Source organism: Cupriavidus sp. GW822-FHT02D05 (genome assembly GCF_058802485.1).
In genome coordinates this window covers 1-57,671 of sequence record NZ_JBXAOE010000002.1, presented here as the reverse complement: position 1 = coordinate 57,671, position 57,671 = coordinate 1, and the positions used below count along the sequence as shown (strand labels likewise).

At 66.4% G+C, this 57,671-nt stretch carries 43 protein-coding genes, 2 tRNA genes and 1 pseudogene (1 of these 46 running past the window's edge); 26 read left to right on the top strand and 20 right to left on the bottom strand.

Features of this window, described 5'->3' with window-relative positions:
* The 6 genes from clpP to AC1RQK_RS02650 all read left to right on the top strand — a co-directional run.
* Positions 1-259, top strand: partial view of an ATP-dependent Clp endopeptidase proteolytic subunit ClpP gene (clpP, locus tag AC1RQK_RS02675; RefSeq protein WP_043345919.1) — the final stretch only. 392 nt of this gene lie to the left of the window's left edge; the window shows 259 of its 651 coding nt (coding positions 393-651); its start codon lies off the left edge, out of view; its stop codon occupies positions 257-259.
* Between the two features lie 246 nt (positions 260-505).
* Positions 506-1,780, top strand: coding sequence for an ATP-dependent Clp protease ATP-binding subunit ClpX (clpX, locus tag AC1RQK_RS02670; RefSeq protein ID WP_043345921.1), 1,275 nt, complete (start codon positions 506-508; stop codon positions 1,778-1,780).
* Positions 1,781-2,029: 249 nt separating this feature from the next.
* Entirely contained in the window at positions 2,030-4,441 is a 2,412-nt protein-coding gene (lon, locus tag AC1RQK_RS02665; RefSeq protein ID WP_043351692.1) for an endopeptidase La, read from the top strand.
* Between the two features lie 281 nt (positions 4,442-4,722).
* Positions 4,723-4,798 (top strand) — tRNA-Val (locus AC1RQK_RS02660).
* A gap of 56 nt (positions 4,799-4,854) precedes the next feature.
* A tRNA-Asp gene (locus AC1RQK_RS02655) sits at positions 4,855-4,931 on the top strand.
* A gap of 247 nt (positions 4,932-5,178) precedes the next feature.
* Positions 5,179-7,128: a SurA N-terminal domain-containing protein gene (locus AC1RQK_RS02650; RefSeq protein WP_492807548.1), complete on the top strand. Its 1,950-nt coding sequence runs from the start codon at positions 5,179-5,181 to the stop codon at positions 7,126-7,128.
* 72 nt (positions 7,129-7,200) lie between these two features.
* On the opposite strand, the gene AC1RQK_RS02645 is transcribed toward AC1RQK_RS02650, so the two are convergent.
* Positions 7,201-7,884, bottom strand: a complete 684-nt coding sequence (locus tag AC1RQK_RS02645; protein WP_492370656.1) for an arylesterase — start codon at positions 7,882-7,884, stop codon at positions 7,201-7,203.
* On the opposite strand from AC1RQK_RS02645, the gene AC1RQK_RS02640 reads away from it, so the two are divergent.
* Positions 7,883-8,581 (top strand): ABC transporter ATP-binding protein, encoded by a 699-nt coding sequence (locus AC1RQK_RS02640; protein WP_492370655.1) that lies wholly within the window; start codon positions 7,883-7,885, stop codon positions 8,579-8,581. The two genes, AC1RQK_RS02645 and AC1RQK_RS02640, sit on opposite strands and share 2 nt — an antisense overlap.
* Positions 8,582-8,593: 12 nt before the next feature.
* On the opposite strand, the gene pgi is transcribed toward AC1RQK_RS02640, so the two are convergent.
* The 8 genes from pgi to AC1RQK_RS02600 form a co-directional block, all read right to left on the bottom strand.
* Complete coding sequence (pgi, locus tag AC1RQK_RS02635) at positions 8,594-10,228, bottom strand: glucose-6-phosphate isomerase (RefSeq protein WP_492807545.1); 1,635 nt, start codon at positions 10,226-10,228, stop codon at positions 8,594-8,596.
* A 238-nt stretch (positions 10,229-10,466) separates the two neighbouring features.
* Positions 10,467-11,429, bottom strand: coding sequence for a DMT family transporter (locus AC1RQK_RS02630; RefSeq protein ID WP_492807543.1), 963 nt, complete (start codon positions 11,427-11,429; stop codon positions 10,467-10,469).
* Positions 11,426-13,051, bottom strand: a complete 1,626-nt coding sequence (locus tag AC1RQK_RS02625) for an NAD(P)H-hydrate dehydratase (protein WP_492807541.1) — start codon at positions 13,049-13,051, stop codon at positions 11,426-11,428. The genes AC1RQK_RS02630 and AC1RQK_RS02625 overlap by 4 nt, the downstream gene beginning before the upstream one ends.
* Before the next feature lie 2 nt (positions 13,052-13,053).
* Positions 13,054-14,343, bottom strand: a complete 1,290-nt coding sequence (locus AC1RQK_RS02620) for a D-amino acid dehydrogenase (protein WP_492807540.1) — start codon at positions 14,341-14,343, stop codon at positions 13,054-13,056.
* A gap of 22 nt (positions 14,344-14,365) precedes the next feature.
* Entirely contained in the window at positions 14,366-15,676 is a 1,311-nt protein-coding gene (locus tag AC1RQK_RS02615; protein ID WP_253927291.1) for a TRAP transporter large permease, read from the bottom strand.
* On the bottom strand, positions 15,676-16,227 hold the full coding sequence (locus AC1RQK_RS02610; RefSeq protein WP_309405805.1) for a TRAP transporter small permease subunit: 552 nt from the start codon (positions 16,225-16,227) through the stop codon (positions 15,676-15,678). The genes AC1RQK_RS02615 and AC1RQK_RS02610 overlap by 1 nt, the downstream gene beginning before the upstream one ends.
* 169 nt (positions 16,228-16,396) lie before the next feature.
* A complete protein-coding gene (locus tag AC1RQK_RS02605; protein ID WP_174424553.1) occupies positions 16,397-17,359 on the bottom strand; it encodes a TRAP transporter substrate-binding protein in 963 nt (320 codons plus the stop codon).
* A 146-nt stretch (positions 17,360-17,505) separates the two neighbouring features.
* Positions 17,506-18,849 (bottom strand): amidase, encoded by a 1,344-nt coding sequence (locus tag AC1RQK_RS02600; protein WP_492807537.1) that lies wholly within the window; start codon positions 18,847-18,849, stop codon positions 17,506-17,508.
* A gap of 306 nt (positions 18,850-19,155) precedes the next feature.
* Here AC1RQK_RS02600 and AC1RQK_RS02595 point away from each other — a divergent pair, with 306 nt between their 5' ends.
* The 11 genes from AC1RQK_RS02595 to AC1RQK_RS02545 all read left to right on the top strand — a co-directional run bounded on the left by AC1RQK_RS02595 (position 19,156) and on the right by AC1RQK_RS02545 (position 38,861).
* A complete protein-coding gene (locus tag AC1RQK_RS02595) occupies positions 19,156-19,776 on the top strand; it encodes a winged helix DNA-binding protein (RefSeq protein ID WP_492370649.1) in 621 nt (206 codons plus the stop codon).
* Positions 19,777-19,880: 104 nt separating this feature from the next.
* Entirely contained in the window at positions 19,881-23,531 is a 3,651-nt protein-coding gene (locus tag AC1RQK_RS02590) for a hydantoinase B/oxoprolinase family protein (RefSeq protein WP_492807534.1), read from the top strand.
* 342 nt (positions 23,532-23,873) lie between these two features.
* A complete protein-coding gene (locus AC1RQK_RS02585) occupies positions 23,874-26,375 on the top strand; it encodes a hypothetical protein (protein WP_492807533.1) in 2,502 nt (833 codons plus the stop codon).
* A gap of 21 nt (positions 26,376-26,396) precedes the next feature.
* Entirely contained in the window at positions 26,397-28,277 is a 1,881-nt protein-coding gene (locus AC1RQK_RS02580; protein ID WP_492807531.1) for a GMC family oxidoreductase, read from the top strand.
* 26 nt (positions 28,278-28,303) lie between these two features.
* Complete coding sequence (locus tag AC1RQK_RS02575) at positions 28,304-28,735, top strand: hypothetical protein (protein WP_492807529.1); 432 nt, start codon at positions 28,304-28,306, stop codon at positions 28,733-28,735.
* Positions 28,735-31,011, top strand: a complete 2,277-nt coding sequence (locus AC1RQK_RS02570; RefSeq protein WP_492370644.1) for a xanthine dehydrogenase family protein molybdopterin-binding subunit — start codon at positions 28,735-28,737, stop codon at positions 31,009-31,011. The genes AC1RQK_RS02575 and AC1RQK_RS02570 overlap by 1 nt, the downstream gene beginning before the upstream one ends.
* Positions 31,012-31,027: 16 nt before the next feature.
* The gene (locus AC1RQK_RS02565; RefSeq protein ID WP_492370643.1) at positions 31,028-31,486 is read left to right on the top strand and encodes a (2Fe-2S)-binding protein; all 459 of its coding nucleotides are present in this window, start codon (positions 31,028-31,030) and stop codon (positions 31,484-31,486) included.
* A 265-nt stretch (positions 31,487-31,751) separates the two neighbouring features.
* The gene (locus AC1RQK_RS02560; RefSeq protein ID WP_492807526.1) at positions 31,752-33,704 is read left to right on the top strand and encodes an alkyl/aryl-sulfatase; all 1,953 of its coding nucleotides are present in this window, start codon (positions 31,752-31,754) and stop codon (positions 33,702-33,704) included.
* A gap of 337 nt (positions 33,705-34,041) precedes the next feature.
* Positions 34,042-38,088, top strand: coding sequence for a phosphoribosylformylglycinamidine synthase (gene purL, locus AC1RQK_RS02555; RefSeq protein ID WP_492807524.1), 4,047 nt, complete (start codon positions 34,042-34,044; stop codon positions 38,086-38,088).
* 240 nt (positions 38,089-38,328) lie between these two features.
* Positions 38,329-38,598: a CopG family ribbon-helix-helix protein gene (locus AC1RQK_RS02550; RefSeq protein ID WP_492370640.1), complete on the top strand. Its 270-nt coding sequence runs from the start codon at positions 38,329-38,331 to the stop codon at positions 38,596-38,598.
* 5 nt (positions 38,599-38,603) lie between these two features.
* Positions 38,604-38,861, top strand: a complete 258-nt coding sequence (locus AC1RQK_RS02545) for a type II toxin-antitoxin system RelE/ParE family toxin (protein WP_492807521.1) — start codon at positions 38,604-38,606, stop codon at positions 38,859-38,861.
* 11 nt (positions 38,862-38,872) lie between these two features.
* On the opposite strand, the gene AC1RQK_RS02540 is transcribed toward AC1RQK_RS02545, so the two are convergent.
* From AC1RQK_RS02540 to AC1RQK_RS02525, 4 genes are all read right to left on the bottom strand, one after another.
* Positions 38,873-39,175 carry a hypothetical protein gene (locus AC1RQK_RS02540; RefSeq protein WP_492807519.1) on the bottom strand — a complete coding sequence of 101 codons (303 nt, stop codon included), beginning with the start codon at positions 39,173-39,175 and terminating at the stop codon, positions 38,873-38,875.
* A 243-nt stretch (positions 39,176-39,418) separates the two neighbouring features.
* Positions 39,419-40,171, bottom strand: coding sequence for a molybdopterin-dependent oxidoreductase (locus AC1RQK_RS02535; protein ID WP_492807851.1), 753 nt, complete (start codon positions 40,169-40,171; stop codon positions 39,419-39,421).
* A 23-nt stretch (positions 40,172-40,194) separates the two neighbouring features.
* A complete protein-coding gene (locus AC1RQK_RS02530; protein WP_492370637.1) occupies positions 40,195-40,842 on the bottom strand; it encodes a cytochrome b/b6 domain-containing protein in 648 nt (215 codons plus the stop codon).
* Positions 40,843-40,903: 61 nt separating this feature from the next.
* On the bottom strand, positions 40,904-41,545 hold the full coding sequence (locus tag AC1RQK_RS02525) for a hypothetical protein (RefSeq protein ID WP_492370636.1): 642 nt from the start codon (positions 41,543-41,545) through the stop codon (positions 40,904-40,906).
* A 147-nt stretch (positions 41,546-41,692) separates the two neighbouring features.
* On the opposite strand from AC1RQK_RS02525, the gene AC1RQK_RS02520 reads away from it, so the two are divergent.
* The gene (locus tag AC1RQK_RS02520) at positions 41,693-42,364 is read left to right on the top strand and encodes a heavy metal response regulator transcription factor (protein WP_150985778.1); all 672 of its coding nucleotides are present in this window, start codon (positions 41,693-41,695) and stop codon (positions 42,362-42,364) included.
* Entirely contained in the window at positions 42,361-43,785 is a 1,425-nt protein-coding gene (locus AC1RQK_RS02515) for a heavy metal sensor histidine kinase (protein ID WP_492807516.1), read from the top strand. The genes AC1RQK_RS02520 and AC1RQK_RS02515 overlap by 4 nt, the downstream gene beginning before the upstream one ends.
* Positions 43,786-43,872: 87 nt before the next feature.
* Here AC1RQK_RS02515 and AC1RQK_RS02510 read toward each other — a convergent pair whose 3' ends face one another.
* The gene (locus AC1RQK_RS02510; RefSeq protein WP_492370635.1) at positions 43,873-45,084 is read right to left on the bottom strand and encodes a globin domain-containing protein; all 1,212 of its coding nucleotides are present in this window, start codon (positions 45,082-45,084) and stop codon (positions 43,873-43,875) included.
* A gap of 302 nt (positions 45,085-45,386) precedes the next feature.
* Here AC1RQK_RS02510 and AC1RQK_RS02505 point away from each other — a divergent pair, with 302 nt between their 5' ends.
* Entirely contained in the window at positions 45,387-45,911 is a 525-nt protein-coding gene (locus AC1RQK_RS02505; RefSeq protein ID WP_492370634.1) for an RrF2 family transcriptional regulator, read from the top strand.
* 61 nt (positions 45,912-45,972) lie between these two features.
* On the opposite strand, the gene AC1RQK_RS02500 is transcribed toward AC1RQK_RS02505, so the two are convergent.
* The 3 genes from AC1RQK_RS02500 to AC1RQK_RS02490 form a co-directional block, all read right to left on the bottom strand.
* Complete coding sequence (locus tag AC1RQK_RS02500) at positions 45,973-46,410, bottom strand: carboxymuconolactone decarboxylase family protein (RefSeq protein WP_492370633.1); 438 nt, start codon at positions 46,408-46,410, stop codon at positions 45,973-45,975.
* Between the two features lie 96 nt (positions 46,411-46,506).
* A complete protein-coding gene (gene pdxR / locus AC1RQK_RS02495; RefSeq protein WP_492370632.1) occupies positions 46,507-47,958 on the bottom strand; it encodes a MocR-like pyridoxine biosynthesis transcription factor PdxR in 1,452 nt (483 codons plus the stop codon).
* Between the two features lie 112 nt (positions 47,959-48,070).
* A complete protein-coding gene (locus AC1RQK_RS02490) occupies positions 48,071-49,297 on the bottom strand; it encodes an NnrS family protein (protein WP_492370631.1) in 1,227 nt (408 codons plus the stop codon).
* Between the two features lie 606 nt (positions 49,298-49,903).
* Here AC1RQK_RS02490 and AC1RQK_RS02485 point away from each other — a divergent pair.
* The 5 genes from AC1RQK_RS02485 to AC1RQK_RS02465 are packed head-to-tail and all read left to right on the top strand — an operon-like array spanning position 49,904 to position 54,015.
* Entirely contained in the window at positions 49,904-51,505 is a 1,602-nt protein-coding gene (locus AC1RQK_RS02485; protein WP_492807512.1) for a cbb3-type cytochrome c oxidase subunit I, read from the top strand.
* A 3-nt stretch (positions 51,506-51,508) separates the two neighbouring features.
* Complete coding sequence (locus AC1RQK_RS02480; protein ID WP_492370630.1) at positions 51,509-52,111, top strand: cbb3-type cytochrome c oxidase subunit II; 603 nt, start codon at positions 51,509-51,511, stop codon at positions 52,109-52,111.
* Between the two features lie 20 nt (positions 52,112-52,131).
* A complete protein-coding gene (locus AC1RQK_RS02475; RefSeq protein ID WP_492370629.1) occupies positions 52,132-52,740 on the top strand; it encodes a c-type cytochrome in 609 nt (202 codons plus the stop codon).
* A 1-nt stretch (position 52,741) separates the two neighbouring features.
* Positions 52,742-53,380 (top strand): SCO family protein, encoded by a 639-nt coding sequence (locus AC1RQK_RS02470; protein WP_492807511.1) that lies wholly within the window; start codon positions 52,742-52,744, stop codon positions 53,378-53,380.
* Positions 53,377-54,015, top strand: coding sequence for a hypothetical protein (locus tag AC1RQK_RS02465; RefSeq protein ID WP_492807510.1), 639 nt, complete (start codon positions 53,377-53,379; stop codon positions 54,013-54,015). The genes AC1RQK_RS02470 and AC1RQK_RS02465 overlap by 4 nt, the downstream gene beginning before the upstream one ends.
* 47 nt (positions 54,016-54,062) lie before the next feature.
* Here the strand turns inward: AC1RQK_RS02465 and AC1RQK_RS02460 are convergent, their stop codons facing one another.
* The 3 genes and pseudogenes from AC1RQK_RS02460 to AC1RQK_RS02450 all read right to left on the bottom strand — a co-directional run.
* Entirely contained in the window at positions 54,063-55,628 is a 1,566-nt protein-coding gene (locus AC1RQK_RS02460) for a DHA2 family efflux MFS transporter permease subunit (RefSeq protein WP_492807509.1), read from the bottom strand.
* Between the two features lie 110 nt (positions 55,629-55,738).
* Positions 55,739-57,010 carry an HlyD family secretion protein gene (locus tag AC1RQK_RS02455; protein ID WP_492370625.1) on the bottom strand — a complete coding sequence of 424 codons (1,272 nt, stop codon included), beginning with the start codon at positions 57,008-57,010 and terminating at the stop codon, positions 55,739-55,741.
* Positions 57,011-57,085: 75 nt separating this feature from the next.
* Positions 57,086-57,607: pseudogene (locus tag AC1RQK_RS02450) on the bottom strand (TolC family protein); the annotation flags it as partial.
* Between the last annotated feature and the right edge of the window lie 64 nt (positions 57,608-57,671).

Here is a 57,671-nt window from a genome sequence, read left to right as displayed (position 1 = left end):
GGGCAAGCGTTCGGCGCTGCCCAACTCGCGCATCATGATCCACCAGCCGCTGGGCGGCGCGCGCGGCCAGGCCTCGGACATCGAGATCCAGGCCCGCGAGATCCTGTACCTGCGCGAGCGGCTCAACACGATCCTGTCGGAAGTCACCGGCCAGCCGGTCGACAAGATTGCCCGTGACACCGATCGCGACAATTTCATGAGCGGCGAGCAGGCAGTGGACTACGGCCTGATCGACAAGGTGCTCGCCCGCCGTGCCTGACAGACCGGCCCGGCTGCCGCAAGGCGGGCCGGGCCGGGGTCGGGTGGCGATCCTCAGGGTATCGCCGCCCGGCCGCAACGAAGAAGGCTATACAGAAACGAGGCCTTGTGCCTCGTTTTTTGCTTTTGCCCCACAGCTTGGGGGTCTACCCGCCGCGCCATTTTTTTTGGCGTATGATGCGTTTGAAGCGTATCCCCGCAGCGCTCCGGCACTGCGGCACGCACACTGCTAATGTGACTGATTCCTATGGCGGATAAAAAAGGTTCATCCAGCGAGAAGCTCCTTTACTGCTCGTTCTGCGGCAAGAGCCAGCACGAGGTAAAGAAGCTCATCGCGGGCCCGTCGGTGTTCATTTGCGACGAATGCATCGACCTGTGCAACGAGATCATCCGCGACGAGGCTGCTGCATCCGACAAGGACGCGGGGGCCACGGCCAAATCCGATCTCCCCACCCCGCACGAGATCCGCGAAAGCCTGGATCAATACGTGATCGGGCAGGAGCAGGCCAAGAAGATCCTGGCCGTAGCGGTGTACAACCACTACAAGCGCCTGAAGCACCTCGGCAAGAAGGACGACGTCGAGTTGTCCAAGAGCAACATCCTGCTGATCGGTCCCACCGGTTCGGGCAAGACGCTGCTGGCGCAAACGCTGGCGCGCCTGCTCAATGTGCCGTTCGTGATCGCTGATGCCACCACGTTGACCGAAGCCGGCTATGTCGGCGAGGACGTGGAAAACATCATCCAGAAGTTGCTGCAGAACTGCAACTACGAGGTGGAAAAGGCACAGCGCGGCATTGTCTACATTGATGAGATCGACAAGATCTCGCGCAAATCCGACAACCCGTCCATCACCCGCGATGTCTCCGGTGAAGGCGTGCAGCAGGCCCTGCTGAAGCTGGTCGAAGGCACCATGGCTTCGGTGCCCCCGCAAGGCGGCCGCAAGCACCCGAACCAGGACTTCCTGCAGGTGGATACCACCAACATCCTGTTCATCTGCGGCGGTGCGTTCGACGGCCTCGAAAAGGTCATCATGCAGCGTTCGGACAAGACCGGTATCGGTTTTGCCGCGCAGGTGCAAAGCAAGGAAGAGCGCGAGGCCAGCGAAGTGCTGCCGCAGGTCGAGCCGGAAGACCTGATCAAGTTCGGGTTGATCCCGGAACTGATCGGCCGCCTCCCGGTGGTGGCTACGCTGGCCAAGCTGGACGAAGCCGCGCTGATGCAGATCCTGGTCGAGCCGAAGAACGCGCTGATCAAGCAGTACCAGAAGCTGCTGGCGATGGAAGGCGTTGAGCTGGAAATCCGCCCGGCCGCGCTCTCCGCGATTGCGCGCAAGGCAATCCGCCGCAAGACCGGTGCACGTGGCCTGCGTTCGATTCTCGAACAATCGCTGATGGATGTGATGTACGACCTGCCTAACTACAAGGGCGTGCAAAAGGTGGTGATCGATGAGAACACCATCACCGGGGACGCTCCGCCGTTGCTGATGTACGAGGAACAGCCTAAGGTGGCTGGTTCGAACTGACGCGAACGCCGGCGCTTATGACGATGCCAGGCCGGCAGCGAGTCCTGAGAGGCCGTTCGCGAAAAGCGAGCGGCTTTTTTTCTTCATTTTCGTAAAACGAAGGGGAGGAAACGGGGGTATGCTGTTTGGACGGGTCTTGCAAGTGCGGGGAGCAGCATTTTGCAACTAGCATCGAATCGCGTGCAAAGGATGTCTTGCAATCGATTCATGAGACCCAATTTACGCCTAAATGACTGACTGGGGAAAATGATGTCCGGAACACAACTCCTCCCGGCTGAGCCGATCCGCTTGCCACTGTTGCCGCTGCGCGACGTGGTGGTGTTTCCGCACATGGTGATCCCACTGTTCGTGGGACGTCCGAAGTCCATCAAGGCGCTGGAAACTGCGATGGAGGCGGGCAAAAGCATCATGCTTGTGGCCCAGAAAACGGCGGCCAAGGATGAGCCGACCGCTGACGACCTCTATGAGGTGGGCTGCATCGCCAACATCCTGCAAATGCTCAAGCTGCCCGACGGCACCGTCAAGGTGCTGGTGGAAGGCACGCAGCGCGCGAATATCCGCGAAGTGAGCGAAGACGAATCGCACTTCATGTGCGAAGCCGTGCCCGTGCCGCCGGGTCCGGTCGAGACCGCCGAGACGGAGGCGCTGCGCCGCGCCATCGTGTCGCAGTTCGACCAGTACGTAAAGCTGAACAAGAAGATCCCGCCCGAGATCCTGACGTCGCTGTCGGGTATCGACGAGCCGGGTCGCCTGGCCGACACCATCGCCGCGCATCTGCCGATCAAGCTCGAGCAGAAGCAGAAGATCCTGGAGATGGTGAATGTCACCGAGCGCCTGGAGAGCCTGCTGTCGCAGCTCGAAGGCGAGATCGACATCCTGCAGGTGGAAAAGCGCATCCGTGGCCGCGTCAAGCGCCAGATGGAGAAGAGCCAGCGCGAGTACTACCTCAACGAGCAGGTCAAGGCCATCCAGAAGGAACTGGGCGAGGGCGAAGAAGGCGCTGACCTGGAAGAACTCGACAAGCGCATCAAGGCTGCGCGCATGCCGAAGGAAGCCAAGAAAAAGGCCGACGCCGAATTCAAGAAGCTCAAGCTGATGTCGCCGATGTCGGCGGAAGCCACGGTCGTGCGCAACTACATCGACACGCTGGTCAACCTGCCGTGGCGCAAGAAGAGCAAGGTCAACAACGACCTCGCCAATGCAGAGCGCGTGCTGGATGAAGACCACTACGGTCTCGAGAAGGTCAAGGAACGCATCCTTGAGTATCTTGCAGTGCAACAGCGCGTGGACAAGGTAAAGGCACCGATCCTGTGCCTGGTTGGGCCCCCTGGCGTGGGCAAGACCTCGCTCGGGCAGTCTGTTGCGCGTGCCACGAACCGCAAGTTCGTGCGCATGGCGCTGGGCGGCGTGCGTGACGAGGCCGAGATCCGTGGCCACCGTCGCACGTACATCGGTTCGATGCCCGGCAAGATCCTGCAAAGCCTGGCCAAGGTCGGCGTGCGCAATCCGCTCTTCCTGCTCGATGAAATCGACAAGATGGGCATGGATTTCCGCGGCGACCCGTCGTCTGCATTGCTCGAAGTGCTGGACCCGGAACAGAACCACACGTTCCAGGACCATTACATCGAGGTCGATTTCGACCTGTCCGATGTGATGTTCGTGGCGACCTCCAATTCGCTCAACATTCCGCCTCCGTTGCTGGACCGGATGGAAGTGATCCGCCTGTCGGGTTACACCGAGGAAGAAAAGGTCAACATCGCCCAGCGCTACCTGCTGCCCAAGCAGATCAAGAACAATGGTCTGAAGCCCGGCGAGATGGAAGTGAACGAAGACGCCCTGCGCGACATCATTCGCTACTACACGCGGGAAGCGGGTGTGCGTTCGCTCGAGCGTGAAGTGTCGAAGATCGCCCGCAAGGTGGTGAAGTTGCTGCTGCTCAAGAAGGAAACGGGCACGGTCAAGGTCGCGTCCGAGAACCTGGACAAGTTCCTTGGCGTGCGCAAGTACGACTTCGGCCTGGCCGGCAAGGAAAACCAGGTAGGCCAGGTGACCGGTCTGGCGTGGACGGAAGTGGGCGGCGATCTGCTGACCATCGAAGCCGCGATCATGCCGGGCAAGGGCAACATCACCCGCACCGGTTCGCTGGGCGACGTGATGAAGGAGTCGGTCGAGGCGGCACGTTCGGTGGTGCGCTCGCGGGCACGTCGTCTGGGCATTACGGACGAGATGTTCGAGAAGCGCGACATCCACATCCACGTGCCTGAAGGCGCCACCCCCAAGGATGGCCCTTCGGCAGGCGGTGCGATGACCACGGCGCTGGTGTCGGTGCTCACGGGCATTCCGGTGCGTGCTGACGTGGCCATGACCGGTGAGATCACGCTGCGCGGCGAAGTCCTGCCGATCGGTGGCCTCAAGGAGAAACTGCTCGCGGCGCATCGCGGCGGTATCAAGCTGGTGCTGATCCCCGAAGAGAACGTGAAGGATCTCGCGGAGATTCCGGACAACGTCAAGAACGCCATCGAGATCGTCCCGGTGCGCTGGATCGACAAGGTCCTGGAACTCGCGCTCGAGCGCAAGCCCGAGCCTCTGCCTGAAGAAGTGGCCAAGCCTGCCGATGTGGCGGACAAGGGCGCTGCCAAGGTCGAGATGATTCATCACTGATGATGTCTCGCTGATGCTGCCGTAGCTTGCTGGCAGCGCATGAAAAACGCCGCGGGTGTCCCCGCGGCGTTTTTCTATTCTGGCTCCTGTTCCGCCTTCGATCCGTGCCACCTTGCACAACGTGCAGGTGCATTTTCCGGCCTGTAAAAATGCCCGCGAAGAATACTTGGCAAAACGCTAAAGGCTGTATTACACTTGCGCCCTCGCAACGCAAACAGCAGTAATTACTCTGATATGTGCGCGGCGATGCTTGCAGCATGCAGTGCGGCTGCGGTAAGAGCGGGTGCTTAGCTCAGTTGGTAGAGCGGCGCCCTTACAAGGCGTAGGTCGGGGGTTCGAGCCCCTCAGCACCCACCATCGCTCCTGCCGCAAGACAAGCCCGACACACAGAGGCATACTGCAACACCGATTCAGGAGTGGTAGTTCAGTTGGTTAGAATACCGGCCTGTCACGCCGGGGGTCGCGGGTTCGAGTCCCGTCCACTCCGCCAAACAAGCAGTCAGCAAAACGGGCCCTTAGTGGCCCGTTTTGCTTTTTGCGCATCACATCGCTTCACACATTCCGCGCTCCGTTCTTGATCAAGCCGGCTCCGGCTTGCAGTGTCCCGGAGCACACGCCACGGCATGGGCAGATACGGCTCGCCAATTGCAGCCACAGGGCTGCAAATCGCGTGAAGCCTGCCGCTCCTGATAGAATCCCGGAGTTTGCCGTTCGTACAACCCTTTTCCTGAGTCAGCATGCTTGATTTCGTACGCAACAACCGGCGCTTGATGCTTTTGCTGCTGCTGGTGCTTGTCTTCCCGTCGTTTGTGTTCTTCGGCGTGGAGAGCTACTCGCGTTTCATGGACAGCTCGCACGACCTCGCCAAGGTCGACGGCCGCGCTATCACCGCGCAAGAAGTGGATAACGTGGTACGTGACCAGAGCGAGCGCATGCGCCAGATGCTTGGCACGAACTACGACCCGCGCCAGTTCGAAGGCGCGCAGGCACGCCAGCAGGTGCTCGACCAGCTGATCCTGCAGCGCGTGGTAGCGGATGAGGTGGCCAAGAAGCACCTGACCGTTTCCAACGAACGCCTGCTCGAGACGATCAGCAGCATTCCCGCCATCGCTCAGTTGCCGAAGAAGAAAGACGGCACGATCGACGACAAGGCCTATGTCGGCCTGCTGGCCCAGCAGGGCATGACGCCGGAGCAGTTCGACGCCCGCATGCGTTTTGACCTGGCCACCCAGCAGCTCAGTAGCTCGGTTGGCGCTACCGCCTTCGTGCCGAAGTCCTTGCTGGACCGCCTGATCGCCATTCGCGACCAGCAGCGCGACGTGCAGGCGCTGCAAATCAAGGCGGCCGATTTCACCGCCAAGGTCAATCCGGATGACGCCGCGCTGAAGGCCTACTACGAAAGCCACAAGGCAGCGTTCTCGGTGCCCGAGCAAGCCAAGGTCGAATACCTGGTGCTGTCGGCCGACGCGCTGGCCGCGTCGACGCCGGTCACGCCCGAAGAGCTCAAGTCCTACTACGACAGCAACATCGCGCGCTTTCGCACCGACGAGCAGCGCCGCGCCAGCCACATCCTGATCGGCTCGCCCAAGGAAGCCCCGGCCGCAGAGCGCCAGGCTGCCAAGGAAAAAGCCACCAAGCTGCTCGAGGACCTGCGCAAGCATCCCGAGACGTTTGCCGACGTGGCCCGCAAGCAGTCGCAGGACCCGGGCTCGGCGGAGAAGGGCGGCGACCTCGGCTTCATGGGCCGTGGCGCGCTGGTCAAGCCGTTCGAAGACGCGATGTACGCGCTCAAGGATGGCCAGATCAGCGACGTGGTCGAGACCGACTATGGCTATCACATCATCAAGCTCACCGGCATCAAGCCGGCCGAGACCAAGCCGCTTGACCAGGTCCGTACCGAGCTGGAAGTGGAGCTGCGCAAGCAACTCGCCGCCAAGAAGTACACCGAACTGGCTGACACGTTTGGCAATACGGTCTATGAGCAGTCCGACAGCCTCAAGCCGGCCGCCGACAAGTTCAAGCTGACGATCCAGAGCGCCGACAACGTGACCCGCCAGCCGAACCCGGCCCTGGGCGCGCAAAACCCGCTCAATAACGAGAAGCTGCTCAAGGCGCTGTTCAGCGATGAGTCCGTCAAGAACAAGCGCAACACCGAGGCCGTGCAGGTTGGCCCCACCACGCTGGTGGCGGCGCGCATCGTCGACTACCGCCCGGCCACGGTGCGCAAGTTCGAAGACGTGCAGGCCAAGGTGCGTGAAGGCTATATCGCGCAGCAGGCAGCCGAGCTTGCGGCCAAGGCGGGCGCGGAACGTCTCGAAGCACTGAAGAAGAGCGGCGGCGCCGACGGCTTCGGCGCATCGGTAACGGTCTCGCGTGCCAAGGCCGACGGCCTGGCACCGAAGGCGGTGGAAGCCGTGATGCGTGCCGATACCGCCAAGCTGCCCGCGTATGTCGGCGTGGACCTGGGCGCCGATGGCTACGCGATCTATCGCATCGGCAAGGTCAGCCAGCCGGCGCAGGCGGATGCCGCGCAGCGCCAGGGTGAGGCGCAGCAACTGGGCCAGATGCTGGGCCAGAGCCAGCTGGAAGCCTTCTACGAAGGCCTGAAGGACCGGGCCAAGGTGAAGTTGCTCAAGCCCGCTACCACCACGGAAGCGGGTTCGGCCAGCGGGGCTGGCGCGCAGTAATACTGCCGCTCGCAGCCATAAAGAGAAAGGCGCCTTCGGGCGCCTTTCTCTTTATGGCAAAGCCGCGGACAACTAGCGGGTAGCTGTCTCGGCCGCCGGCGCCTTCAGCAAGGGCTTGAGCTGCGGCCAGACGGTATCGAGCAGCGTGCCCTGCGCCTGCGCCGTGGGATGGAGGCGGTCTGCCTGGAACCACTCTGGCTTGGCGATGACTTGCTCCAGCAGGAAGGGCACGAGCCGGACCTTGTACTCGCTGGCCAGCTTGGGGTAAAGCGAGAAGAACCGTTCGGTGTAGTCCGGCCCGTAGTTGGGCGGGATGCGCATGCCCACCAGCAGCACGCTGGCCTTGGCCTGCTGTGCGCTGGTGACGATGCTGCGCAGGTTGGCCTCGGTGGTCTGCAACGGCAGGCCGCGCAAGGCATCGTTGGCGCCAAGCTCCACGATGACCACGGCCGGATGGTGCCTTGCCAGCAGGTCGGGCAAGCGCGTCTTGCCGCCTACCGTGGTCTCGCCGCTGATGCTGGCATTCACGACGTTATAATCGAAACGTTCCGCCCGCAGACGCGCCTCCATCAGCTTGACCCAGCCTGTATCGCGGGCCAGGCCATACTCAGCGGACAGGCTGTCGCCCAGCACCAGGATGGCGGGCGTTGCCGCACGCGCCATCGACGCCGTGGCCGGCACCATCGCGGGCAGCAGCGTGGTCACGCACACCGCCAGCGCCAGCTTTCGCCAACCGCACCAGAACTTCTTGCTCATGTCTTCATCCATTCTTGCAGTCGAGTCATTAGGAAAGACCGTAGCCGACACGACAGGTTCGCTGACGATTTTGCACGACGTGTCGTTTTCCGTCACGCCCGGCGAAACGCTGGCCATTGTGGGCGCATCCGGCTCGGGCAAATCCACCCTGCTGGGCTTGCTGGCGGGCCTGGACCTGCCCACGACAGGCACCGTCAAGCTCAACGGGCAGGACCTGTTCCAGCTTGACGAAGACCAGCGGGCAGCGCAGCGCGGACGCCATGTGGGCTTTGTGTTCCAGTCGTTCCAGCTGGTCGGGCACCTGAGCGCCCTGGAAAACGTCATGCTGCCGCTGGAGTTGCGCGGAGAGACCGCTGGCGTGAGCGAGCGCGCCGCCGACATGCTGGCCCGCGTGGGGCTGAGCGGGCGCCTTTCCCACTATCCGCGCACGCTCTCCGGCGGCGAGCAGCAGCGCGTGGCGCTGGCGCGGGCGTTTGTGGCCCGTCCCGACATTCTCTTTGCCGACGAGCCTACCGGGAGCCTGGATACGGCCACCGGGGAGGCCGTCATTGCGCTGATGTTCGAGCTGAACCGCGATGCCGGTTCCACCCTGGTGCTGGTCACGCACGATCGCTCCGTGGCGGCCCGCTGCGGGCGCATCCTGACCATCGAAGCCGGCCGGGTTGCCAGCGACGAGTGGATGACCGCGCCGGTTTGATAAAACGCTGCGTCAGGCGTTGCCGAGCGCCGCGCGCGCGCGCGCAATCAGGCTGCCGGTCGATGCGTCGTGCTGCCCGGCGGCGGCACTTTCCGCATGGTTAAGCTCGCCCTCGATCGGCTTGGCCAGGATCTTGCCGAGTTCCACGCCCCACTGGTCGAACGAGTTGATGTTCCAGACCACGCCTTGCACGAAGGTGCGGTGTTCGTAGAGCGCGATCAGCGCGCCGAGGGTATGCGGCGTGATGTCTTCCATCAGCAGCGTGTTGCTCGGCCGGTTGCCCTCGAACACCATGTGGGCGATACGGATCTCGTCGGTGAGGCCCGTGGCGCGCAGTTCCTCGGCCGTGCGCCCGAGCATCAGCGCCTCGGCCTGGGCAAAGCAGTTGGCCAGCAGCTTGGCGTGATGGCCGGGCAGCAGGCGCGGCGGCCGCAGCGGCGCCACGAAATCCACCGGCACGATCTGCGAGCCCTGGTGGATCAACTGGAAATAGGCGTGCTGGCCGTTGGTGCCAGCGGAGCCCCAGACCACCGGCGCGGTATGGGCGCGCACGTGGCGGCCGTCAAGCTGCACCGATTTGCCGTTGCTCTCCATCTCCAGCTGCTGCAGGAAGGCAGGGAACAATTCGAGCGAGGTGGAGTACGGTGCCATGCAGCTGGTCGGCATGCCGAAGAAGTTGCGGTACCAGATGCCGAGCATGCCCAGCACCACGGGCATGTTCTGCGCCAGCGGCGCGCTGCTGAAATGCGCATCCATGGCGCGGCCACCGATCAGCAGGTCTTCGAATGCATCGAAGCCCACCGCCAGCGCAATCGACAGGCCGACCGAGGACCACAGCGAGAAACGCCCGCCGATCCAGTCCCAGAATTCGAACATGTGCGCCGGGTCGATGCCGAAGGCGCGCACTGCCTCCACATTGGTCGACACCGCGGCAAAATGGCTGGCCAGCTGCTCCTGGGCCACGCCTTGGTCGAGGAACCACTGGCGCGCGCTGCAGGCGTTGGCCATGGTCTCGAGCGTGGTGAAGGTCTTGGAGCAGACGATCACCAGGGTTTGCTCGGGGTCGAGACGGTCCAGGCATTCGGCCAGTTCGGTGCCGTCCACGTTGGAGACGAAATGCATGCGCGGGCCGTTGCCGGCCAGGTGCGAGAGCGCGCGGCACACCATGCGCGGACCCAGGTCCGAGCCGCCGATGCCGATGTTGATGACGTCGGTGATGCGCTTGCCGGTGAAGCCGGTCCAGTCGCCGCTGCGCACGCGCTGCGAGAACACGCGCATGCGGTCCAGTACGGCGTGGATGGCGGGCATGACGGGCTTGCCGTCAACCTTGAACGCTGCGCCGGCGCCGGCGCGCAGCGCGATGTGCAGGACCGCGCGGTCCTCGGTGGCGTTGATGTGGTCGCCGGCAAACATGGCATCGCGGCGTTTCGGCACGCCGGCTTCATCCGCCAGTTGCATCAGCAATGCCATGGTCTGCGGCGTGATGCGGTTCTTGGAGTAATCGAGATACAGGCCTGCGGCTTCCAGCGAGAACTGCTCGACGCGTTGTTCCGCGGAGCCGGCGGCAAACCACTCGCGCATCGGCGTTTCGCGAATGGCGTCGTGGTGTTGCAGAAGTGAGTGCCAGGCGTGGAGGTCTGTGGGCATGCGTGCGGAAATCTTTGAAGGACAGCGCGGAAGTACCGTTTCAAGCTTGGTTTTTCGGCTAGATATCATTGCTCCCCGGCAGCCAGCCCGGCTGGCCTTGCGCAACGGTCAGGAGCCTCTCAAGTATAACGCGCCCATCTGGCACGACTCGGCGTTTTGGCGGCAAAAGACGGCATTAGTGCTTCCGAGGGGATCGATCGCCGGGCGCATTCCTTCGCGCGCTGGCGCCGTTCTCCCGTCAGCCGGGGCGCCCGAGCCGGCGCGCAACCGCCCGCAGCGCTGACTCGCCCCCCGCCACGCACACCCCGCCCACGCAGATCACCGCCACGCCGAGCGCGGTGATCCAGTCCGGGAACTGGCCGAACGCCAGGTAGCCGATGGTCGTCGCCGACAGGATCTGCAGGTAGAGGAAGGGACTGAGGAATGACGCATCCGCGTACTGGAACGCGCGAATCACAAAATAGTGGCCAATCGAGCCGGTGATGCCAGTGCTCAGCAGGAGCACGGCTTGCAGCGGCGTGGGCGCCGCTTCGAACCAGAAGAAGGGCACCAGCAGGGTGGTCAGGGCGGCGCCGGTCACGCCGCTCTGGATCAAGGTGGTCATGGGCGCGTCATGCGCGGCAATGCGCCGCGTCAGCATCTGCATCAGCGCGAACACCAGTGCCGACAACAAGCCCAGCGTAATGCCGGCCCCGCTCAGCTCGCCGCCGGGGCGCACCACGATCAGCATGCCAATGAAGCCGATCGCCACGCCGCTCCAGCGGCTGACGCGCGCATGCGCGCTCGGGCGCTCGCCGAGCAGCCAGGGCGACAACGCCACCACGAACAGCGGCGCGCAGAAATTCAGCGCCGTGGCCTCGGCCAGCGGCATCAGCTTGAGCACGCTGAAGAACACCAGCGTGGAGACCAGCATCATGCCCCCGCGCAGCCACTGCAGGCCCGGTTTCACGGGGCGCCATTGCTGGCGGAAACGCACCGGCCCGAGCAGCAGGAAGATGGCGGCCACATGGCCCACGTAGCGTACCCACGCCACGCCCACCACCGGCAGGCCCTGCTGGGTCAGCGTCTTGCTGCTGGCATCCAGCAGGCTGAGGATCCATTGGCCGAGCACCAGCAGGGCCACGCCGGTCAGCAGCTGGCGCCGGGCCGGCGAGCCGCTGGCGGCCTGCAGGCGGGCGCCGCCATCCGTCGCCTTGCTCATGCCTGCTGCGCCCGCAGCAGGGCATTGAACAGGTCGCGCACCGGCAGGTAGAGCTCGCTCGCGGTCAGGCCGGCGGGGCCGGTGCCCTGCGCCACCAGGTGGTCGGCGGCGCGCCCGTGCAGCCAGACCGCGGCCTGCGCGGCCTGCAGCGCTGGCATGCCTTGGGCCAGCAGGGCGCCAATCATGCCGGCGAGCACGTCGCCGGTGCCGGCGGTGGCCAGGCCGGCATTGCCGGTCGGGTTGATCGATAGCGACATGCTGCCAAGCGCATCCGGTGGCGACGCGATCACCGTGCCCGAGCCCTTGAGCACGACCACGGCCTGCCATTGGGCCGCCAGCGAGCGCGCCGCCGCCAGGCGGTCGCGCTGGATCTCGGCCACGCTGATGCCGGACAGGCGCGCGGCTTCGAGCGGGTGCGGCGTCATCACGCGCACCGGCGGGCCGCCGCCAAGCATGGCGGCAAGCGCGGGGTCCGCGGCCAGCAGGTTCAGCGCATCGGCATCCAGCACCAGCGCGGGCGGCTCGGTGGCGGCCACGCTGGCTTGCAGCAACTGCGCCAGCTGCTTGCGCGCCGCCGTGCCCGTGCCCATGCCCGGGCCGATCACCAGCGCGGACATGTAGGTCAGCTCGATCTCCGCGATCGGGTGCAGCATCAGCTCCGGGTGCACAAGGTCGATCAGCGGCGCGGGCTGCGCCAGGAAAGCGATGTGCACGCGCCCGGCGCCAAGGTGCTGCGCGGCACGCGCGCCAAGCAGCGGTGCGCCGGTCATGCCGATGCCGCCGCCGATCACGGCGAGCGAGCCGAACGTGCCCTTGTTGGTGGCATGGCGCCGCGTGGGCAGCGCCGATGCAAACGACGCCGGCACGTTGACCGTGGCGCAGGCAGACTGGGCCGGCGGGTAGCGCAGGCCGAGCGGGGCGATATCGACCTCGCCCGCGCAATCGCGCCCGTCGAGCGTGAGCAGGCCCGGCTTGGCACCGATGAAGGTGAGGGTGCGGCGCGCGCGTACCGCCGGCGTGCCGGCGCCGGTATCGGCGAACAGCCCGCTCGGGATGTCGAGCGAGAACACTGGCAGCCGGGATTCGGCAAGGTGCGCGATCCACTGCGCCGTGAAGCCATCGGCGGCGCGGTTCAGGCCAATGCCGAACAAGCCGTCGACCAGCGCGCAGGTGTCCGGGGGAAACGGCGGCAGGGTGCCATGGCAGGCGGACTCCGGCATGGCGTGCAGTATCACGCCGGCCGCGCGCGCCTCCAGCCAGGCACGCCCGGCGTCGGCGGGCAGGCGATCGGGCTCGGCCGTCAGCCACACCTGCACCTGCCGCCCGGCCTGGTGCAGGCGGGTGGCGGCCACCAGCGCGTCGCCGCCGTTGTTGCCCGGGCCGGCCAGCAGCAGCAGCGGGCCCGCTGGCGCATGGTGCGCCAGCCAGGCCGCCGCGGCAGCGCCGGCCCGGGACATCAGCGCGAAGGCGGGCAGGCTGGCCATGGCGGCCGCTTCAATGTGGCGGATGGTCGCCACGTCGTACAGCGGGATCACGCTGGCGCTTGCCGCGTCCAGGGGCAGCCAGGCATCGTCGGGCAGCGCAGCGGCCAGCGTGGGAGAAGTCGGGGCAGAGCTTTGCATGGTCAGCGTGGGCCTAAGCCGTAGCGGTCGGGGGTCAGGCCATCCAGGTCGATGCCGGGGCGATTGCCTGCGATCAGGTCGGCGGCAATGCGCCCGGAGCCGCATGCCATCGCCCAGCCGGTGGAGCCGTGGCCCAGGTTGAGGTAGAGCCCGGGCACGGCCGTGGCGCCGATCAGCGGCGGGCCATCGGGCAGCATCGGGCGGGCGCCGGCCCACAGCGTGGCCGTGCCATAGTGGCCTGCAACCGGGAACCAGTCGCGCGCCACCTTGAGCAAGGTGTTGATGGCCGCGGGGCGCAAGTCGAGCTTGCGCGAGCCGAGCTCGGCGGTGCCGGCAATGCGCAGGCGATTGCCCATGCGGGTGATGGCGACCTTGTACGACTCGTCCATCAGCGCGCCCAGCGGCGCCTGCAGCTCGTCGCTGACCTGCACGGTGGCGGAATAGCCTTTGACGGGGTAGAGCGGGATGCGCAGGCCCAGCGGGCGCAACAGCGCGGCGCTGGCTATGCCTGCACTGACCAGCACGCGATCGGCGGTGAGCGTTTCGCGCGCGCCGCGGGCATCGCCGGCACCGGTGCTGCGCAGGTCAAGCGAGAGCTTGCCGCCCGGCAACGGCCGCAGCGCGCTGGCGTCGCAGTCCATGACAAAGCGCACGCCCGCGGCCTCGGCCAGCACGCGCAGCCGGCGCACGAACATCGGGCAATTGCCGGATTCGTCCTCGGGAAGATGCAACCCGCCGGCCAGCGGCGTGTCGGTGGTCAGGCCAGGCTCGATGCGCCGGCAGCCGTCGGCGTCGACCAGCCGGTGCGGCACCTTGTGCTCGCGCAGCAGGGCCAGCGCCGGCTCGGCGAGATCCCGGTCGCGCTGGGTACGGAACAGCTGCAGGTAGCCTTGAGATTGCTCGTAGTCGATCTGGAGCTGGCCGCGCAGCGCATGCAGGCATTCGCGGCTGTAGAAGGCCAGGCGCTGCATGCGCAGCTTGTTGAGACGGTAGCGCTCCAGCGTGCATTCGCCCAGCCAGCGCGCGATCCAGCGCCACATGGCCGGATCGGCGCTGGGCCGGAACAGCACGGGCGAGGTGCTGGCGAAGAGGTTGCGCAGCACCTTGCCCGGCATGCCGGGCGCCGCCCAGGGTGTGACATAGCCCGGTGCGATCACGCCAGCGTTGCCGAAGCTCGACTCTTGCGCCGGCGCGGCGCGCCGCTCGACCACGGTTACGTCGAAGCCAGCCTCGCGCAGGTACCACGCGGAGCACACGCCGATGACACCGGCGCCGATGACGATCACATGCATGGCGCTCCGTAGGTTACTTCAGTTACTTCAGCTCTTTTTGCATCACCACATCGGGCAGCCAGGTGACGATCTCCGGCCACACGGTGACGATGCCGATGGCCACCACCATCATCATGAAGAACGGCAGCGAGACCCGCGCTATGTAGTTACTGTCCTTGCCTGTCATGCTCTGCAGCACGAACAGGTTGAACCCCACGGGTGGCGTCACCTCGGCGATCTCCACCAGCAGCACGATGAATATCCCGAACCATACCAGATCGAAGCCCGCGGCCTGCACCATCGGCAGCACCGTGGCGGTGGTCAGCGCGATCATGGAAATGCCATCGAGCGCGGTGCCCAGCAGGATGTAGATCACGGTCAGCACGGCGATCAGCGCCCAGGGCGACAGGTGCATCGAGGCCACCCATTCCGCCAGCGCGCGCGGGATGCCCGTAAAGCTCATGGTCACCGACAGGAACGAGGTTGCGCCCAGCACGAACATGATCATGGCGGTCAGCCGGGTGGCCGACATCAGGCTTTCCCAGAACGCCTTGCGCGTGAGCGAGCCGCCCACCCACGCCAGCGCCAGCGACGCCACCACGCCGTAGGCGGCCGCTTCCGTGGCGGTGGAGTAGCCGGTGATCATGATCCACGTGATAAAGGCGATCAGCACGATGCACGGCATCAACTGGCGGATCGAGGCGAGCCGCGAGCGCCAGTTGAAGACTTCCGCCTTCGGCGTCTTGTCCGGGTTCGACAGCGCCCACACCACGATGTAGCCGGAGAACAGCAGCATCAGCAGCAGGCCGGGCAGGAAACCGGCCAGGAACACGCGGATGATCGACACATCGGCCGAGACCGCATAGACCACCATGGTGATCGAAGGGGGGATCAGGATGCCGAGCGTGCCAGCGCACGACAGCGAGCCCAGCGTCACGCGCTCATCGTAGCCGCGCCGGGTCAGCTCGGGCAACGCCGACTTGGCGATGGTGGCGCAGGTGGCGGCAGACGAGCCCGACACCGAGCCGAAGATGCCGCAGCCCAGGATGTTGACGTGCATCAGGCGCCCGGGGAGCCAGTTCAACCACGGCGAGAGCCCGTTGAACATCTGCTCGGACAGCTTGGTGCGAAACAGTATCTCGCCCATCCACACAAAGAGCGGCAGCGAGGCCAGCGTATACGACGCGCTGGACGACCACCACGCATTGGCCAGGTTGACCAGCGCATCGCGATCGGCAAACACCACCAGCCCCACCCAGGAGGTGACGGCAATGGCCACGGGAATCCACGCGCCGATGACCAGGAAGCCGATCATCACCACCAGCAGGATCAGGGAAATCAGGACGGTGCTCATCAGACGGTCTCCCCGAAGTCGCCGGCGGCCAGCTTGGCTTCCTGCGCCAGCTGGTAGCGCGGCTTTTGCTTGCGCGCCACGCGCAACAGTTCGTCCAGCACCGCCAGCATGAAGCCGGCGCAGCCCAGCACCGCAAAGCTCTGCGGAATCCACAGCGGCACCACGATCTGGCCCTGCGACACATCGCCGATCTCCCAGCTCGCCCAGGCGAAGCTGAACAAGGCCCAGGTCGCGTAGGCGGCGAACACCGCGCAGATGGTCAGCGAGATCAGCTCCAGCCACCAGCGCACGCGCGGCTTGACGGCCTCCAGCAGCATTTCCACGCGCACGATGCCGCCGTGCTGGAAGGTCTGGCCAAGTACGAGAAAGGCGGAGGCGGCGCACAGCCACGCAACGATGTCGTCGCCGCCCTTGAAGATAAACGTGGTCTCGCGCGAGAACGACATCAGGATCATGATGAGGCAGACCCCGAGGATGCACAGCGCGCCGAGCACGGCGAACAGGTCAAGCAGCCGGTCCAGCCAGCGCTTGTTGACGGAAGTGGCTTCCATGGCGAGTGGGGAGGGTTGATGCGGTGAAAAAGAGGGCGCGGGAGGCTTGCGGCAGCAGGGCCACGCCGGCGTGCAACGCCGCCGTGGCCGGATACGGATCGCTTGATTCTCGCTAGGGCACTGACTACGGCGCCAACTACAGCGCCAACTATGGCAATGACGGCAACGCCTACTTCTTGTATGCGTCCAGGATGGCCTTGCCGTCGTCGCCGGCGCCCTTGGCCCAATCTTCCACCATCACCTGGCCAAGCTTCTGCATGTCTTGCTTCAACTGGGGCGAGGGCGGCTGCACCGTCATGCCGTTCTTGCCGAGCACGGCCAGGTATTCACGCGTCTTTTGCTCCGAGATCTGCCAGCCGCGCTTCTCGGCTTCGGCCACCGTCTTGAGCAGGGCATCCTGGGTTGGCTTGTCCAGCGCCGCGAAGGACTTCTTGCTGACCACCAGCATGTTCTTGGGCAGCCAGGCATCGACGGTGTAGAAGTACTTCACGCTCTCCCAGACCTTGGTGTCCACGCCCGTGGCGCCCGAGGACATGAACGAATTGACGGTGCCGGTGGCGAGCGCCTGCGCCAGGTCGGCTGCCTGGATGGTCACCGGCTGTGCGCCCACCAGTTCGGCGATCTTGGAGGTGGCGGGGTTATACGCGCGCCACTTGAGGCCTTTCATGTCGGCCGCGGTGTTGATCGGCTTGTTGGCGTAGATGCCTTGCGGCGGCCAGGCCACCGCGTACAGCAGCTTCATGCCTTGCTTGTCCAGCACCTTGTCAGTGACCGCGCGCGAGGCCTGCCACAGCTTGTAGGAGTCCTGGTAGCTGGTCGCCAGGAAGGGCACCGCGTCCACGCCGAACACCGGGTTCTCGTTGGCCAGCAGCGACATCAGGATCTCGCCCATCTGCACCTGGCCGGTCTGCACGCCGCGCTTGATCTCGTTGGCCTTGAGCAGTGAGCCGTTGGGATGGATCACGATCTTGAGCTTGCCGCCGGTGGCCTTCTCCACGTCGGTGGCCATCTGCTGCAGGTTTTCGGTGTGGAGGTTGCTCACCGGGTAGCCGGTTGGCAGGTCCCATTTGGTATCCGCCCGCGCGGCCGACGTCATCACGGCGGCGGTGGCAAGCACCCCGCCCAGCAACATGCACTTCAGTGTGGCCTTCCCTTGCATCGATCTCTCCTGGTTTGTCGTTGCGGCTACGTTTGTCTTGGATTTTGTTCTGAAGTCGTCTTGCCCGCGCCACCTGGCTCAGGGGTGGCGCGGGTTACCTCTGTCCTTGCCGCGGCGCCTCAGGCCGCCGGCTTGATGATGGATTCCAATGCAATTGCCGTGCCCAGCAGTTGCGCGTCGCGCAACGCACCGTGCGAGAGCATCAGGCCCACGGGCAGCTCGTCCGGCTGGTGGCAGGGCAGCGAGATGGAGCAGCCATCGAGGAAGTTGAACGCCGACGTATTGCGCAGCAGCAGGGCGTTGGTGCGGAAGAACAAATCGTCGTCCGCCACCAGGGGGGCGATCGGCGGCGCCACCATCGGCACGGTGGGGCAGGCCACGGCGTCGAAGCCTTCGATGCGAGCCGCTACCCGCGCGATCCAGTCAAGGCGGGCGCGCATCAGGTCCACGTAGTCGGCCGCGCTCATGGCCGCGCCGCGGTCGATGCGCGAGGCGACGCGCGGATCGTATTGCTCGCGCCGCGTGGCCAGCACGTGGCGGTGGATGGCATGCGCCTCGGCGGCGGTGAAGCCGCCGCCGGCGTTGATGCTGGCCAGCTCGGCCAGCTCCGGCAGGTCGATGTGCTCGATCTGCACGCCGGCCGCGGACAGCCGGCCGAGGGCGCGGTCGAACGCGCGCGCCACCGTGTCATCGAGTCCGTCGAGCAGGACCTGGCGCGGGATGGCCAGTCGGATACCCGCCGCGGCCTTGATGACGGGGAGCACCGCCTGGTCGGCGATCACGCTGTCCACCAGCACGCAATCCTGCACCGTGCGCGCCATGGCGCAGGCGGTGTCCAGCGTATAGGAGAGCGGGAAGGCGCCATCCAGCGGCACGCGCCGGGCGGTCGGCTTGAAGCCGGTCAGCCCGCACAGGGCAGCCGGGATGCGGATGGAGCCGCCGGTGTCGCTGCCCAGCCCCGCCGCGGCCAGGCCCAGCGCCACGGACACCGCGGCGCCCGACGACGAGCCGCCGGGAATGCGCGCGACCTGCTTGTCCGCGGGGTTCACCGGCGTGCCGAAATGCGGGTTGATGCCCACGCCCGAGAAGGCGAACTCGGTCATGTTGGTGCGCCCGACCAGCGCCGCGCCGCTCTCGCGCAGCCGGCGCACCACCGTGGCGTCGGCCGTGGCCGCCAGCGCGTCGCTGCGCACCGGCGAGCCTGCGCGCGAGGTTTCGCCGGCGATGTTGAACAGGTCCTTGACCGAGACCGGCAGGCCGGCCAGCGGATGCAGCGGCTTGCCCGCCCGGCAGGCCGCGTCGGCGGCCTTGGCGACCTGCACGGCGGTGTCGAAGGTGGTGTGCAGGAACACGGCGTGCGCGTCCGGCTGCTGCGCGTGCTGCGCAGCCTGGGCGATCACGTCGGCGCGGGAGATCGCGCCATCGCGAAGTTTTGTCTGTAATGTTTGGATATCCGTGGGCATGGGGCTCGCGATCAGTCGCGCTCAGGAGGGGTCCGATCGAGTCTATCGAGTGCGTCCGCGCTGCGCAACCAGCCCATGGCGGGGCACGCCTGCGTCCCCGCGATAGTGCGCAACCCGCGTTCCCCGCCCTTTTTTCGTGCAGAATCCACGGTGACATCCCCGATGTTTTGCTTGGATTTATTTTGTGTTTATCCTCATAATTTGTTAATAAACTGTCAAGCCAAATATGGTGGCCGGGACATCGGGGATACACCTAGTCATCCTTGTCGTTCCGTGCGTACACCGACCCCTGAAAGGAGTGAAGACATGGCGCGTAAGCCAGCAACTCAGCCAGCAACCGAGCCAGCAACCGAGCCAGTAGCCGATCAAGCCGAGGGTGGCCAAGCGCCCGCCAGATCTGCGGCCAGCGCGCTGGCGCATCCGTCGGGCCCCAATATCGTTTCGTCTTCGCACCTGGTGTCGGAGCGCAGCCCGGAGCTGTCGGAGTTCGAGTTCGGCCTGAACACGGCCTACAACGCCTACAGCCGCTGGGTGGTACGCTGCATGGGCGCCTCCGGCGTGCGCGACCTGACCTTCCTGGACGTGCTGGTGCTGCATCACGTCAACCACCGGGCGCGCCCCAAGCGGCTCGCCGATATCTGCTTCGTGCTCAACGTCGAGGACACCCACCTGGTCACCTACGCGCTCAAGAAGCTGCAGGGCCTGGCACTGGTGGAGGGCGAGCGCATCGGCAAGGAAGCCACCTACATCACCACCCCCGCCGGCACCCAGGCCTGCGCACGCTACCGCGAGATCCGCGAGCAATGCCTGACCAGCAATTTCTCCGCCGGCAGTGCCGAGAACGTGGAGATCGGCGAGCTGGCACGGCTGCTGCGTGTGCTGACCGGCCTGTACGAGCAGGCCGCACGCTCGGCAACGTCCCTGTAGCAGCAAGCACATCGCGCGCGACCGGCCTGCGCCCCGGCCGCGCCGCCGCATGGCCGCCCGTTTTTTCCCGACATCTCCATCACGCCCTAGAAGGAAGCCCCCGTATGCCGAAGTCGCTGCCATCCTCCGCCGCCGTTGTTTCGGACCGTCGCCGCTGGCAATTCTGGATAGATCGCGGCGGCACCTTCACCGATGTGGTGGGGCTCCAGCCGGACGGCACGGTGGTCACGCACAAGCTGTTATCCGAGAACCCGGAGCAGTACAGCGATGCCGCCGTGGCCGGCATCCGCCACTTGCTGGGGCTGGCGCCGGGCGAGCCGGTCACGCCGGCGCAGGTGGAAGTGGTGAAGATGGGCACCACCGTTGCGACCAATGCCTTGCTGGAGCGCAAGGGCGAGCCGGTGGCGCTGTTCATCACGCGCGGCTTTCGCGATGCGCTGCGCATCGCCTACCAGAACAGGCCGCGCCTGTTTGACCTGAACATCGTGCTGCCGGAGCTGCTCTACCGCGAAGTCGTGGAGGTGGGCGAGCGCCTGGATGCGCAGGGCGAAACGGTGACGCCGCTCGACGAAGCCGCGCTGCGCGCCGATATGCTGCGTGTATTCGACAGCGGCATCCGCGCCATCGCCATCGTGTTCCTGCACGGCTACCGCCAGGCGGCGCACGAGCAGGCCGCCGCGCGGATCGCCCGCGAGACCGGATTTACGCAGATTTCCGTCTCGCATCAGGTGTCGCCACTGATGAAGCTGGTCTCGCGTGGCGATACCACGGTGGTGGACGCCTACCTGTCGCCCATCCTGCGCCGCTATGTCGGGCAAGTGGAGCAGCAGATGCCGGGCGTGCGCCTGCAGTTTATGCAGAGCAGCGGCGGCCTGACCGATGCGCACCGCTTCCAGGGCAAGGACGCCATCCTGTCCGGCCCGGCCGGTGGCATCGTCGGCATGGTGCGCTCGTCGCAGAGCGCGGGCTTTGGGCGCATCATCGGCTTCGACATGGGTGGCACGTCGACCGATGTCTCGCACTTCAACGGCGATCATCCCAACGATTTCGAGCGCGTGTTCGAGACCAGCGTGGCCGGCGTGCGCATGCGCGCGCCCATGATGAGCATCCACACGGTGGCCGCCGGCGGCGGCTCCATCCTGCATTTCGACGGTAGCCGTTTCCGCGTCGGCCCCGATTCGGCCGGCGCCAACCCGGGGCCGGCGAGCTACCGGCGCGGCGGCCCGCTGGCCGTGACCGACTGCAATGTCATGCTCGGCAAGATCCAGCCGCGGCATTTTCCCGCGGTGTTCGGCCCGCGCGCCGATGCCGCGCTGGACCGCGACACGGTGGTGGCCAGGTTCGCGGCGCTGGCGCAAGCGGTAACGGAAGCGACTGGCGATCAACGCAGCGCCGAGCAGGTGGCCGAAGGCTTCATCGAGATCGCGGTCGGTAATATGGCCAATGCCATCAAACAGATCTCCGTGCAGCGCGGCCACGACGTGACCGGCTACACACTGACCACCTTCGGCGGCGCCGGCGGGCAGCATGCCTGCCTGGTGGCGGACGCCCTCGGCATGCAGACCGTGTTCGTGCATCCGCTGGCGGGCGTATTGTCGGCCTACGGCATGGGCCTGGCCGACCGAACCGCCATGCGCGAGCGCGCCGTGGAGACGCGCCTGGACGACAGCGCATTGCCCGCGTTGCAAGCCACGCTCGATGCGCTGGCAAGCGAAGCGCGGCAGGAACTGCTGGAGCAGGAAGTCGCGGAGGCGCAGATCGATGTGGTGCGCCGTGCGCACCTGCGCTATGAGGGCACGGATTCGGCGCTGGTGGTGCCGTTCGGCACCTTGCCTGCCATGCAGGCGGCGTTCGATGCCGCGTACCGCCAGCGCTATGCCTTCCTGATGCAAGGCAAGCCCCTGGTCGTGGAAGCCCTGTCGGTGGAAGCCATCGGCAGCAGCGAGCCGCCCGAGGAGAAACTGCCCGACGCGCAGCCGCGCACCGGCGTCCCCGTGCCGGCGGAACTGGTGCGCGTGTTCAGCGGCGGCGCCTGGCACGACACCGGCCTGTTCCCACGCGATACGCTGCGCCCCGGCGACGTGCTGCCGGGCCCCGCCATCATTGCCGAGCGCAACGCCACCACGGTGGTCGAGCCCGGCTGGCAGGCTGAGCTGACCGCGCGCGACCACCTGGTGCTGACCCGCGCCGTGCCGCGTCCCCAGCGGCGCGCCATGGGCACCGACGCCGATCCGGTGATGCTGGAAGTGTTCAACAACCTGTTCATGTCGATCGCCGAGCAGATGGGCCAGCGGCTGCAGAACACGGCGTACTCGGTCAACATCAAGGAACGGCTCGACTTCTCCTGCGCCATCTTCGATGCCGGCGGCAACCTGATCGCCAATGCCCCGCACATGCCGGTGCACCTGGGCTCGATGGGCGAGAGCATCAAGACCGTGATCACGCGCAATGCCGGGCACATGGCCGATGGCGATGTCTACGTGCTCAACGACCCGTACAACGGCGGCACGCACCTGCCGGACGTGACGGTGATCACGCCGGTCTTCGACGAGGCTGGCGCGGAGATCCTCTTCTACGTTGGCTCGCGCGGCCACCATGCGGATATCGGCGGCATCACGCCGGGCTCGATGCCGCCGGACTCCACGGTGGTGGAGGAAGAGGGCGTGATGATCGACAACTTTCCGCTGGTGAAGGCCGGTGTGCTCGACGATGCCGGCATGCGCGCACTGCTGGCGGGCGCGCGCTACCCGGCCCGCAATATCGACCAGAACATGGCCGACCTGCGCGCCCAGGTGGCGGCCAACGCCAAGGGCGTGGAAGAGCTGCGCAAGATGGTGGTGCAGTTCGGCCTGCCGGTGGTGCGCGCCTATATGGGCCATGTGCAGGACAACGCCGAGGAAGCCGTGCGCCGGGTCATCACCGCGCTGAAGGACGGCGCCTACCGCTACCCGCTGGATAATGGCGCGCAAATCCAGGTACGCGTGACCGTGGATCAGGCCAGACGCGAAGCCGTGGTGGACTTCACCGGTACTTCGGCGCAACTGCCCAACAACTTCAACGCGCCGCGCGCGGTCTGCATGGCGGCCGTGCTCTACGTGTTCCGCACGCTGGTCAACGAGGACATTCCGCTCAATGCCGGCTGCCTCAAGCCGATCAACGTGATCATCCCCGAAGGCTCCATGCTCAATCCGCGCTATCCGGCCTCGGTGGTGTCGGGCAATGTGGAAACGTCATCGTGCATCACCAACGCGCTGTATGGCGCGCTGGGCGTGGTGGCGGCCAGCCAGGGCACCATGAACAATTTCACTTTCGGCAACGCGCGCTACCAGTACTACGAGACCATCTCCGGCGGCAGCGGCGCGGGGCAGGGTTTCAACGGCTGCGACGTGGTGCAGACCAATATGACCAACTCGCGCCTGACCGACCCCGAGGTGCTGGAATGGCGCTTCCCGGTGCGGCTGGAGAGCTATGAGATCCGGCCCGGCTCGGGTGGCGCGGGGCAGTGGCACGGCGGCAACGGCGGCATCCGCAAGGTGCGCTTCCTGGAGCCGATGACGGCGTCGATCCTGTCCAACAACCGCTTGCATGCGCCGTTCGGCATGGCCGGCGGCGAGCCCGGCGCGATGGGCCGCAACTACGTGGTGCGGGGTGACGGGAGCGAGCAAGCGCTGGGCCATGTCGGGCGTTGCGAGATGCAAGCGGGCGATGTCTTCGTGGTGGAAACGCCGGGAGGCGGGGGCTACGGCAAGGTGTAAGGGCGTGGCGGGGCGAGCCGGGGTGCAACGCGCCGGCTCGTCGCACGGGCTTCGCGGGCGCGGCGAATTTACATTCGCATTCATTTCCATTCATTTCCAACAGATCAGTCTTTCGTCACTTCCTGAATTTTCGATCCATCGTTTTCACCAGGTTTGGCGCGCCGGGCGTCGCTGCCGGACACATCGCGTTGCAGCAAACTCCTTGACTTATCCTCAGGTGATTCCTAGGTTTATGAAGACCCTGGGGGGCGAGGCCATCGTGCAGCAAGTGGTCCTTCCCGGGGGGGCAAGGGAGGGACCGCAGTGACGCCACGCAGCAGATCAATCGTTCTTGGTATCGCATTGATTGGCGCATTGATTGGCGCGCTCGCCGCGGGCGGGTGTACCAAGCCGGAGCCGGGCCGCGTCCTTGACGAGGCGAAGCAGGCCGGCCGGGGCCCGGAAACGTTCCGGCACGCATCGGAAGACTATTTCCACGACATGGATCGTGGCGTTGCGCTGACCCAGGAAGAAATCGCCGGCCGCAATATGTGGCTGGTGTGGAGCGGCGGCAACGACCGGTTCTGGGACGACATGACGAACTTCACGTTCGGCGCGTTCGACCTGCTCAAGTCCATCAGCTCGCATCCGAGCCAGGGCTATTCCCGCGACACCCGCTGGCGCTATCTGGGCCTGCTCAACGAGCCCTGCTTCGAAAAACCCGCAGGGCCCGATCCGCAGCGCTTCGGGCTGTGGCTGGACCAACGGGTCAAGGATTGCCCGGCCGATCCCTTCGAGAACGAGCAAGCCTATCCGGGCGTCAAGATTGGCGCGCGCGGCACCACGTTCGCCAATGGCGCGAAGCTGCCGGTGGGCTCTTACTACGGCTACCCCACGGGCATCGTCGGCTTGCGGCTGTTCCCCAACCCGGCCTTTGACGAGAAGGCTGCGAAGGCATGGGATCCGCAGCGCTATTACACCGATCCCAAGTACTACAATCGCGCAGATCTCGTGCGGCCCTACCGCGTTGGCATGGCCTGCGGTTTTTGCCACGTGGGCCCGAGCCCGATCCATCCCCCCGGGGATCCCGCGCACCCGCAATGGCCCGAGCTGAGTTCCACGGTGGGTGCGCAGTACATGTGGGTGGACCGGCTGTTCATCCATAACGCATCGACGCCCGAAGGCCGGCAGAACTTCATGTTCCAGCTCGTGCATACCTTCCGCCCGGGCACCATGGATACTTCGCTGGTGTCCACGGACAACATCAACAACCCCCGCACCATGAACGCACTCTACGACCTGATGTCGCGCATGGGCGTGGCCAGGCGCATCGGCGAAGAAAAACTGGCCGGGGGCGAGCTGAACAACCGGCAGCTCAACGACTTCGTCAAGACCGGCGCGTTGACGCAGTTCTACACGCCGCCCGACACGGTATGGACGCCGCATGTCCTCAAGGACGGCGCCGACTCGGTCGGCGTGCTGGGCGCATTGAACCGGGTGTACCTGAATATCGGCCTGTTCAGCGAGGAATGGCTGCTGCACTTCAATCCCATCCTCGGCGGCAAGGCGATCTCGCCCATCGAGCTCGCCGTGGCGCAGAAGAACTCGAGCTACTGGAAGGCAACGGAAGCCGGCACGATCAATATGGCGCTGTTCCTGCTGAAGGCGACTCCGCCGGACCACTTGAGCGATGCCCCGGGCGGCGCTGGCTTCCTGGCGGATACTTCCACGCCGGCCGGCGCGCAGATGCTCGACCGGGGCAAGGTCGTGTTCGCCGACACTTGCGCGCGTTGTCATTCCAGCAAGGCGCCGCCGCCGCCGGCCAGCCTGAACCTGCAGAACTGCGCGGGCCCGAACTATCTCGCCTGCTTCATGCGGTACTGGAAATGGACGCAGACGGACGAATTCAAAACGCAGATGCGCGACGTGGTCAAGGCGCCGGACTTCCTGGCGGGCAACTATCTGTCGTCCGATGCGCGCATTCCCGCCACGCTGCTGCGGACCAACGTGTGCAGCCCGCTCGCGACCAATGCACTGCGCGGAAATATCTGGGACAACTTCTCGTCGGAGTCGTACAAGACGCTGCCCTCGGTGGGTAGCGTTACCCTCAACGACCCCTTCACCGGCGAGCGCTGGCAATACCGGATGCCGGCGGGCGGCCGTGGCTATACCCGCGTGCCCTCGCTGATCAGCATTTGGTCGACGGCGCCGTTCCTGCTTAACAACGCGCTTGGACCCTTCAGCGAGGATCCGTCGGTCGCCAGCCGTATCCAGGTCTTCGATGCGTCCATCGAGCAGCTGCTCTGGCCCGAGAAGCGCGTGCATGACGACATCCTGGGCGCCAAGGTGCCGGGCACCATCGATCGCACTACCGAGCGCAGCCAGATTACGGTGCCGGAGGGCTTCGTGCCGGACGCGCTCCAGCCATTGCAGGGCTTCATGCACCGCTATGCGCCGTGGCTGGTGGGGGCGAGCGGCGATGTGACGATCGGGCCGGCGCCCAGGCAGATGCCGGTCAACCTGCTGGCCAATATCCAGCCGCTATCGGAGACCACCGACGTCGGGGCCAAGGCCGAGCATGCGGCCAAGGTGGTGGGCCTTGCGCTCAAGCTGAGATCGGACCTGGCCTCCGTGCCGGAGGGTGCGACCGACGCGGATCTGGGCAAGACCTACGCCGATCTGGTCAAGCCGATGCTGGCACTCAGCAAGTGCCCGGATTTTGTCGTGAACCGCGGCCATTACTTCGGCACGGCGGAGTTCAACAACCAGGCCGGCCTGAGCGCCGATGAGCAATCGTTCGGGCAGGAGCCGGTATTGAGCGATGACGACAAACGGGCCTTGATTGCCTTTCTCAAGACGTTTTGACGTAGGCGGCGCGGCGGGGATATGTCTGCTCCAGGCGAACAAGCATGGGATTACGTGATCGTCGGTTCCGGCGCGGGGGGCGGCACGCTCGCCGCGCGGCTGGCGGAGGCCGGCATGCGCGTATTCCTGCTCGAGGCCGGCAACGATGCGCGCGAGCCTGGCACGGCTTGCATGCCGGAGGATTACGAGGTGCCGGCGTTTCATGCCTGCGCCTCTGAGAATCCGGCCATGAGCTGGAATTTTTTCGTGCGCCACTACGCGGACGATGCGCAGCAGCGCAGGGACCCGAAGTACGGCAGCGAAGGCGTGCTCTATCCCCGGGCGGCGACGCTCGGCGGCTGCACCGCGCACAACGCGATGATCTTCCTCTACCCGCACGACTCGGACTGGGACGGCATTGCCGAGCTGACCGGCGACCACTCGTGGAAAGCCGCTCGCATGCGCCGGTATGCCAAGACGCTGGAGCAATGCCGGCACCGTCCGCTGTGGGCGCTCGCGCGCCGCCTTGGCTTCGATCCCACGGCGCACGGCTGGGACGGATGGCTCAGCACCGAGCGCGCGTTCCCGCTCGAAGCGCTGGCCGACAATGCGCTCACGCGCCTGATCCTGGGCTCCATGGAACTGGCGGCGCGCAGCGTGCCGCGGCGCCTGCATGCGGTCCTGAGCTTCTTGCGCTGGCAGGGCGATCCGAACGCCAGGATCTGGGCAAGGCGATGTTTCAAAGGCGTTTGCTATACGCCGCTTTCCACGCGCGGGCATGCGCGCCACGGCGCGCGCGAACGGGTGCTGGATGTGGCGACCCGCCTGCCGTCGTGCTTGCATATCGAGATGGACGCGCTGGCCACGCGCGTGCTGCTGGACGCGCACGGCACGGCGACCGGTGTCGAATACCTGAAGGGCAAGCGCCTCTACCAGGCCCACGTCTCGCCAAGCACGGCGCCGGGCGTACGCCATGAAGTGCACGCGCGCCGTGAGGTGATCCTGGCGGGCGGGGCGTTCAATACGCCGCAACTGCTGATGCTGTCAGGCATCGGCCCTGCCGAGCACCTTCGGGCGCACGGCATTGCCGTGAAGGTGGATTTGCCGGGCGTCGGGCGCAATCTCCAGGATCGCTATGAGGTGGGCGTGGTAAGCCGGATGGCGCAGCCGTGGCGCATCCTCGATGGCGCCCGCTTCCAGAAGGATGATCCGGCCTATTGCAGCTGGCGCGACCGCCGGCATGGGGTCTACACCTCCAACGGCGTGGCGATCGCGGTCGCACGGCGCTCGCGCAAATCCGCGCCCGCACCGGATGTGTTCTGCATGGCGCTGGTTGAGCATTTCACCGGCTACTTCCCGGGTTACTCCAAGCTATTCGCCCAGAGCGACGATGCGCTTACCTGGGCCATTCTCAAGGCACACACGCGCAACCGCGCGGGCACGGTGCGGTTGCGCTCCGCGAATCCGCTCGAGCCGCCCTTGATCAATTTCCATTATTTCGAAGAAGGCGGGGCGGGGGCGGACGAGGATCTGCGCGCGGTGATCGACGCCATCCGCTTTGTGCGCAAGCTGGCAGCGCCGCTGGCAGAGCGCGGCGTGATCGCGCAGGAGCAGCTTCCTGGCGCGCACCTGCGCAGCGACGATGAGCTGGGCGGCTATGTGCGCGACAACGCCTGGGGGCATCACGCCTCGTGCAGTTGCGCCATCGGCGCGCGTGCGGCGGGCGGCGTGCTGGGCAGCGATTTTTCCGTGCATGGCACGCGCGGGCTGCGGGTTGTCGACGCGTCCGTCTTCCCGAGGATTCCCGGCTTCTTCCTGGCCAGCGCGGTCTACATGATCGCCGAGAAGGCTGCCGACGTGCTCTTGCACGAAGCGAACGCCGCGGCGAAGGCGACGGCGGCGGCGAAGGCGGCAACGGTGTAGGCAGGCGCGACATTGGAGGTGCAAACATGGCATACGACGTACGCACGCTGCTGGAAATGAGCCAGGACCAGCTTGACGATCTGTTTCGCAACAGCCCGGCCGGCGATATTCCGGATGGCGAGGCCGCAGGCACCGCGATCATCTCGCCCGGCACGGTATTCACCGAGAGCATCGCCAAGATGATCAACCTCTTTGCCTGGCAGGGAAAGGTCTTCGACGCCAAGCGCGGCGTTCTCAAGAACCGCGTCTCCATCTTCGGGCTCGAGGCGATCCTGGCGAAGGTGTACAAGGGCGAGAGCTGGCTTGACCAGAAGGAGTGCATTGTCCTGGACTATTCCGCCACATCGCTGGTCGCGCATTGGATCCGCGACGAGATTCGCTGCATCGCGCCTGGCGTGTATCTTGGCAAGGTGTACTGGGACAAGCATCGCCTGATCGATTTCTGCCTCGAGTTCTGATGAAGCGCAGAGCGTTCCTGGTCGGTGGCATCGGCGGCATCGGGGCAGTCGGTGCGTTGCTGATCGGCTGGTCGGTGCTGCCGCCTCGGCAGCGGCTGGCCACGTCGCAGCCGTTGCCGGCGGTTGGCACGCAGGTGGGGCTCAATGGCTGGGTCAAGATCGCAGCGGACAACACCGTCACCATCATGATGTGCCGCTCGGAGATGGGGCAGGGCGTGCACACCGGCCTGGCCATGGTGCTGGCCGACGAGCTGGATGCCAGCTGGGCGCACGTGAAGGTTGAGCACGCGCCCGTGGACAAGATCTACAACAACCTGGAAGTCGTCGTCGAGGATCTCCCGTTCCGCGCGGACGACGACAGCGTGGCCAGGCATCTGGCCGCCTGGCTGACCGCCAAGCTCATGCGCGAGATCGGCGAGATGGTGACAGGCGGCTCGTCGAGCCTCAATGACTTGTGGGACCCGATGCGCGAGGCCGGCGCATCCGCCCGCGCGATGTTGATCGGCGCGGCAGCCGCGCGGTGGAACGTGCCAGCGGGCGAGTGCCGCGCGCAGGACGGCAAGGTACTGCATCCGTCCGGGAAAACAGCCACCTTCGGTGAACTGGCGGCCCAGGCCGGGAAGCTCCCGCTGCCGGCAAAGGTGGCGCTGAAGACGCCATCCGAATTCAAGCTGATCGGCAAGGACATACGCCGCCTGGAGGCCGCATCCAAGATCGATGGCACGGCGCGCTTTGGCATCGACGTGCTGCCCGAGGGCCTGCTGTACGCCAGCGTGACGATGTGCCCGACGCTGGGCGGCACGGTGGCGAGCTTCGACGGCGCGGTTGCCGCCGCGATGCCGGGCATCGTCAAGGTGCTCGCGGTGGATGCCTACAACGGCGGCACCGGCGGGGTGGCGGTGATCGCCGACAACGCGTACCGGGCCATGAAGGCGCTGGATGCGGTCAAGATCGTGTGGAACCCTGGCCCCGCCGCCTCGCTGTCCAGCCCGGAGGTGAGCCGGCGTCTCGCGCAGGCGCTGGATGCCTCCGACGGCCACGCCTATTACCGGCACGGCGATGTCGAAGCGGCATTGAAGTCAGCCGCCAAGCCCGTCAGCGCCGAGTACAGCGCGCCCTACCTCGCGCATGGCGCGGTGGAGCCCATCAACTGCACGGCGCAGGTGCGCGACGGCGCGGCCAGGGTCTGGGTCTCGACGCAGTTGCCTGGCCTGGCGCGCCGGGCGGTGTCGAAGGTCCTCGGCATCGATGCCGACAAGGTCGATGTGCAGCCGCAACTGATCGGTGGCGCGTTCGGGCGGCGGCTGGAGGTGGATTTTATCTCCCAGGCCGCGGCAATCGCGCGCGCGGGCGGTGGGCGGCCGGTGCAGACGATCTGGTCGCGCGTCCAGGACACCACGCACGACTTCTACCGGCCTGCCTGCCTCTCGCGCTTCAAGGCCGGGCTCGACGGCGCGGGCAACCTGGTGGCCTGGCACAACACGTCGGCCAGCCAGGCGATCGTGCCGGCCATGCTGGCGCGCTTGCTTGGCCTGCCGGGCCTGGGCATCGACAAGACCACGACGGAAGGCGCGTTCGACCGGCCCTACGAATGGCCGAACGCGCGCGTCGGGCACGTGATTGTCGACCTGCCGGTGCCGGTGGGTTTCTGGCGCTCGGTGGGCCACTCGCACCAGGCATTTTTTACCGAGAGCTTTATCGACGAACTGGCGGCGGCCGCCGGCAAGGATCCCGTTGCCTTTCGTGCCAGCCTGCTGGTCAGGCATCCGCGTCATCTGGCCGTGTTGCACATGGCCGCGGACAAGGCCGGCTGGGGAACGCCGTTAGGGAAGACAGCCGACGGCGCCGCACGCGCACGCGGGGTGGCGCTGCACGAGGCATACGGCAGCATCGTCGCGCAGGTGGCGGAAGTATCCGTGGCGCCGGACAAGACCGTGCGCGTGCACCGGGTGGTCTGCGCGATCGATTGCGGGCTGCCGGTGAACCCGAACCTGATTCGCCAGCAGATGGAGAGCGCGATCATCTTTGGCTTGTCGGCCGCGCTGTTCGAGGAGATCACGATCGTCGACGGCCAGGTGCACCAGAAAACGTTTGGTGACTTCCCCGTCATCTTCATGAACAACTGCCCGGCCATCGAAACCCACATCATGCCAAGCCAGGACCATCCCCAGGGTGTAGGTGAACCGGGCACGCCCCCCATTGCGCCGGCGGTGGCCAATGCCCTGTTTGCGCTGACGGGACAGCGCCTGCGCGCGTTGCCTTTGAAACTGGCCTGAGTCCCGGGAGAAAGCCATGCTGCCCCTGAACATCAACGGTAAGACAGTGTCCGTGCAGTCCGATCCGGACACCCCTCTGCTGTGGGTGCTTCGGTGCGAGCTGGGGTTGACCGGCACCAAGTATGGTTGCGGCATCGGCGTTTGCCGGGCCTGTACGGTGCAGTTGAACGGCGCGCCGCAGGTCGCCTGCATGAGCCCGGTCTCCACGCTGGCCAATATCCGGATCGTGACCATCGAGGGCTTGCGCGGTCCGCAGGCGCAAGCCTTGAGGGCCGCCTGGCTCGATCTGGACGTGGTGCAGTGCGGCTACTGCCAGAGCGCGCAGCTCATGACCGCCAGCGCGCTCCTGAGAAGCAACCCAAAGCCCAGTGATGCCGACATCGATAAGGCGATGGAGCACATTGTCTGCCGCTGCGGCACCTACCCGCGGATCCGCGCTGCTATCCACCAAGCCGCCGGGCAGCCACGCACCTGAGGCAGCCCCGCCCGGCGAGGGTTTTTACCGATAACGTGAACGCAGGGGGCGACAAAGAATGAAACCCCAATTCCTGTTCAGGTTATTCGCGCCATGCCCATCGCGGCGAAACCGCCCTTTGCGCTCACAAGCGGGTTGCGTTCGATCATCCATGGCATGGCGTGCCGATTCACGCTGTGCTGACCGATCCCGGCGCTGTTGATGCCGCTATTGGCGGCGCGGTTGGCTTACCTGAGCATCGTCAACGCGCCACCAAGGAGACCCCATGCCGGACAACGCAAGCTGTGCCCACGCGGCCACGGCTGATTTTCATCGCCTGCTGGCGCGCGAGCTGCCGGAGCACGACGAGCAGGACTGGGAAGACGCGCAGCGCGGCTTCGTCGGCACCATCCCCAATGCCAAGGTGGCACGCGCCAACGGGCACGGCGTGTGGAACATGGAAGCCTATGGCTTCCTGGATGCCGCCGAGGCGCCGGATACCGTCAACCCCAGCCTGTGGCGGCAGGCGCGCCTTAACCGCATCCACGGCCTGTTCCAGGTCACGCCGCGCATCTTCCAGGTGCGCGGGTTCGATATCGCCAATATCACCTTTATCGAAGGCGACACCGGCGTGATCGCGCTGGACGCGCTGACCTGCCCGGAGACCGCCGCAGCCGCGCTCGCGCTGTACCGGGCGCATCGCGGCAACCGCACGTTGCACACCGTGATCTACAGCCACAGCCATGCCGACCACTTTGGCGGCGTGGCGGGGCTGGTTGACGAGGCCGACGTGCGCGCCGGGCGGGTCCAGGTGATTGCGCCCTCCGGCTTCATGCACCACGCCATCGCCGAGAACGTGATCGGCGGCGTGGCCATGGCGCGCCGCGCGCAGTTCCAGTTTGGCCACACGTTGGCCAAAGGGCCGGCAGCGCAGGTGGATGCCGGCCTAGGCAAGACGCTGCCGATGGGCCGCTCGACGCTGATCGCGCCAACGCGGTCGATCGAGGCCGAGCACGAGATCCACGTGATCGACGGGCTGGAGATCGAGTTCCAGCTCACGCCTGAGACCGAGGCGCCCTCCGAGATGCACCTCTTCATCCCGTCCGAGGGCGCGCTCAACCTGGCCGAAAACGCCACCCACAACCTGCACAATCTTTGCCCATTGCGCGGCGCCAAGGTGCGCGACGCACTGGCATGGTCCAAGTACCTGCACCGCGCGCTGCACCGCTACGGCCCGCGTACCGTGGTGGTGCTGGCCCAGCACCACTGGCCGACCTGGGGCGCGGAGCGCGCCCGGCGCTTCCTGTCCGAGCAGCGCGACCTGTACCGCGTGCTGCACGACCAGACCGTGCGGCTGATGAGCCATGGCCTGAAGGCCGGCGAGATCGCCGAAGGGCTGCAACTGCCGCAGTCGCTGGCCAGGCGCTGGCACACGCGCGGCTACTACGGCACCGTGTCGCACAACGTCAAGGCGATCGTGCAGCACTACCTGAGCTGGTACGACGCGCATCCGGCCAACCTGCATGCGCTGCCGCCGGTGGCCGCCGCGCGCAAGCACCTGGAATACATGGGCGGCATCGACGCCGTGATGGCCAAGGCCCGCGCCGACTACGAGCGCGGCGAGTTCCGCTGGGTGGCCGAGGTGCTCAAGCACGCGGTCTACGCGCATCCGGCGCATGCCGAGGCGCGCGAGCTGGCGGCCAGCGCGCTGGAGCAGATGGGCTTCCAGGCCGAGTCGGCGACGTGGCGCAATGCCTACCTGCTGGCCGCGCGCGAGTATCGCGAAGGGCCGCCGCAGGCCAATCCGCAGGGGCCGCCGGCCAACGCGCTGATGGGCGCGATGAGCAACGAGCTGCTGTTCGACGCGCTGGCGGTGCGCATCCACGGCCAGCGCGCGCAGGGCATGGCGTGCCAGATCGGCTGGCTGTTCACCGACAGCGGCGAGCATTGGGTGAGCACGCTGTCCAACTGCGCGCTGAGCAGCCTGCTGGTGGAGGCGGCCGATGTGGCGGCCGATGTGGCGGCTGATGTGGCGAACACGGCTGACGTGGTCATCGAGACCAGCCGCGACACGCTCGACGCCGTCCTGACCCGGCGCTTGACGGCGGCCGAGGCTGTGGCGCAAGGCCGGCTCACGCTGCGCGGCGATGTGTCGCTGCTGCCGCGCTTCATGGGCCTGCTGGACCAGTTCAGCGGCAGCTTCCCGGTGGTGGACGCGGCGCCATGGCCGGAGCGCTGAGCCGGCCACCGGCCCGTCGTCGGCGAATCGCAGCCGTTCTGGCTGTGCAAGGTGACGGTGGCGGGCAAGGCTGTGGCGTGGGCGGATTGGGGGGATTGGGTTCGGGCTGCTTAAGTGGTTTATGAAGCGCAATTGGCCCGGATGTCGCCCGGCCTGCGTGATGGCTGCGGAGCTTGTCCGGGCCACCACCACCTTTTGTCCGTCAAGCCACCTCTGCTGCAACGCGGGAACCCCCTCTCGACAAGGTATAATCCCGGTTTCCCGCCAGCACGGCGCCCCAACCAGCGGCGCCGGCCGGTAGCAGCCCCTACCTCCTGCCCTCCCGACCGCTCAGACCATGGCGCATTTCTCGTGCTTCCCCGGTGCATTGGCGCTTTCCGCCTTTCGCCAGCAACGCCTGCTCACCGCCCTCAAGCAGATCGACGCCGACATCGAGTCGGTGCACGGCCAGTTCCTGCATTTTGTCGACACCGACGTGCCGCTATCGCAAGACGACAGCGCCCGCATCGCCGCGCTGTTGACCTATGGCGCGCCTTTCGAGGCACAAACCGACGGTGATCGCTTTGTGGTGATTCCGCGCTTCGGCACCATCTCGCCGTGGGCCAGCAAGGCGACCGACATCGCGCACAACTGCGGCTTCGAGCACGTGCACCGCATCGAGCGCGGCATCGAGATCACCGTGATCTGCAAGAAGGGCCTGCTGCGTGGGCGCAAGACGCTGGATGCCGGCACGCGCGCCGCGGTGGCTGCCCACCTGTTCGACCGCATGACCGAAAGCGTGGTGGCTTCGCGTGAAGACGCCGCCGGCCTGTTCCAGGAACTGCCGGCCAAGCCGCTGCGCTTCATCGACATCTCCGGTGGCCGCGCCGCGCTGGCGCAAGCCAATACCGAAATGGGCCTGGCCCTGTCGGAAGACGAGATCGACTACCTGGTCGACGCCTACGCCAAGCTGGAGCGCAACCCGACCGACGTCGAGCTGATGATGTTCGCGCAGGCCAACAGCGAGCACTGCCGCCACAAGATCTTCAACGCCACGTGGACCATCGACGGCGTGCAGCAGGACAAATCCCTGTTCGCCATGATCCGCAATACCCACCAGCTCAACCCGCAAGGGTCGATCGTGGCGTACTCGGACAACTCCGCGGTGATGGAAGGCGATGTGGCTGAGCGCTGGTTCCCGCGCGGCACCGAGCAGAAGTACGGCCGCCATGAGGCGCTGACCCACACGCTGATGAAGGTGGAGACGCACAACCACCCGACCGCCATCTCGCCGTTCCCCGGGGCCTCCACCGGCGCCGGCGGTGAAATCCGCGACGAAGGCGCCACCGGCCGTGGCGGCAAGCCCAAGGCTGGCCTGACCGGCTTCACGGTCTCCAACCTGATGCTGCCCGACGCCGTGGAAGGCTGGGAAAACGCGCGTGACGCCGCCCAGCCGGTGGCGCACCGCAACCCGGACGACAAGGTGAGCGTGACCGGCAAGCCGGACCGCATCGCCTCGCCGCTGCAAATCATGACCGAAGGCCCGCTCGGCGGCGCCGCGTTCAACAATGAATTCGGCCGCGCCATCCTGGGCGGTTACTTCCGCGTCTACGAGCAAAACGTGGGCGGCACCGTGCGCGGCTATCACAAGCCGATCATGATCGCCGGCGGCATCGGTAACATCGACGCCGGCCACACGCACAAGAAGGCGCTGCCGGCCGGCTCGCTGCTGATCCAGCTGGGCGGCCCGGGCATGCGCATCGGCATGGGCGGCAGCGCCGCCAGCTCGATGGCGACCGGCACCAATACCGCCGACCTGGACTTCGATTCGGTCCAGCGCGGCAACCCGGAAATGGAGCGGCGCGCGCAGGAAGTCATCAACGCCTGCTGGCAGCTCGGCGACGACAACCCCATCCTGTCGATCCACGACGTGGGCGCGGGCGGCATCTCCAATGCCTTCCCCGAGCTGGTGGACGGCGCGGGCCGCGGCGCGCGCTTCGACCTGCGCCAGGTGCACCTGGAAGAGTCGGGCATGAGCCCGGCCGAGATCTGGTGCAACGAGTCGCAGGAACGCTATGTGATGGCGGTGGCGCCGGAGTCCTTCCCGCTGTTCCAGACCATGTGCCAGCGCGAGCGTTCGCCGTTTGCCGTGGTGGGCATCGCCACCGAAGAGCAGCAGCTGCAACTGGTCGATGCGCATGTCGACGCGGCGCTCAAGGAACACTATGCCGTGAACATGCCGATGGACGTGCTGCTGGGCAAGCCGCCGCGCATGCACCGCGACGTCAAGCACGTGGCGCAAAGCCTGCCCCCGGTGGACGTGACCGGCATCGCGCTGGACAAGGCCGTGCGCGACGTGCTGCGCCACCCGACCGTGGCCAGCAAGTCGTTCCTGATCACCATCGGCGACCGCACGGTTGGCGGCATGAATGCGCGCGACCAGATGGTCGGCCCCTGGCAAGTGCCGGTGGCCGACGTGGCGGTGACCACGCTCGACTACAAGGGCCGGGCCGGCGAAGCCATGACCATGGGCGAGCGCACTCCGCTAGCCGTGATCAACGCCCCCGCCTCGGGCCGCATGGCCATCGGCGAGGCGCTGACCAACCTGGCCGCCGCGCCGGTCAAGGACCTGGCCAAGGTCAAGCTGTCCGCTAACTGGATGGCCGCCTGCGGCGTGGACGGCGAAGACGCCAAGCTGTACGACACCGTGCATGCGGTTGGCATGGAACTGTGCCCGGCGCTGGGCATCAGCATCCCGGTGGGCAAGGATTCGCTGTCCATGCGCACCAAGTGGCAGGACGACGGCGTCGACAAGGAAGTGGTCGCACCGGTCTCGCTGATCATCTCGGCGTTTGCCGCCGTGGATGACACCGACCGCACCCTGACCCCGCAACTGCGCACCGATGCGGGCGACAGCGTGCTGATCGCCATCGACCTCGGCCGCGGCAAGAACCGCCTGGGCGGCAGCATCCTGGCCCAGGTGACGCAGCAGGTAGGCGACACCGCGCCGGACGTGGACAGCGCCGAAGACCTGAAGAACTTCTTCAACGTGATCCAGCGCCTGAACCGCGAGGGCAAGCTGCTGGCCTATCACGACCGTTCCGACGGCGGCTTCATGGCTGCCCTGGCGGAAATGGCCTTTGCCGGCCATTGCGGCCTGTCGCTCAACGTCGACATGCTGGCGCTGGACCCGGTCCAGGAGCAGGACTTCGGCGACGCCAAGAACTGGGCGCAGCAAATCTCCGGCCGCCGCGACGAGCAGACCCTGCGCGCGCTGTTCTCGGAAGAGCTCGGCGCGGTGATCCAGGTACGCCAGGAAGAGCGCGATGCCGTGTTCGCCGTGCTGCGCGAAGTCGGCCTGTCGGCCTGCAGCCACGTGGTGGGCAAGCCCAATGCCACCGACCAGATCGAGATCTACCGCGACGCCAAGAAGGTCTTCGGCGCCGCGCGCAGCGAGCTGCAGCGCACCTGGAGCGAAGTCAGCTGGCGCATCGCGCGCCTGCGCGACAACCCGGCTTGCGCCGACAGCGAATACGATCGCGTGCTCGACGCGGCGGACCCGGGCATCTCGCCGGTGCTGACCTTCGATCCGGCACAAGACATCGCCGCACCGTTCGTGGCCACCGGCGCGCGTCCGCGCGTGGCGATCCTGCGCGAGCAGGGCGTCAACTCGCAGATCGAAATGGCGTACAGCATGGACCGTGCCGGCTTCGACACGCACGACGTGCACATGAGCGACCTGATTGCCGGGCGTGCCAACCTGGCCGACTTCTCCGGCTTTGTCGCTTGCGGCGGCTTCAGCTACGGCGACGTGCTGGGTGCCGGCGAAGGCTGGGCCAAGACCATCCTGTTCAACGCGCAGATGGCCGAGCAGTTCGCGGCCTTCTTCAACCGCCAGGACACCTTCGCGCTGGGCGTGTGCAACGGCTGCCAGATGATGAGCAACCTCGCCCCGATCATCCCCGGCGCGGGCGCATGGCCCAAGTTCACCCGCAACCAGTCGGAGCAGTACGAAGCGCGCTACGTCACCGTGCAAGTGCAATCCTCGCCGTCGATCTTCTTCGCCGGCATGGAAGGCAGCCGCATCCCCATCGTGGTGGCGCACGGCGAAGGCTTCGCCGACTTCTCGCAGCAAGGCGACAAGAGCCAGGCCCAGGTGGCGCTGCGTTTCGTGGACAACCACGGCGCGCCGACGCAAACCTACCCGCTGAACCCGAACGGCTCGCCCGACGGCATTACCTCGGTGACCACCACCGATGGCCGCTTCACCGTGCTGATGCCGCACCCAGAGCGCGTGTTCCGCACCGCCACCATGAGCTGGGCGCCGGACGCCTGGAAGCAGGTGGAAGACGGCGGCAGCCCGTGGATGCGCATGTTCCGCAACGCGCGCAAGTGGGTGGGTTGAACGGCCTGCTGTTTTTCGCGCTGTAGAAAGGAAAAGCCCGCTTCGCGCGGGCTTTTCCTTTTGTCGATGCGGGATTCACTGAGCGGGTTGGCTGCCTCAGGCAGGCTGCATTTCCGTGCGCGCTCAGCGGGTGACACAGATAAGTGCTGAAAAATGCCCAAACAAGACCTTCGGTTTGGACGCGCTATCATGAATCGCTATGATTCACTGTGATTCAACCCGCATCGAAAAGGACTACATATGGCACAGACCGAAACCAAGGTGCTGACCGTGCATGTGCCGTTGCCACTGGCCGAGAAGGTCGATCAGTTGGCGGCCCGCCTGGAGCGCTCGCGCGGCTGGATCATGAAGCAGGCCCTATCTGCCTGGATCGATCAGGAGGAAGAGCGCAGCCGTCTGACACGTGAGGCCTTGGCCGACGTGGATGCAGGTCGCGTTATCGATCATCAGGCCGTTCAGGCTTGGGCCGACGGTCTTAGCACGGACACGCCCCCGCCGGTCTCGCGCTGATGTTGATGGACCTGAAGTGGACCAGCAAGGCGCTCGCCAAGTTTTTGGCCCCCGTGAATAAGCTGGCAGCTGCGCGAACCGTCCAGGCGCTCGCGGCGGCACCTGCAAATCTCCTGGCTCACCCACGCATCGGTGAGCAGCTTGATGAATTCGAGCCCCGCGAGGTGCGGCGGATTCTTGCGGGGCATTATGAGATGCGCTATGAGATTCGGGATTCGACAATCTACGTGCTGCGGGGGTGGCATACCCGAGAGGATCGCTAAGACGACTTGCCTCAAGTCATCCGCCGTGTACTCCAGGCCTGATAAACGTAATACAACGGCCGCTGCGGATCCGATTGCCTGGCCGATGCCGGCGCCGCGCCGCGGATCTGCATGGTGACCAGCACCATGCGCGCGGCTTTCACGGGGGAGTAGCGGTCGCGCAGCGGCAGCATGGGCAGCACGGCGCGCCATTCCGGGGGCAGGCCATCGTGGCTGAAGGTGCCGAGCGCGCAGTAGCCCCATCCTTCGGATGTGAGGTGCCAGAGTTGCCGGTAGGGGCTGCCGCCTGATGCCACTGAAGCCACTGAAGCCATGGTCTCCCTCGTTCGCATGCCGGTGCCCGCGGCGGGAGATCAGGCGGGCTTGCGCTAATCAGACTGCGCCACGGCCAGGGTGGCGGCACGCATGACCTTGATATTACCCATGTGCGGCGATGGTGGGAATGCTTGGCGCGCTCGCCAGGTGCGGCAATGCGTACACCAGGCAACGTGTTTGGTGCCTGGCGTACCGTGCATCACCCAGGGGTCGTCACTTGCAGGCAGCGGTGCGTTCTTGTCCTACAGCCCGCTAAACCAGTTATACCCCTGGTCTTCCCAGTACCCGCCCGGATTCTCGTTGGTCACGAAGAGCGCGGCGATATGCTTGGGGTTCTTGAAGCCGAGCTTGGTCGGCACCCGTAGCTTGAGCGGGTAGCCATAGCGGGCGGGTAGCGGCTCGCTGCCGAAATCCAGCGCCAGCATGGTCTGCGGGTGCAGCGCGGTTTCCATGTCGAGGCTGGAGTAATAGCGGTCCGCGCATTTGAAGCCGATATAGCGGGCGGTGGTGTCCGCGCCGATGCGTTCCAGGAAGGTGCGCAGCGCAACGCCGCGCCATTCGCCGATCGCGCTCCAGCCTTCGATGCAGATATGCCGCGTGATCTGCCCCGCCTGCGGCAGCGCGCGCAGTTGCGCCAGGCTCCATGCGCGCTTGTCGGCGACCAGCCCGGAGACTTCGAGGCGGTAGCCGGCACCGTCGACCTCCGGCACGTCGTACTCAGGATAGAAGGCGTTGAACGGGAAGGGCTGCGTGATCTGGCTGCGCGCGTAGGTGGGGGCGAGCCGGTTGCGGTTGAACAGCCAGGCTTGCACGCGATCGTTCCAGCGCGACATTGACCACAGCACCTTGTCCACGGCATCGCCATCCTGCAAGGTGCAGCCCGCTAGCATGGACAGGGCGCCCAGCGACAGCGAGGAGCGCAGCAACAGGCGCCGCTGGAGTTGCACGAGCTGGGGCTTGAAATCAGCCGCGCTTGCCGGCTCCGAGGCCGGCATCCGCTTGTCATCGTTGGGGGCGCTCATGCTTCGACATCTCCATGGCCAGCGCGCCCGGCGCGTCCGGTCAGCATTGGCAACAAGGTGGCCGGCACCAGGATGACCAGCGCCAGGTGAATCACGACGAAACCCACGATCCCCGCCATGGCAAGGAAATGCACATGGCGCGCCGTGTCGAACCCGCCAAACAGCGTCGCTAGCCAGTCCAGCTGCACGGGCTTCCAGATGGCCAGCCCGGACGCCACCACCAGCACGCCCAGCAGCAGCACCGCCACATACATCAGCCGCTGCACCGCGTTGTAGGCGCCGGGCCGATGCGGCAGGCGCAGCCGGATGGCAAGCGACGCGTCACGCAGGACGCCGCGCGCGCTCAGCGGCAGGAAGTGGCGCCGGAAATGCCGCGTGGCGAGGCCATAAGCCAGGTAGACCAGGCCATTGGCGGCCAGCAGCCACATGGCCGCGAAATGCCATGCGATCGCGCCGCCCAGCCAGCCGCCTACCGTCGCCCAGGCCGGAAATTTGAAGGGAAACAGTGGCGAGGCGTTGTAGATCGCCCAGCCGCTCATCACCATGCAGGCCATGGCGAAGGCGTTGATCCAGTGCGTGGCGCGCACGACCAGCGGATGGACGATGGCGCGCCGCGCGGGTGAGGAGGAGGGGAGCTTGCGCATGACGGGGAACGTTGGCGGGACAGCAAGGATCCAGGCCGGACGGCGCCGGCCCGGGCGGGTCTTACATCGGAGGCACCACGCCTTCCTTGCCGGCCGAGATAAAGCGCGCGGTCAGCCCGCCGTCGGCGCCTTTGCTGGCAAACAGCACGATATGCGCGCCGGGGACCAGCAAGGAGCGGTCGCCGGGTTCCAGGTTGACGATGGGCACGTCGTTGGGGATCACGATGCGCTTTTCGCCGTCGGGGTACTTCACGGTGATGGTGCGGCCGTTGCTGACCACTACGTTGCCCACGGTGCCGTTGGTCATGCTGCTGTTCTTGCCGAGGTCCCACGCACGATGGCCTTCGCCGCTGCCGCGCATGCTCGGCGGGAACACGTGCACCTCGAGCGCCTTGAGCGAGCCATCCGCCTGCGGCACGGCGGCCGAGCCGATATAGCTGCCGGGCTTGATCTCATCGACCTTGGCCAGCGTCACCGCGCGCACCGCGGTGTCCTTGGTCAGGCCCACTTCCAGGTCCTGTCCCGAGCGCGTGCGCACCTTCAGCGTGTCGCCGGCGAAGGCGGTCACGGTGCCGCGCACGCCGGTAGGCGTGGCGGCGGGAGCGGGCTGCGCCAGCACCGCGGGCGCTGCGGCAAACATGGCGCCGGCGAGCAGCGCCGGGGCCACCAAGGTACGTGTCAAATTACGCGAAACGATCTTCATCCTGGAACTCCTGGTGCGTGGAAAGTGCTACGTAGGTTAGGGTGATGGCCGGGTCGCTCGGATGACTTTTTGATGACCAAAATGTCATGAATCGGGGCTCCGGCCACCGCTAGAATGGCGGCATACCGTTGAATGGCATTGCGCATCATGAGCATCCTCGTCATCGAAGACGACCCCAAGACCGGCGATTACCTCAAGAAGGGTTTGCGCGAAAGCGGCTACGCCGTGGATCTCGCGCGCACCGGTACGGACGGTCTGCACATGGCGCTGGAGCACGCCTACGACCTCGTCGTGCTCGACGTGATGCTGCCGGGCATCGACGGCTGGGAAATCATGCGCACGCTGCGCGCGCGGCGCGACCTGCCGGTGATCTTTCTGACCGCGCGCGACCATGTCAACGACCGCATCCACGGGCTTGAGCTCGGCGCCGACGATTACCTCGTCAAGCCGTTTTCGTTCATCGAGCTGGTGCTGCGCATCCGCACGCTGCTGCGCCGCGGCGTGGTGCGCGAGGCGGAGCTGTTCGAATTCGCCGACCTCAAGCTCGATGTCCTGCGCCGCAAGGTGACGCGCCAGGGCGTGGAGATCGTGCTGACCAACAAGGAGTTCCTGCTGCTGCACCTGCTGGTCAAGCGCCAGGGCGAGGCGCTGTCGCGCACGCTGATTGCCGCCGAGGTGTGGGACATGAACTTCGACAGCGACACCAACGTCGTTGACGTGGCCATCAAGCGGCTGCGCGCCAAGGTCGACCAGCCCTTCGACAAGAAGCTTATCCATACCGTGCGCAGCATCGGCTATACCTTCGGCGAGGGCGCGTGAAAGCCTGGTCCTCGCGCTCGCTGACCGCGCGCACGACGTTGTCGTTCGCCGCGATTGCCTGCGTGGTGATCGGCGCGCTGGGCGCGTATTTCTACCAGTCCGTCAAGACCTCGATGGAGGCCCGCGCCGATCTGCAACTGATCGGGCGCGTGGCGCATTTCCGCCGGCTGGCCAGCGATGTGTACACCGTCGGCGAGCTCAAGGACCGGCCTTTGCTGTTCGAATCCATGCTCGGCGCCGAGCGCGACGTGCTGATTTTCCGCAAGCCGGGCGAGCCGCCGTTTATCCACGTCAACCCGGACAACCTGCCGGTGCCGGCAAAGCTTGAGGCATCCCCGCCGGGCGACGGCGCCGGCCTGAGCGCGGCCAGCATCCTGCGCACCCGGCTGGACAACGGCGTGCCGGTGCACTGGGCGGCCGCGATGGCGCGCTCCAGCGAGGATGGCGGCGTGGTCGAGGTGATCGCCGCGCATCCGATGAGCAACGAAGTGCGGATGCTCGCCGCCTACCGCGACCGCGTGGTGCTGGCCGCGCTGGTCGGCATGCTGGCGGCGACCGCGCTCGCCTTCTTCGCCATCCGGCGCGGGCTCAAGCCGGTAGGCAGCATCGCCGCGCGGGCCGCCGAGATCAGCCCCGCCAGCCTCGCCGTGCGCCTGGATGAGCGGAATGCCCCCGCCGAGCTGCGCGGCCTCGTCGGCGCGTTCAACGCCATGCTGGACCGGCTGGCCGACGGCTACGAGCGGCTGTCCCAGTTTTCCGCCGACCTGGCCCACGAGATCCGCACGCCCGTGGGCGCGCTGATCGGCCAGACCCAGGTCACGCTGAGCCAGTCGCGCCGGCCGGAGGAATACCAGGACGTCCTCGAGTCCAACCTGGAGGAGCTGAACCGGCTCGGCCATATCGCCGAGAACATCCTGTTCCTGGCGCAGGCCGACCATGCCGGGCTGGTTATCGAGCGCGCCCCGGTGTCGCTGCCTGACGAGCTCAACAAGATCGCCGAGTATTTCGAAGGGCCGGCGGACGAGAAGGCGATGACATTCGAAGTGGAGGCACTCGGCACGGTCTGGGCCAATCCGCTGCTGTGCCGCCGCGCCATCAACAACCTGGTGGTCAATGCCGTGCGCTACGGCGCGCCGGGCAGCGTGGTGCGGCTGAGCAGTACCGAAGAGCCTGACGGCATCGTCGTTGCGGTGGAAAACCAGGGCGAGGCCATCCCGCAAGGCCAGCTCGACCGCCTGTTCGACCGCTTCTATCGCGGCGATGCGGCGCGCAGCCGGGTCACCGAGTCCAACGGCCTCGGCCTGGCCATCGTGAAGGCCATCATGGTGCTGCACGGCGGCGGCGTGATGGCCAGTTGCCCCGCGCCGGGGCTGGTGCGGTTTGCGCTGCGGTTCCCGCGGCAGCAAGGGTTGGCTTCCTGAGAGCTTGTGGCGGCCGGCGCCTGCAAGCCGTGCACGCGGGATCCCCGCGCGCTTCATTGCCGTCTCGTTTCTAGCGTTACAGCAGCGTTACAGCAGCGTATCCAGCAGATCCGGCCCAAACACCTCCCGGTGCACCCGTTCCGCCCTCACGCCACGCGCCTGCAGTGCCGCGCGCTGTGCCTGCATGAACGGCAGCGGCCCGCACAGGTAGAAGTCCGCATCCGCAAGATCTTCGTCGGCCAGAATCACATCGATATCCATGCGGCCAGGCAGGGCGGGTTGCGCCAGAAATTCCGCCGGCTCCTCGGATTCCAGGAAAAAGTGCGTGCGCAGCTTGGGCAGCTTGCGGGCGGCATGCTTGACGTCCTTCAGGTGCGCCACGTGCGAGGCCATGCGCGCGGCGTGGCCGAATACGACCTTGCGTGAAGGATTGCGCTGCGCGACGGTGTTCAGCGCGCTGATCATGGGCGTGACACCGACGCCGGCCGAAAGCAGCACCATGGGGGTGCTGGGCTCGATGCGCGGGGCGAAGTCGCCGAAGGGCTGGCTGACCAGCAGCACGTCGCCTTCGCGGGCGTTTTCGTGCAGCCAGTTCGAGACCGCGCCGGCGGGCAGGTCCTCGCCATTGCCGCGGTCGCGCTTGACCGAGATGCGCCAGGTCTTGCCGTTGGGCGCGTCGGACAAACTGTACTGGCGCTGCTGGAAGGCGCCGGGGGTGAGTTCCACCACCACGGAGATGTACTGGCCGGGCAGGAAGTCGGCCAGCGTGGTGCCGCCCACGGCTTCGAGCGTGAAGGCGGTGATGTCGGCGCTTTGTGCTTCGCGCGCGACGATGCGCACGGGCTGGCGGTGATCGGGGCCGGTTTGCGCGCGCTCGTAGAGGCGGGTTTCCGCGGCGATCAGTTCGGCGGCGAGCAGCCAGTAGGCTTCGTCCCAGGCGGCGACCAGCGCCGGGGTGGCGGCATCGCCGAGCACTTCGCCGATGGCGCCGAGCAGGTGGCGCGCGACGATGGCGTAGTGGCTGGGCTTGATGCCGACCGAGGCGTGCTTGTGGACGATGCGGCTGACCACCGGTGCCAGGGCGCTGTTGTCGCCATAGTTGGCGGCGTAGGCAAACACGGCGGAGGCCAGCGACTGCTGCTGCGAACCGTTGGCCTGGTTGCCCATGTTGAACAGGTTGGTCAGCTCGGGCCGATCGGCAAACATGTTGCGATAGAACGTCTGGGTAATGGCCAGGCCATGTTCGCGCAGCACGGGCACGCTCGCGTCGATCAGGGGTCTCGATTGTTCGGACAGCACGGCAACCTCCAAAGATGTGCAGAAAATGCAACAAAAAAGAAAAAAGACTCCGCAACGTGGTGCGGTGGCGGCGTACGGTCTGGGTGCAGTCCCGGTTCAGCCTGGACGCGGCCAGGTGGCGACGCCTTGAAATCGATTTTATTAAACATGCATTTGCAATGCAACATAAAATTTGCGGCAGCGCGCAAAGATGCATCTTTGGTCCATGTTAGACTGCGGCAGCCGTCACACTGAGGCTGCAATGCCTGCCGGGGCCCCATCCTGGCTACCCCATACATCATCGCCGCAAACCGGATTTTTCCATGAGACTGACCGACTACACCGACTACAGTCTGCGGACCCTGATCTATGTGGCGGTCCATCCGGGCGAACTGGTCACCATCCAGCACATCGCGGATGCGTTCGGCATTCCCAAGAACCACCTGATCAAGATCGTGCAAAAGCTCGGCCAGGCCGGCTTCCTGCATACGGTGCGCGGGCGCGCAGGTGGCATCGAGCTGGGCCGGCCGGCTGCGCAGATCAATGTGGGCGAAGTGATCCGGACCATGGAGTCGGATTTCAACCTGGTGGAGTGCTTCCAGGGCGATGACAACCACTGCATCATCACCCGCGTATGCGGCTTGCGCGGCGTGCTGTCCGCGGCGTTGCGGGCTTATTTCGAGGTGCTGGACGCGTATAGCCTGCAGGATCTGGTGGAGAAGCCTGCGGCGCTCACGCGGGCGTTTGGCGACGGTGGCGCCGCCACCCTGACCGGCATCCCGATCAAGAGCGTGACGCGCAAGGCCAAGGCCTCCCAGGCGGCAGCCGAGGACGCTGGCGAGCAGTAAGCCCGCGTTGCGCCGGTCTCCCGGCTGGCGGGAGCGGCGCCGGGGCGAGGTCGGCCCGGGTTCAGGCCGGCGTCTTGCGAAACGAGATGGCGAAGCGGTTCCAGCTGTTGATCGTGGCAATCAGCAGGGTCAGGTCGACCAGCTCGGCGTCGCCGAAGTGGGGGCGAACCGCTTCCCATGCAGCGTCGGGCACATGATCCTGGGCGACCAGCGTGACGGCTTCCGTCCAGGCCAGGGCGGCGCGCTCGCGGTCGGTGAAGAAGGGCGTTTCACGCCAGACCGACAGGGTGGCCAGGCGGCGGTCATTCTCGCCGCCCTTGCGCGCATCGGTGGTGTGCAGGTCGATGCAATAGGCGCAGCCATTGATCTGCGAGGCACGCAGGCGCACCAGTTCTACCAGCGGTTTTTCCAGGCCGCTCTTGCCGACGCGTTCTTCCAGGCCGAGCACGGCCTTGATGGCGGCGGGGCTGGCTTTGTAGAAGTCGAGACGTTGTTCCATGGTTTGCTCCTGCTTTGCGTTTTGCGCCATCGGTGTGGAGGCGCGACAGGAACAAGAATAGGACGGCGACTGGCTATGCAAAATAGCCAGTTTTCTCTAATTTGAGGTAACCAGTGGCGGGCCGTCCGCCGCTAGCGCCCCGGCCAGCTTCTCCATGCCGGCGTGGATGTCCGCCACGCTGATGCCACCGTAGCCCAACAGGATGCCAGGCACCGGCGCCTGCCCGCCGTACATGCCTGCAATGCCATACAGGCCGACCGATGCGGCGGCGGCGCGCGCGATCAGCGCGGTTTCATCTTGCGGCATCTTCAGGTGGGCCACCATATGGATGCCCGCGGCCGGCGCGTGGGGCATGAACCACGGGCTCAACGGGCCCTGCAGGTGCGCAAGCAACGCGGCGCGGCGTGCGGCGTACTCCTTGCGCATGCGCCGCAGGTGCTTGGCGAAGTGGCCGTCGAGCATGAACCTGGCCAGCGCCGTCTGCGTCATGGTGCAGCTGTGCCAGTCACTGACCTGCTTGGCCCTGCGCACGGCTGCGCCCAGCGGCGCCGGGGGGATCACGTAGCCGATGCGCAACTCGGGGAAGATCGTCTTGGAGAAGGTGCCGACGTACGCCACCACCCCTGTCTTGTCCAGGCTCTTGAGCGACTCCACCGGGTGGCCCATGAAGCGGTACTCGCCGTCGTAGTCGTCCTCCAGCACCAGCGCGCCACGGCGTTGCGCCCACTCGAGCAGCGCCACGCGCCGCTCCAGGCTCATCGCCATGCCCAGCGGAAACTGGTGGGACGGCGTGACGTAGACAATGCGCGCGTTGTCCGGCAGGGCGTCCACTACCAGCCCCTGCGCATCCACGGGGACATAAGCCACCTGCGCGCCCAGCGCGGAAAACGCAATGCGCGCGGGCGGATAGCCGGGATCCTCCACCGCCACCACGTCGCCGGGGCGGATGACCACCCGCGCCATCAGGTCGATCGCCTGCTGCGCACCCTGCGTGACGATGACTTCCTGCCAGTTGCTCACCACCGCGCGGCTGAACGCCAGGTAGCGCGACACCGCAAGCCGCAATTCCTGCTCGCCGGCGGGATCCCGGTAGCTGCCGCGCCCGCGGGCCTGCACGCGTAGCGCGTGGCTGACGCAGCTGCGCCACTTATCGAAGGGAAACATGCCCTTGTCGGTGACGCCGCCCACGAAGTCGAACGCTGGCGCGGCGCCGGGTGGCGTATGGGGAAGGGTGTCGGGCAGCGCCTCCCAGATCGAGCCGGAGCCCGCGCTGGGGGACAGCGATGATGGCGATGGTGCCAGGCCCGTCATCTCATGCGCGACGAAGGTGCCGTCGCCGGCGCGGGAGCGCAGGTAGCCCTCGGCAATCAACCGCTCGAACACGTCGAGCGTGGTCTTGCGCGATACCCCAAGCTGTGTGGCAAGGTCGCGGGTCGACGGCAGCCTTTCGCCCGGCGCCAGGCGGCCGTCGACGATGCCCGCCCGCAACTGTCGATAGAGTTGGCCGGCAAGGCCCTGCCGGCCGTGAATGCTCAAATGGACATCCATCTCTTGATCTTTTGTTGGTGGTTACCCGGGCCCGGCACAACGCCAAAGGCTGAGGCGGGCAGGTGGGAAGAGCGGGGAGCGTGGTCTTGTTCGGCGAGCATCGCGGGAAGCCTTAACCTTCCCGCCCGTCGGCCCGGGGCCGGGTCAGGTAGGGCACGTATTTCAGCAGGTACAGCGCGAAGGCCGCCATCCAGAGCGCCGCCGCGCTGGCGATCCAGAACGGTTTGTATTGCGGCAACAGCAGCGGCCCGATCACGCGGACGACAGCGGCCAGGCCGATGCACGCGTAGGCGGCGTTCTCCATCGCACCCGCTTCCAGCTTGCGGCCGGTGTGGCCCAGCGCGGTGCGCGTGATCATCCCCAGGATGGCGCAGCCGATCGCGCCCACGGTGAGGGCGTGCAGCGCCGTCGAGCGGTCGGCCCAGCCCAGGGCGGATGCCGCCAGCAACACCAGGCCCAGCGGCAGGCAGGCATACGCCAGGTGAAGGATGGCGATCAGCGGCTTGCGCACCGTGTGCCACGAGCGCCAGCCGCCAAGCCGCAGCGCTTGCGCCAGCGCAGCTAGCAGCGCGATGGCTGCGGTTGCCATGCCGCGCGGCGCCAGTGTGCAGGCGATCATCGCGGCCAGCGTCAGCGCCACCACGCTGCGCTCCACCGGCATCGAGCGCCGGATGCGTACGCCGGGCACGGTATTGGCGGTGAACATCGGGATCACCCGCCCGCCGATCACGGTAATGAAGATGACGACCAGGCCGATGCCGGCATCGGCACTTTGCAGCGCGACGTGCACGGCGCCTCTCGCCATCGCCAGGTGGAACACCACGTTCAGCGACCACAACAGGAACAAGGCTGCGGCAAGGCCGTAGTTGCGCGCGCTGCCGGCGCGCACCAGCACGCGCAGGAAGGTGGCGGCGCACAGCAGCAGGAAGGCGAGGTCCAGCACGGCCGCGGCAGGAGCGGGCCCGGTCCACATCGCCACGCGCGCCGCGACCCACACAGCGGCGAGACTACCCAGCAGCCAGCCCTGCGGCGTCTGCTGTCCCGTCCAGTTCTTGCCGGCGGTAAACAAGAAGCCGGCCACAACCGCGGCGGCAAAGCCAAACACCATCTCGTGCGCATGCCACAGCATGCCGCCGATGGCCGGCTGTGCGCCAGACCACGGCCACCAGCCCAGGTAGATGGCTGCCCACACGCCGATGGCCACCACGGCGAAGCTCGCCGCCAGCAGATAGAAGGGCCGGAACGCGAGCGCAAGCACGGGGTGGCCGTGGTATCCGGCGCCGGCTGGTGGCCGCGTAGGTGGCCGGGCAGATGGCCGGGTCTGTGGCAGGGGCAGCATGACGCCTCTCGCAAAGGGTTGGATGAAACGCGGATTGCCGTTGGTGTTTGTCGGTGTTTGTCGGTGTTTGCTGGTGCTTCCAGGTCTTTGTCTGTGTGCTTGCCAACAGAACTCGCATATCGTGCGCCGCAGCAACCTGTGAACGATTCTATAAAACAAGCATTTCAAATGCAACATAAAATACGGGTGTGTCAGCGGGGTGATACACGGCGCGGCGACGCGACAATTTGCCGCTAAGCCGCCCGCGGCCCTGGCTGCACAAAGGCGGGGTCGGTGCCGCGCCTGCCCGCCCGCTAGTGGTCACCAGAAAAATCTGGAAAGTGGCTATGGACGGCTTAGCCATTCACTACCTACTCTGCACGGGACGGGGCCTGTGACGTACCCGGGCAAGGCCGTTTTTTGCCCAGGCGACGCCGCCCGCCAAAAAAAGAGCTAAGTTTTGATGAGCATCTTGAAGAAGGCCCCGGGGGGGAGGCCTTGGCCGCCGGCCGCCGCCGGCACATCCGCAACAAAACCATCCACAGGGTCGAGCGCTTTGCCAAGCTGGTGGCCCGGCGCCCGGCAATCGTCGCCACGCGCCTGATGCGGCAGCAACCGAAACGTCCCATGAGCACCATCGCCATCCTGCTATCCGCCTTCCTGCTCTCGGTGGTCGCGCTCGCGGCCTTTATCTGGAGCATGCAGAAGGGCTTCTTCGATACCTCGCCAGCCGCGGCCAACGTGATCTTCGACCGCGGGGAGGCGGGGCGGCCGGAAGACCCTGCCGCGGACAAGCCGCACGGGGCCGCAGGCGACGCCGCGTACGACACCTCGCGCGATATCGCGGACGAATCCTCGGCGCCCGTGGTCTTCCTGTTCATCTGCTGCGCCATGGTGTGGCTGGTGGTGGCGTCGCTGGCGGGGCTGACGGCCTCGGTCAAGTTGCACGAGCCCGACTTGCTGGCCACGGTGCCGTGGCTGTCGTTCGGCCGCATCCGCACCATCCACCTGAACGCCGTGGCCTATGGCTGGGCACCGATGGCCGGCTTGTCCATCGCGCTGTTCCTGCTGCCTCGCCTGCTCAAGACGCGCCTGGCCGGCGCGAAGTACGCCGTACTCGGCGCGGCCTTGTGGAACGCCGGGCTCATTGCCGGGCTGGGGAGCATCGCGGCCGGGATCTCGGACGGCCTGGAGTGGCTGGAGATCCCGTGGCAGGTCGACATCCTGCTCGTGGCCGGCGGCGCGCTGGTGGGCATGCCGCTGGTGCTCACGCTGGTGAACCGCAAAGTGGATCACCTCTACGTCTCAGTCTGGTACATGGGCTGCGCGCTGTTCTGGTTCCCCGTGCTGTTCCTGGTGGCGAACATCCCCGGGCTGCATTTCGGCGTGGAGCAGGCCACCATGAACTGGTGGTTCGGCCATAACGTGCTCGGCTTGTTCTACACGCCGCTGGCGCTGGCTTCCATCTATTACTTCCTGCCCAAGATCATCGGCCAGCCCGTGGGTTCCTACGGCTTGTCCTTGCTGGGCTTCTGGGCGCTGGCGTTCTTCTATGGCCAGGTCGGCGGCCATCACCTGATCGGCGGGCCGGTGCCGGGCTGGCTGATTACCTTGTCCATCGTGCAGAGCATGATGATGCTGGTGCCCGTGATCGCGTTCTCGATCAACCAGCACCAGACCATGCGCGGACATTTCCACCGGCTGATCGATTCGCCCACGCTGCGCTTCGTCACCTTCGGCGGCATGATGTACACGCTGAGCTCGGCGCAAGGCTCGTTCGAGGCGCTGCGGGCCGTCAACCGCGTGACCCATTTCACGCACTACACGGTGGCGCACGCGCATCTGGGACTGTACGGCTTTGTCAGCTTTGCGTTCTTTGGCGCCATCTACTTCATGGTGCCGCGCGTGACCGGCCGCGAGTGGCCGTACCGCTGGCTGATCTACGCGCACTTCTGGCTCGCGGTGGCCGGCATCGGCGTGTACTTCATCGGGCTGTCCATCGGCGGCACGCTGCAAGGCTATGCCATGCTCGATGCCAGCAAGCCCTTCATGGACTCCGTGGCCGTCACCATCCCTTACCTGAAAGCGCGCTCGGTCGGTGGCGGCATGATGCTCCTTGGCCATCTCTTCTTCGTCGCCAATTTTGTCTGCGCCATCCTTGGCCTGGGACCTAACCGGGACCGGCCCGCCTTGTTCCACCAAGGCCGCAAGCGGGCACTGGGAGCCTGAATCGTGAACAATGAAAAAGCCCTGCTGGCCGGCGGCATGACCATGCTCGCGCTGGCAACGAGCGCGCTGGTCGTGATCCCCTATCTGCAACTCCGGGACGTCAAGCCCACCGAAGGCGTCAAGCCGTATTCCGCCGCGCAACTGCGCGGGCGCGAGGTCTATATCGCCAACGGCTGCGTCTATTGCCATTCGCAGCAGCCGCGCGACGCCTCGTTCGCGCCGGACGCCAAGCGTGGCTGGGGCCGGGTGTCGGTGGCCGGCGATTACTACTACGACCACCCGCACTTGCTTGGCACCATGCGCACCGGGCCTGACCTGATGAACATCGGCGTGCGCCAGCCGAGTGCCGACTGGCACCTCGGCCACCTGTTCCAGCCGCGCGCCTACGTACCCGGCAGCATCATGCCAAGCTATCCGTTCCTGTTCGACGTGAAGGACAAGGCGGACCCCGGCGACAAGGTGGTCAACCTGCCGGAGGCCTTCAATCCGCCGGGCAAGATCGTGGTGGCCACGGCAACCGCGCTCGACCTGGTTTCGTACCTGCAATCGTTGAACCGCACCGGCGCCGTCCTGCCCGCGCCGCCCGCGGCCAAGGCCGCGCCGTAGCCCCCCCCCCGGAGACACAGATGGACAGCCCATCGGAAAAGCGCCGGGCCGCCGCGGCCCGATCCCGCGAGAATGCGGACCCGCATGAAAACCGCGCACCCATGCCCAAGGTGGTGCTGGTGCTGGTGGTGGCCCTGGTAGCCTGGGGCTGCTGGTATATCGCCACCGCGCCCATCAACGCGCCGGCAGAACTGGGCGACCGCCGCACCTTGGCCGATCTCCAGGGCAGCGGCAAGGCCGCTGGCGGTGCCGTGGATGGCGCCGCCGTGTTCCAGGCGCGCTGCGTGGCTTGCCACCAGGCCACGGGGCAGGGCTTGCCGGGGGTGTTCCCGCCGCTGGCCGGCTCGGAATGGGTCAACGGCAAGGACGCCAAGGTTGCCTCCATCGTGCTGCGCGGCATCACCGGCAAGCTGACGGTCAAGGGCACCACTTACAACGGCGCCATGCCGGCATTCGCGGATCAGTTGAGCGATGCCGAGATCGCGGCGGTGCTCACGCATGCGCGCAGCCAGTGGGGCAACACCTCGCCGGCGATGACGGAAGATATCGTCAAGGCGGCGCGCGCGCAGACCGCGGCCATGACCGCACCGTTCGACGGCGATGCCGCGCTTGGCGCGCCGGGTGGCTAGCATGCTGTCGCGCATTCGCCCGGCGTGGCCGGCATTGGCCTTGTTGCTGGTGCTGGTGCTGGCCGTCGCGGGTTTGCGCTATCTCACCTTGGGCTTTACCGCCTGGACGCTGGACGACCGGCGCGAGACGCGCATTGCGCAAGGCGCGCTGGTGCTGCCGGTCATCGAGACGCGCAATCAAGCGGGCGAGCCCGCGCGGCTGTTCGGCGCCGGGCGGGACCAGGGCGCGCGGCTCTTCCTGGTGGATTTCATCTACACGCGCTGCCTGAGCGTGTGCCGCGCGCTCGGCTCAGAGTTCGAGCAATTGCAGGGCCGCATCCGTGCCGATGGCATGGACGGCCGCATTGGCCTGGTTTCCCTGTCTTTCGATCCCGCCGGCGACGACACCGCCAGCCTTGCCGCTTATGCCAGGGAGCACCATGCGCAACTGCCTGGCTGGCAGGTGGCCGCGCCCGTCGCCGCGCCCGCCATGCAGGCGCTGCTGCGCGACGCGGATGTTATCGCTATCCCGGACGGCCTCGGCGGCTTCGAGCACAACGGCGGCGTGCACGTGACTGACGCCCATGGCCGGGTGCTGGCCGTCTACACGCTGGCCGATTACCAGCAGGCCTACGATTTCGCGCGCAGGCATCTGCCATGAGCCCGCAAGCCACCGTGCAGCAGCCGTGGCTCCGCCATTGGCGGGCGCGCCGGGCCGGTCTTGCCGGCGGGCTGGCGGCGCTAGCCGTGGCGCTGTGCGTGCCGCGTGCGCATGCCTTGCTGGAGGGCTCGATGACGCTGCAGATGCTGGTGCTGCTGCCGGGCCTGTTCTGCGCGGGCTGTGCGCTGCCCTGGCTGATCTCGGACGCGCGGCGCGAGCGGATCACGGCGGCGTTGCGGCCCTACGCGCTGAGCCTGCTGGCGTTTGCCCTGCTGGCCTACGGCGCATGGATGCTTCCCGTCGCGCTGGACCTCAGCCGGCTGGAATTTCCGACCCTGGTGGCCAAGTACGCGCTGGTGGTGGCAGCGGGCGTCGCCGCGCATTTCGGTTTCAAGGCGAGCGCGTGGCCGCCGGTGCTGTTCTTCGGCGGCAACTACGTATGGATGGGCCTGACCGTCGGGATGCTGTTCATCGATAGCGAGACGCGCCTTTGCGCCAGCTACCTGCTGGCCGACCAGCGCATCGCGGGCGTGGGCCTGGTGATCTATTCGGGCCTGCTGGGCATGTGGTTGCTGCTATGGGCCGCCAGGAGGGCAGAGCAGCCCCACGGGACGGCGGGGCAAGGCGGCAAGTAGGCAAGTAGGTTGGTTTGCCGCCCGTTCCTGCAAGCTTCCGCGCGCCTTTAATGCGCTGCCGCACCAGCGGCAGCATTGCCGCCCTTGGCCGGCTTGGTGAACCAGATCAGCGGAATGATCACGATGAAGATCACGCCCGAGATCCAGAAGATATCGTTCAATCCAAGCATGGCGGCTTGCGTGGTGAGGCTGCGTTCGAAGAACGCCATCGCCTGGTCATGGCTGAAGCCGGCCGTCGCCTGCAAGGCTTCCAGCGCGTGCACAAAGGCCGGGTTGTGCTGGCTGGCCTGCTCCGCGAGTTGCGAGTGGTGCAGGACATTGCGGTCGTTCCAGGCCGTGCTGGCCAGCGACGTCCCTACCGCGCCGGTGAACACGCGAGCAAAGTTCGACAGGCCCGCTGCGGCCGGAATCTTGTCCGGCGACAGCCCCGACAGGATGATCGCGGTCAGCGGCACGAAGAACAGCGCGGTGGGGATGCCTTGCAACAACGTGGGCAGCACCAGCGTCCAGGTGTCCACGGTGGTGGTGTAGCCCGAGCGCATGAAGAACACTGCGGCGAAGCCGGCAAAGGCCATGGTCGCCAGCACCCGCGCATCGGAGCGCGGCATGATCTTGCCCAGCGCCGGCGCCAGTATCACGGCGAAGATGCCCAGCGGCGCGGTCACCAGGCCGGCATTCACGGCCGGGTAGCCAAGGTACTGCTGCATCCATTGCGGCAGCAGGACCAGGTTGGCGAAGAACACGCCGTAGGCTACCGAGATCGCCACGGTGCCGCCCAGGAAGTTGCGCCCGGCAAACAGCTTGAGATCGACGATCGGATGTTCCTCGGTCAGCTCCCAGATCACGAAGAAGATGAAGCTGATCAACGCAACGACGCCCAGGCCCACGATCAGCGACGAATGGAACCAGTCGAGATCCTTGCCCTTGTCGAGCATGATCTGCAGCGCTGCCACCCAGGTGATGAGCGAAGCCAGGCCAACCTTGTCGATCGGCAGCGCGCGCGTCGGTGTTTCACGCGAGCGGTAGATGATCCAGGTGACGGCGGCGGCGAACAGGCCGACGGGAATGTTGATGTAGAAGATCCAAGACCAGGAGTAGCGGTCGGTCATCCAGCCGCCCAGCGCCGGGCCGGCAATCGGGCCCACGGTAGCCGTCATGGCCCACAGCGCCAGCGCGGTGGAACTGCGTCGCTTGGGATACGAGCCAAGCAGGATGGCCTGCGAGAGCGGAATCAGCGGGCCGGCCACGGCGCCTTGCAGCACGCGCGCGGCCAGCAGGATCGGCAGGTTGGGCGCAATGCCGCACAGCCAGGATGACAGCACGAACAGCAGGATGGCGCCCACGAACAGGCGGATTTGCCCGATGCGCTGGGTCAACCAGCCTGTGAGCGGGATCGATACCGCGTTGGCGGCGGCGAACAGCGTGATGACCCACGTGCCTTCGTCCACCGACACACCGAGGTTGCCGGAGATGGTGGGAATGGCCACGTTGGCGATCGACGAGTCGAGCACGTTCATGAAGGTGGCGAGCGCTACCGCGAAGGTGGCGAGCACCAGCTTGCCGCCGGTAAGCGGCGGGGGCTGGAGCGGTTCGGCTGTGTTGGCGTTTTCCATGTTGAACTCGACGTGTCTCTGGCTGGTGTCGGCCGGCTCTTGCCGGATTTGATTGCTATTTAAAAATCTGAGTTATCAGATAAATAACGAAGAAAAATCCTGGCAAGGCATTACAGGACAGCACCTTTGGCCGGCTTTTCAGCCGTCTTCGCGGCAACCGCAGTGGCCTGTGCGCCCTGGCTGGATGCGCCCGAGGTGCTGTTCAGCGCGATGATGCGAGCGATTTCAGCATCGGCTTGCTCCCCATAGCCACGGTAGACATTGGTGCTGTAGGTGGTTTTCTTGACCGCGCCGAGTTGCGCGCCGCTGCGGTCCCTGGTGTCCACGTCGACCTGCATCGACAAGCCGATCTGCAGCGGGTGCGCACGCAGCTCCGCCGGGTCGAGCTCGATGCGGGCGGGCAGGCGTTGCACGACCTTGATCCAGTTGCCGGTGGCGTTTTGTGCCGGCAACGCCGAGAACGCGCTGCCGGTGCCGGCGGAGAAGCCCACCACGCGGCCGTGATAGCGCACGCTGCTGCCGTACACGTCCGCGCGCAGCACAACCGGCTGGCCGATTCGCATGTGCTGGAGCTGTACTTCCTTGAAGTTGGCATCCACCCACACGCCATCCAGCGGGACGATGGCCATCATCGGCGCGCCCGGGGCTACGCGCTGGCCGACCTGCACCGAGCGGCGCGCCACATAGCCCGTGACCGGCGCCGGCAGCGTGTTGCGCGCCAGGGCGAGATGCGCGTCGCGCAGCTTGGCGGCGGCGGCCTGTACGGCAGGGTGCTCGGCGACCGTGGTCTGGTCGGTCATGGTGCGGTTGGAGGCAAGTTGCTGGCGGGCGGCTTCGAGCGTGGCCTCGGCGGTCTTGACCGCGTCGCGGGCGTGGGCCACGTCTTCCGCGGACACGGCCCCGGTTTCCGTCACCTGGCTGCGGCGCTGGAAGTCGTCGCGGGCCTTGGCCAGGTCGGCCTGGCGCTGCTGGATCGCGGCTTGATAGACGTTGTTGTTGACGTAGAGGGCGCTGACCTGGCGCACCGTTTGCGCGAGCTGAGCCTGGGCATTGCCCAGCGCGACCTGCGCATCGGCCGGGTCGAGGTTGACCACGGCTTCGCCGGCCTGGACGATTTGCGTGTCGTCGGCGTTGACGCTGATCACGGTGCCGCTGACCTGCGGCGTGAGCTGCACGAGGTTGCCGTTGACGTAGGCGTCGTCGGTGTCTTCGTGATGCACGGCGTAGGTGAAGTAGTAGCCAGCGTAGCCGCCGGCAGCAATCAGGGAGGCCAGGCCCAGCGCGGCGAGCAGGCGCTTGCGGGTGGCCATCTTGCTGGCGGGGGCGGTGCTGCTGCTGTTGTTGTTGTCGGCGGTGGTTTCGGTCTGGGTAGCTTCGGTCATTTTGATCACCTCGGTCGCTGTATCGGTGGCGTTATCGGCGTTGAGCGGTTATTGCGGTTATTGCGGTTGTTATGGCTATTGCGGCTGTTCGGGAGCGCCCGGCGCGGCGGCGCGAAGGACTGGCGGCGTGGCGCCCGCCGCGGTGGGCGCCACGCCGGGCGTATCCGTGTAGCCGCCGCCAAGAGACGCCGCCAGCGCGATCTGGCGGTCGCGGCGCGTCATGCGCAGCTGGGCCACCGCCTGGGTGCGGGCCAGCGCGCTGGTTTCCGCGTTCAGCACGGTGAGCTGGGTCGTCAGGCCCTGGCGATATTGCGCAAGGGCCAGGTCGCGCGCACGGCGGCTGTTCTGCTCGGCGCGCAGTGCATCAACCAGTTGCGCATCGATCGTGCGGATCTGGGCCAGTTGCGTCGCCACGTCGGTCAGGGCGCCGATCAGCGTCTGGTTGTAGTTCGCCACCGCCAGGTCGAATTCCGCGTAGCGGCCCTTCAACTGCGCGCGCAGCGCGCCGGCATCGAAGATCGGCAGGTGAATGGCCGGGCCGGCGCTGGCGGTGCGGCTGGCGGCGGTGAGAAAGCGGCCAAAGCCAAAGAGGGTGAGGACAAATTCAGGCATTGGACAATCGGCGTACGAGCAAACGTGCCTGAGATAGCCAGACCCAGGC

What these genes read in the sequence shown, in the direction of transcription:
- clpX (WP_043345921.1), top strand. Translation starts at nt 506, where the DNA reads ATGGCGGATAAAAAAGGTTCATCCAGCGAGAAGCTCCTTTACTGCTCG.
- lon (WP_043351692.1), top strand. Translation starts at nt 2,030, where the DNA reads ATGTCCGGAACACAACTCCTCCCGGCTGAGCCGATCCGCTTGCCACTG.
- AC1RQK_RS02650 (WP_492807548.1), top strand. Translation starts at nt 5,179, where the DNA reads ATGCTTGATTTCGTACGCAACAACCGGCGCTTGATGCTTTTGCTGCTG.
- AC1RQK_RS02640 (WP_492370655.1), top strand. Translation starts at nt 7,883, where the DNA reads ATGTCTTCATCCATTCTTGCAGTCGAGTCATTAGGAAAGACCGTAGCC.
- AC1RQK_RS02645 (WP_492370656.1), bottom strand. Translation starts at nt 7,884, where the DNA reads ATGAGCAAGAAGTTCTGGTGCGGTTGGCGAAAGCTGGCGCTGGCGGTG.
- pgi (WP_492807545.1), bottom strand. Translation starts at nt 10,228, where the DNA reads ATGCCCACAGACCTCCACGCCTGGCACTCACTTCTGCAACACCACGAC.
- AC1RQK_RS02630 (WP_492807543.1), bottom strand. Translation starts at nt 11,429, where the DNA reads ATGAGCAAGGCGACGGATGGCGGCGCCCGCCTGCAGGCCGCCAGCGGC.
- AC1RQK_RS02625 (WP_492807541.1), bottom strand. Translation starts at nt 13,051, where the DNA reads ATGCAAAGCTCTGCCCCGACTTCTCCCACGCTGGCCGCTGCGCTGCCC.
- AC1RQK_RS02620 (WP_492807540.1), bottom strand. Translation starts at nt 14,343, where the DNA reads ATGCATGTGATCGTCATCGGCGCCGGTGTCATCGGCGTGTGCTCCGCG.
- AC1RQK_RS02615 (WP_253927291.1), bottom strand. Translation starts at nt 15,676, where the DNA reads ATGAGCACCGTCCTGATTTCCCTGATCCTGCTGGTGGTGATGATCGGC.
- AC1RQK_RS02610 (WP_309405805.1), bottom strand. Translation starts at nt 16,227, where the DNA reads ATGGAAGCCACTTCCGTCAACAAGCGCTGGCTGGACCGGCTGCTTGAC.
- AC1RQK_RS02605 (WP_174424553.1), bottom strand. Translation starts at nt 17,359, where the DNA reads ATGTTGCTGGGCGGGGTGCTTGCCACCGCCGCCGTGATGACGTCGGCC.
- AC1RQK_RS02600 (WP_492807537.1), bottom strand. Translation starts at nt 18,849, where the DNA reads ATGCCCACGGATATCCAAACATTACAGACAAAACTTCGCGATGGCGCG.
- AC1RQK_RS02595 (WP_492370649.1), top strand. Translation starts at nt 19,156, where the DNA reads ATGGCGCGTAAGCCAGCAACTCAGCCAGCAACCGAGCCAGCAACCGAG.
- AC1RQK_RS02590 (WP_492807534.1), top strand. Translation starts at nt 19,881, where the DNA reads ATGCCGAAGTCGCTGCCATCCTCCGCCGCCGTTGTTTCGGACCGTCGC.
- AC1RQK_RS02580 (WP_492807531.1), top strand. Translation starts at nt 26,397, where the DNA reads ATGTCTGCTCCAGGCGAACAAGCATGGGATTACGTGATCGTCGGTTCC.
- AC1RQK_RS02575 (WP_492807529.1), top strand. Translation starts at nt 28,304, where the DNA reads ATGGCATACGACGTACGCACGCTGCTGGAAATGAGCCAGGACCAGCTT.
- AC1RQK_RS02570 (WP_492370644.1), top strand. Translation starts at nt 28,735, where the DNA reads ATGAAGCGCAGAGCGTTCCTGGTCGGTGGCATCGGCGGCATCGGGGCA.
- AC1RQK_RS02565 (WP_492370643.1), top strand. Translation starts at nt 31,028, where the DNA reads ATGCTGCCCCTGAACATCAACGGTAAGACAGTGTCCGTGCAGTCCGAT.
- AC1RQK_RS02560 (WP_492807526.1), top strand. Translation starts at nt 31,752, where the DNA reads ATGCCGGACAACGCAAGCTGTGCCCACGCGGCCACGGCTGATTTTCAT.
- purL (WP_492807524.1), top strand. Translation starts at nt 34,042, where the DNA reads ATGGCGCATTTCTCGTGCTTCCCCGGTGCATTGGCGCTTTCCGCCTTT.
- AC1RQK_RS02550 (WP_492370640.1), top strand. Translation starts at nt 38,329, where the DNA reads ATGGCACAGACCGAAACCAAGGTGCTGACCGTGCATGTGCCGTTGCCA.
- AC1RQK_RS02545 (WP_492807521.1), top strand. Translation starts at nt 38,604, where the DNA reads ATGGACCTGAAGTGGACCAGCAAGGCGCTCGCCAAGTTTTTGGCCCCC.
- AC1RQK_RS02540 (WP_492807519.1), bottom strand. Translation starts at nt 39,175, where the DNA reads ATGGCTTCAGTGGCTTCAGTGGCATCAGGCGGCAGCCCCTACCGGCAA.
- AC1RQK_RS02535 (WP_492807851.1), bottom strand. Translation starts at nt 40,171, where the DNA reads ATGCCGGCCTCGGAGCCGGCAAGCGCGGCTGATTTCAAGCCCCAGCTC.
- AC1RQK_RS02530 (WP_492370637.1), bottom strand. Translation starts at nt 40,842, where the DNA reads ATGCGCAAGCTCCCCTCCTCCTCACCCGCGCGGCGCGCCATCGTCCAT.
- AC1RQK_RS02525 (WP_492370636.1), bottom strand. Translation starts at nt 41,545, where the DNA reads ATGAAGATCGTTTCGCGTAATTTGACACGTACCTTGGTGGCCCCGGCG.
- AC1RQK_RS02520 (WP_150985778.1), top strand. Translation starts at nt 41,693, where the DNA reads ATGAGCATCCTCGTCATCGAAGACGACCCCAAGACCGGCGATTACCTC.
- AC1RQK_RS02505 (WP_492370634.1), top strand. Translation starts at nt 45,387, where the DNA reads ATGAGACTGACCGACTACACCGACTACAGTCTGCGGACCCTGATCTAT.
- AC1RQK_RS02500 (WP_492370633.1), bottom strand. Translation starts at nt 46,410, where the DNA reads ATGGAACAACGTCTCGACTTCTACAAAGCCAGCCCCGCCGCCATCAAG.
- pdxR (WP_492370632.1), bottom strand. Translation starts at nt 47,958, where the DNA reads ATGGATGTCCATTTGAGCATTCACGGCCGGCAGGGCCTTGCCGGCCAA.
- AC1RQK_RS02490 (WP_492370631.1), bottom strand. Translation starts at nt 49,297, where the DNA reads ATGCTGCCCCTGCCACAGACCCGGCCATCTGCCCGGCCACCTACGCGG.
- AC1RQK_RS02485 (WP_492807512.1), top strand. Translation starts at nt 49,904, where the DNA reads ATGAGCACCATCGCCATCCTGCTATCCGCCTTCCTGCTCTCGGTGGTC.
- AC1RQK_RS02475 (WP_492370629.1), top strand. Translation starts at nt 52,132, where the DNA reads ATGGACAGCCCATCGGAAAAGCGCCGGGCCGCCGCGGCCCGATCCCGC.
- AC1RQK_RS02470 (WP_492807511.1), top strand. Translation starts at nt 52,742, where the DNA reads ATGCTGTCGCGCATTCGCCCGGCGTGGCCGGCATTGGCCTTGTTGCTG.
- AC1RQK_RS02465 (WP_492807510.1), top strand. Translation starts at nt 53,377, where the DNA reads ATGAGCCCGCAAGCCACCGTGCAGCAGCCGTGGCTCCGCCATTGGCGG.
- AC1RQK_RS02460 (WP_492807509.1), bottom strand. Translation starts at nt 55,628, where the DNA reads ATGGAAAACGCCAACACAGCCGAACCGCTCCAGCCCCCGCCGCTTACC.
- AC1RQK_RS02455 (WP_492370625.1), bottom strand. Translation starts at nt 57,010, where the DNA reads ATGACCGAAGCTACCCAGACCGAAACCACCGCCGACAACAACAACAGC.